Source organism: Yimella radicis (assembly GCF_054778255.1).
Map to the genome: position 1 here is coordinate 285,799 of NZ_BAAGZR010000010.1, position 54,944 is coordinate 340,742.

At 66.7% G+C, this 54,944-nt stretch carries 63 protein-coding genes and 1 pseudogene (2 of these 64 only partly in view); 14 read left to right on the plus strand and 50 right to left on the minus strand.

Features of this window, described 5'->3' with window-relative positions; translation table 11 throughout:
- The 3 genes and pseudogenes from ppk2 to ACYU8W_RS10825 all read right to left on the minus strand — a co-directional run.
- Nucleotides 1-341, minus strand: the start of a protein-coding gene (ppk2, locus tag ACYU8W_RS10815) for a polyphosphate kinase 2 (protein ID WP_239702291.1). 544 nt of this gene lie to the left of the window's left edge; the window shows 341 of its 885 coding nt (coding positions 1-341); it begins with the start codon at nt 339-341; its stop codon lies beyond the left edge, outside the window.
- A gap of 105 nt (nt 342-446) precedes the next feature.
- Nucleotides 447-1,295 (minus strand): N-acetylmuramic acid 6-phosphate etherase, encoded by an 849-nt coding sequence (gene murQ, locus ACYU8W_RS10820; RefSeq protein ID WP_499469092.1) that lies wholly within the window; start codon nt 1,293-1,295, stop codon nt 447-449.
- A 95-nt stretch (nt 1,296-1,390) separates the two neighbouring features.
- Nucleotides 1,391-1,846: pseudogene (locus ACYU8W_RS10825) on the minus strand (hypothetical protein); the annotation flags it as partial.
- Nucleotides 1,847-2,143: 297 nt separating this feature from the next.
- Between ACYU8W_RS10825 and glsA the strand changes: the two are divergent.
- Nucleotides 2,144-3,118, plus strand: a complete 975-nt coding sequence (glsA, locus tag ACYU8W_RS10830; protein WP_499468996.1) for a glutaminase A — start codon at nt 2,144-2,146, stop codon at nt 3,116-3,118.
- A gap of 660 nt (nt 3,119-3,778) precedes the next feature.
- Here the strand turns inward: glsA and ACYU8W_RS10835 are convergent.
- From ACYU8W_RS10835 to ACYU8W_RS10875, 9 genes are all read right to left on the minus strand, one after another.
- Nucleotides 3,779-4,783, minus strand: a complete 1,005-nt coding sequence (locus tag ACYU8W_RS10835; protein ID WP_499468998.1) for an alpha/beta hydrolase — start codon at nt 4,781-4,783, stop codon at nt 3,779-3,781.
- 133 nt (nt 4,784-4,916) lie between these two features.
- On the minus strand, nt 4,917-5,435 hold the full coding sequence (locus ACYU8W_RS10840; protein WP_499469000.1) for a P-loop nucleotide/nucleoside kinase family protein: 519 nt from the start codon (nt 5,433-5,435) through the stop codon (nt 4,917-4,919).
- A complete protein-coding gene (locus ACYU8W_RS10845; protein WP_099195592.1) occupies nt 5,432-5,752 on the minus strand; it encodes a HigA family addiction module antitoxin in 321 nt (106 codons plus the stop codon). The genes ACYU8W_RS10840 and ACYU8W_RS10845 overlap by 4 nt, the downstream gene beginning before the upstream one ends.
- On the minus strand, nt 5,727-6,008 hold the full coding sequence (locus ACYU8W_RS10850; RefSeq protein WP_094450848.1) for a type II toxin-antitoxin system RelE/ParE family toxin: 282 nt from the start codon (nt 6,006-6,008) through the stop codon (nt 5,727-5,729). The genes ACYU8W_RS10845 and ACYU8W_RS10850 overlap by 26 nt, the downstream gene beginning before the upstream one ends.
- Before the next feature lie 33 nt (nt 6,009-6,041).
- On the minus strand, nt 6,042-7,121 hold the full coding sequence (ychF, locus tag ACYU8W_RS10855) for a redox-regulated ATPase YchF (RefSeq protein ID WP_499469003.1): 1,080 nt from the start codon (nt 7,119-7,121) through the stop codon (nt 6,042-6,044).
- A gap of 98 nt (nt 7,122-7,219) precedes the next feature.
- On the minus strand, nt 7,220-7,789 hold the full coding sequence (locus tag ACYU8W_RS10860) for a hypothetical protein (RefSeq protein WP_499469005.1): 570 nt from the start codon (nt 7,787-7,789) through the stop codon (nt 7,220-7,222).
- A 16-nt stretch (nt 7,790-7,805) separates the two neighbouring features.
- Complete coding sequence (locus tag ACYU8W_RS10865) at nt 7,806-8,531, minus strand: class F sortase (RefSeq protein WP_499469006.1); 726 nt, start codon at nt 8,529-8,531, stop codon at nt 7,806-7,808.
- Nucleotides 8,532-8,565: 34 nt separating this feature from the next.
- Nucleotides 8,566-9,339 carry a CHRD domain-containing protein gene (locus ACYU8W_RS10870; RefSeq protein ID WP_499469008.1) on the minus strand — a complete coding sequence of 258 codons (774 nt, stop codon included), beginning with the start codon at nt 9,337-9,339 and terminating at the stop codon, nt 8,566-8,568.
- 170 nt (nt 9,340-9,509) lie between these two features.
- Nucleotides 9,510-10,862 (minus strand): MFS transporter, encoded by a 1,353-nt coding sequence (locus tag ACYU8W_RS10875; protein ID WP_499469010.1) that lies wholly within the window; start codon nt 10,860-10,862, stop codon nt 9,510-9,512.
- Nucleotides 10,863-10,969: 107 nt separating this feature from the next.
- Here ACYU8W_RS10875 and ACYU8W_RS10880 point away from each other — a divergent pair, with 107 nt between their 5' ends.
- Nucleotides 10,970-12,169 (plus strand): DNA recombination protein RmuC, encoded by a 1,200-nt coding sequence (locus ACYU8W_RS10880; protein ID WP_499469012.1) that lies wholly within the window; start codon nt 10,970-10,972, stop codon nt 12,167-12,169.
- 1 nt (nt 12,170) lies between these two features.
- On the opposite strand, the gene ACYU8W_RS10885 is transcribed toward ACYU8W_RS10880, so the two are convergent.
- A complete protein-coding gene (locus ACYU8W_RS10885; RefSeq protein WP_499469014.1) occupies nt 12,171-12,680 on the minus strand; it encodes a DUF4188 domain-containing protein in 510 nt (169 codons plus the stop codon).
- 64 nt (nt 12,681-12,744) lie between these two features.
- On the opposite strand from ACYU8W_RS10885, the gene ACYU8W_RS10890 reads away from it, so the two are divergent.
- Together ACYU8W_RS10890 and ACYU8W_RS10895 are read left to right on the plus strand one after the other, a co-directional pair.
- Nucleotides 12,745-13,332, plus strand: coding sequence for a TetR/AcrR family transcriptional regulator (locus tag ACYU8W_RS10890; protein ID WP_499469016.1), 588 nt, complete (start codon nt 12,745-12,747; stop codon nt 13,330-13,332).
- 7 nt (nt 13,333-13,339) lie between these two features.
- Nucleotides 13,340-14,593: a threonine/serine exporter family protein gene (locus ACYU8W_RS10895; protein ID WP_499469018.1), complete on the plus strand. Its 1,254-nt coding sequence runs from the start codon at nt 13,340-13,342 to the stop codon at nt 14,591-14,593.
- A gap of 107 nt (nt 14,594-14,700) precedes the next feature.
- Here ACYU8W_RS10895 and ACYU8W_RS10900 read toward each other — a convergent pair whose 3' ends face one another.
- Nucleotides 14,701-15,735, minus strand: coding sequence for a 4-hydroxy-3-methylbut-2-enyl diphosphate reductase (locus ACYU8W_RS10900; protein ID WP_499469020.1), 1,035 nt, complete (start codon nt 15,733-15,735; stop codon nt 14,701-14,703).
- A 252-nt stretch (nt 15,736-15,987) separates the two neighbouring features.
- On the opposite strand from ACYU8W_RS10900, the gene xseA reads away from it, so the two are divergent.
- A complete protein-coding gene (gene xseA, locus ACYU8W_RS10905) occupies nt 15,988-17,226 on the plus strand; it encodes an exodeoxyribonuclease VII large subunit (protein ID WP_499469022.1) in 1,239 nt (412 codons plus the stop codon).
- 10 nt (nt 17,227-17,236) lie between these two features.
- Nucleotides 17,237-17,494 (plus strand): exodeoxyribonuclease VII small subunit, encoded by a 258-nt coding sequence (locus ACYU8W_RS10910; protein WP_129626160.1) that lies wholly within the window; start codon nt 17,237-17,239, stop codon nt 17,492-17,494.
- Between the two features lie 62 nt (nt 17,495-17,556).
- Here the strand turns inward: ACYU8W_RS10910 and ACYU8W_RS10915 are convergent, their stop codons facing one another.
- On the minus strand, nt 17,557-18,156 hold the full coding sequence (locus ACYU8W_RS10915; protein ID WP_499469024.1) for a DUF4245 domain-containing protein: 600 nt from the start codon (nt 18,154-18,156) through the stop codon (nt 17,557-17,559).
- A 120-nt stretch (nt 18,157-18,276) separates the two neighbouring features.
- On the opposite strand from ACYU8W_RS10915, the gene glpX reads away from it, so the two are divergent.
- The gene (gene glpX / locus ACYU8W_RS10920; RefSeq protein WP_129626156.1) at nt 18,277-19,266 is read left to right on the plus strand and encodes a class II fructose-bisphosphatase; all 990 of its coding nucleotides are present in this window, start codon (nt 18,277-18,279) and stop codon (nt 19,264-19,266) included.
- Nucleotides 19,267-19,280: 14 nt separating this feature from the next.
- Nucleotides 19,281-20,204: a carbohydrate kinase family protein gene (locus ACYU8W_RS10925; RefSeq protein ID WP_499469026.1), complete on the plus strand. Its 924-nt coding sequence runs from the start codon at nt 19,281-19,283 to the stop codon at nt 20,202-20,204.
- Between the two features lie 70 nt (nt 20,205-20,274).
- On the opposite strand, the gene ACYU8W_RS10930 is transcribed toward ACYU8W_RS10925, so the two are convergent.
- The 8 genes from ACYU8W_RS10930 to ACYU8W_RS10965 form a co-directional block, all read right to left on the minus strand.
- The gene (locus ACYU8W_RS10930) at nt 20,275-21,030 is read right to left on the minus strand and encodes an energy-coupling factor ABC transporter ATP-binding protein (RefSeq protein WP_499469028.1); all 756 of its coding nucleotides are present in this window, start codon (nt 21,028-21,030) and stop codon (nt 20,275-20,277) included.
- The gene (cbiQ, locus tag ACYU8W_RS10935) at nt 21,027-21,788 is read right to left on the minus strand and encodes a cobalt ECF transporter T component CbiQ (protein ID WP_499469029.1); all 762 of its coding nucleotides are present in this window, start codon (nt 21,786-21,788) and stop codon (nt 21,027-21,029) included. Before cbiQ ends, ACYU8W_RS10930 begins: the two co-directional genes overlap by 4 nt.
- Nucleotides 21,789-21,793: 5 nt before the next feature.
- A complete protein-coding gene (locus ACYU8W_RS10940) occupies nt 21,794-22,153 on the minus strand; it encodes a PDGLE domain-containing protein (protein WP_170221737.1) in 360 nt (119 codons plus the stop codon).
- Nucleotides 22,150-22,842, minus strand: coding sequence for an energy-coupling factor ABC transporter permease (locus ACYU8W_RS10945; RefSeq protein WP_499469031.1), 693 nt, complete (start codon nt 22,840-22,842; stop codon nt 22,150-22,152). The genes ACYU8W_RS10940 and ACYU8W_RS10945 overlap by 4 nt, the downstream gene beginning before the upstream one ends.
- Before the next feature lie 205 nt (nt 22,843-23,047).
- Complete coding sequence (locus ACYU8W_RS10950; protein WP_499469033.1) at nt 23,048-24,352, minus strand: ABC transporter ATP-binding protein; 1,305 nt, start codon at nt 24,350-24,352, stop codon at nt 23,048-23,050.
- 42 nt (nt 24,353-24,394) lie between these two features.
- Nucleotides 24,395-25,258, minus strand: a complete 864-nt coding sequence (locus tag ACYU8W_RS10955) for a carbohydrate ABC transporter permease (RefSeq protein WP_141927711.1) — start codon at nt 25,256-25,258, stop codon at nt 24,395-24,397.
- A gap of 3 nt (nt 25,259-25,261) precedes the next feature.
- A complete protein-coding gene (locus ACYU8W_RS10960; RefSeq protein WP_499469035.1) occupies nt 25,262-26,212 on the minus strand; it encodes a carbohydrate ABC transporter permease in 951 nt (316 codons plus the stop codon).
- Nucleotides 26,209-27,528: an extracellular solute-binding protein gene (locus ACYU8W_RS10965; protein ID WP_499469037.1), complete on the minus strand. Its 1,320-nt coding sequence runs from the start codon at nt 27,526-27,528 to the stop codon at nt 26,209-26,211. The genes ACYU8W_RS10960 and ACYU8W_RS10965 overlap by 4 nt, the downstream gene beginning before the upstream one ends.
- Before the next feature lie 258 nt (nt 27,529-27,786).
- On the opposite strand from ACYU8W_RS10965, the gene ACYU8W_RS10970 reads away from it, so the two are divergent.
- From ACYU8W_RS10970 to ACYU8W_RS10985, 4 genes are read left to right on the plus strand one after another with little or no spacing between them, the layout of a single operon-like run.
- Nucleotides 27,787-29,472, plus strand: a complete 1,686-nt coding sequence (locus ACYU8W_RS10970) for a fumarate hydratase (protein ID WP_141927709.1) — start codon at nt 27,787-27,789, stop codon at nt 29,470-29,472.
- A gap of 1 nt (nt 29,473) precedes the next feature.
- Nucleotides 29,474-29,965, plus strand: a complete 492-nt coding sequence (locus tag ACYU8W_RS10975) for a beta-class carbonic anhydrase (protein ID WP_141927708.1) — start codon at nt 29,474-29,476, stop codon at nt 29,963-29,965.
- 36 nt (nt 29,966-30,001) lie between these two features.
- On the plus strand, nt 30,002-30,859 hold the full coding sequence (locus ACYU8W_RS10980; protein WP_499469040.1) for an SCO6745 family protein: 858 nt from the start codon (nt 30,002-30,004) through the stop codon (nt 30,857-30,859).
- Nucleotides 30,860-30,862: 3 nt separating this feature from the next.
- On the plus strand, nt 30,863-31,705 hold the full coding sequence (locus ACYU8W_RS10985) for an MOSC domain-containing protein (RefSeq protein ID WP_499469042.1): 843 nt from the start codon (nt 30,863-30,865) through the stop codon (nt 31,703-31,705).
- A gap of 111 nt (nt 31,706-31,816) precedes the next feature.
- On the opposite strand, the gene glmM is transcribed toward ACYU8W_RS10985, so the two are convergent.
- Nucleotides 31,817-33,166: a phosphoglucosamine mutase gene (gene glmM, locus ACYU8W_RS10990; protein WP_499469044.1), complete on the minus strand. Its 1,350-nt coding sequence runs from the start codon at nt 33,164-33,166 to the stop codon at nt 31,817-31,819.
- A 186-nt stretch (nt 33,167-33,352) separates the two neighbouring features.
- Between glmM and ACYU8W_RS10995 the strand changes: the two genes are divergently transcribed.
- Nucleotides 33,353-33,880, plus strand: coding sequence for an ArsR/SmtB family transcription factor (locus ACYU8W_RS10995; RefSeq protein WP_499469046.1), 528 nt, complete (start codon nt 33,353-33,355; stop codon nt 33,878-33,880).
- A gap of 115 nt (nt 33,881-33,995) precedes the next feature.
- Here ACYU8W_RS10995 and rpsI read toward each other — a convergent pair whose 3' ends face one another.
- From rpsI to truA, 3 genes are all read right to left on the minus strand, one after another.
- Nucleotides 33,996-34,502: a 30S ribosomal protein S9 gene (rpsI, locus tag ACYU8W_RS11000; protein ID WP_129626130.1), complete on the minus strand. Its 507-nt coding sequence runs from the start codon at nt 34,500-34,502 to the stop codon at nt 33,996-33,998.
- Nucleotides 34,503-34,535: 33 nt separating this feature from the next.
- Complete coding sequence (gene rplM / locus ACYU8W_RS11005; RefSeq protein WP_129626128.1) at nt 34,536-34,985, minus strand: 50S ribosomal protein L13; 450 nt, start codon at nt 34,983-34,985, stop codon at nt 34,536-34,538.
- Between the two features lie 251 nt (nt 34,986-35,236).
- Nucleotides 35,237-36,067 carry a tRNA pseudouridine(38-40) synthase TruA gene (truA, locus tag ACYU8W_RS11010; RefSeq protein ID WP_499469049.1) on the minus strand — a complete coding sequence of 277 codons (831 nt, stop codon included), beginning with the start codon at nt 36,065-36,067 and terminating at the stop codon, nt 35,237-35,239.
- Between the two features lie 499 nt (nt 36,068-36,566).
- Here truA and ACYU8W_RS11015 point away from each other — a divergent pair, with 499 nt between their 5' ends.
- Nucleotides 36,567-37,934 carry a M1 family metallopeptidase gene (locus ACYU8W_RS11015; RefSeq protein ID WP_499469051.1) on the plus strand — a complete coding sequence of 456 codons (1,368 nt, stop codon included), beginning with the start codon at nt 36,567-36,569 and terminating at the stop codon, nt 37,932-37,934.
- A 239-nt stretch (nt 37,935-38,173) separates the two neighbouring features.
- Here the strand turns inward: ACYU8W_RS11015 and ACYU8W_RS11020 are convergent, their stop codons facing one another.
- The 23 genes from ACYU8W_RS11020 to rpsH form a co-directional block, all read right to left on the minus strand.
- Nucleotides 38,174-39,709 (minus strand): serine/threonine-protein kinase, encoded by a 1,536-nt coding sequence (locus ACYU8W_RS11020; protein WP_499469053.1) that lies wholly within the window; start codon nt 39,707-39,709, stop codon nt 38,174-38,176.
- A gap of 87 nt (nt 39,710-39,796) precedes the next feature.
- Entirely contained in the window at nt 39,797-40,330 is a 534-nt protein-coding gene (rplQ, locus tag ACYU8W_RS11025) for a 50S ribosomal protein L17 (protein ID WP_499469055.1), read from the minus strand.
- Between the two features lie 42 nt (nt 40,331-40,372).
- Complete coding sequence (locus ACYU8W_RS11030) at nt 40,373-41,392, minus strand: DNA-directed RNA polymerase subunit alpha (RefSeq protein WP_129626116.1); 1,020 nt, start codon at nt 41,390-41,392, stop codon at nt 40,373-40,375.
- Nucleotides 41,393-41,532: 140 nt separating this feature from the next.
- The gene (gene rpsD, locus ACYU8W_RS11035; protein WP_129626114.1) at nt 41,533-42,141 is read right to left on the minus strand and encodes a 30S ribosomal protein S4; all 609 of its coding nucleotides are present in this window, start codon (nt 42,139-42,141) and stop codon (nt 41,533-41,535) included.
- 29 nt (nt 42,142-42,170) lie between these two features.
- Nucleotides 42,171-42,575 (minus strand): 30S ribosomal protein S11, encoded by a 405-nt coding sequence (rpsK, locus tag ACYU8W_RS11040; RefSeq protein ID WP_129626112.1) that lies wholly within the window; start codon nt 42,573-42,575, stop codon nt 42,171-42,173.
- A 77-nt stretch (nt 42,576-42,652) separates the two neighbouring features.
- Nucleotides 42,653-43,024: a 30S ribosomal protein S13 gene (rpsM, locus tag ACYU8W_RS11045; RefSeq protein WP_129626110.1), complete on the minus strand. Its 372-nt coding sequence runs from the start codon at nt 43,022-43,024 to the stop codon at nt 42,653-42,655.
- 231 nt (nt 43,025-43,255) lie between these two features.
- Nucleotides 43,256-43,369: a 50S ribosomal protein L36 gene (gene rpmJ, locus ACYU8W_RS11050; protein ID WP_019286332.1), complete on the minus strand. Its 114-nt coding sequence runs from the start codon at nt 43,367-43,369 to the stop codon at nt 43,256-43,258.
- Nucleotides 43,370-43,440: 71 nt separating this feature from the next.
- Nucleotides 43,441-43,662 carry a translation initiation factor IF-1 gene (infA, locus tag ACYU8W_RS11055; protein WP_006946284.1) on the minus strand — a complete coding sequence of 74 codons (222 nt, stop codon included), beginning with the start codon at nt 43,660-43,662 and terminating at the stop codon, nt 43,441-43,443.
- 148 nt (nt 43,663-43,810) lie between these two features.
- Nucleotides 43,811-44,533, minus strand: a complete 723-nt coding sequence (locus tag ACYU8W_RS11060; RefSeq protein ID WP_499469060.1) for a hypothetical protein — start codon at nt 44,531-44,533, stop codon at nt 43,811-43,813.
- 96 nt (nt 44,534-44,629) lie between these two features.
- On the minus strand, nt 44,630-45,673 hold the full coding sequence (locus ACYU8W_RS11065) for a sulfate/molybdate ABC transporter ATP-binding protein (RefSeq protein ID WP_499469093.1): 1,044 nt from the start codon (nt 45,671-45,673) through the stop codon (nt 44,630-44,632).
- A 14-nt stretch (nt 45,674-45,687) separates the two neighbouring features.
- On the minus strand, nt 45,688-46,482 hold the full coding sequence (locus ACYU8W_RS11070) for an ABC transporter permease (protein WP_499469062.1): 795 nt from the start codon (nt 46,480-46,482) through the stop codon (nt 45,688-45,690).
- Between the two features lie 11 nt (nt 46,483-46,493).
- Nucleotides 46,494-47,222, minus strand: coding sequence for a molybdate ABC transporter substrate-binding protein (gene modA, locus ACYU8W_RS11075; protein ID WP_499469064.1), 729 nt, complete (start codon nt 47,220-47,222; stop codon nt 46,494-46,496).
- 32 nt (nt 47,223-47,254) lie between these two features.
- Nucleotides 47,255-47,662, minus strand: a complete 408-nt coding sequence (locus ACYU8W_RS11080; RefSeq protein WP_499469065.1) for a TOBE domain-containing protein — start codon at nt 47,660-47,662, stop codon at nt 47,255-47,257.
- 273 nt (nt 47,663-47,935) lie between these two features.
- Nucleotides 47,936-48,802 carry a type I methionyl aminopeptidase gene (map, locus tag ACYU8W_RS11085; RefSeq protein ID WP_499469095.1) on the minus strand — a complete coding sequence of 289 codons (867 nt, stop codon included), beginning with the start codon at nt 48,800-48,802 and terminating at the stop codon, nt 47,936-47,938.
- Between the two features lie 7 nt (nt 48,803-48,809).
- The gene (locus ACYU8W_RS11090) at nt 48,810-49,382 is read right to left on the minus strand and encodes an adenylate kinase (RefSeq protein ID WP_205744761.1); all 573 of its coding nucleotides are present in this window, start codon (nt 49,380-49,382) and stop codon (nt 48,810-48,812) included.
- A gap of 129 nt (nt 49,383-49,511) precedes the next feature.
- Complete coding sequence (locus ACYU8W_RS11095; RefSeq protein ID WP_499469067.1) at nt 49,512-50,891, minus strand: NAD(P)/FAD-dependent oxidoreductase; 1,380 nt, start codon at nt 50,889-50,891, stop codon at nt 49,512-49,514.
- Between the two features lie 107 nt (nt 50,892-50,998).
- Nucleotides 50,999-52,306: a preprotein translocase subunit SecY gene (secY, locus tag ACYU8W_RS11100; protein WP_499469069.1), complete on the minus strand. Its 1,308-nt coding sequence runs from the start codon at nt 52,304-52,306 to the stop codon at nt 50,999-51,001.
- Between the two features lie 201 nt (nt 52,307-52,507).
- Nucleotides 52,508-52,972, minus strand: coding sequence for a 50S ribosomal protein L15 (gene rplO, locus ACYU8W_RS11105; protein ID WP_129626096.1), 465 nt, complete (start codon nt 52,970-52,972; stop codon nt 52,508-52,510).
- Nucleotides 52,972-53,154 (minus strand): 50S ribosomal protein L30, encoded by a 183-nt coding sequence (rpmD, locus tag ACYU8W_RS11110; RefSeq protein ID WP_129626094.1) that lies wholly within the window; start codon nt 53,152-53,154, stop codon nt 52,972-52,974. The genes rplO and rpmD overlap by 1 nt, the downstream gene beginning before the upstream one ends.
- The gene (rpsE, locus tag ACYU8W_RS11115; protein ID WP_129626092.1) at nt 53,154-53,852 is read right to left on the minus strand and encodes a 30S ribosomal protein S5; all 699 of its coding nucleotides are present in this window, start codon (nt 53,850-53,852) and stop codon (nt 53,154-53,156) included. The genes rpmD and rpsE overlap by 1 nt, the downstream gene beginning before the upstream one ends.
- A gap of 37 nt (nt 53,853-53,889) precedes the next feature.
- Nucleotides 53,890-54,270 carry a 50S ribosomal protein L18 gene (gene rplR / locus ACYU8W_RS11120; RefSeq protein ID WP_141927695.1) on the minus strand — a complete coding sequence of 127 codons (381 nt, stop codon included), beginning with the start codon at nt 54,268-54,270 and terminating at the stop codon, nt 53,890-53,892.
- A gap of 3 nt (nt 54,271-54,273) precedes the next feature.
- Nucleotides 54,274-54,813 carry a 50S ribosomal protein L6 gene (rplF, locus tag ACYU8W_RS11125; protein WP_129626089.1) on the minus strand — a complete coding sequence of 180 codons (540 nt, stop codon included), beginning with the start codon at nt 54,811-54,813 and terminating at the stop codon, nt 54,274-54,276.
- Nucleotides 54,814-54,838: 25 nt separating this feature from the next.
- Nucleotides 54,839-54,944, minus strand: the 3' end of a protein-coding gene (gene rpsH / locus ACYU8W_RS11130; protein WP_129626087.1) for a 30S ribosomal protein S8. It continues 293 nt past the right edge of the window; the window shows 106 of its 399 coding nt (coding positions 294-399); its start codon lies off the right edge, out of view — the gene reads right to left on this strand; it ends in the stop codon at nt 54,839-54,841.

Sequence of the window (54,944 nt, forward strand, 5' to 3'; positions counted from 1 at the left end):
GGCTTGTTGAGCGCGACCACACGGGCGGCACGCGGGTTGAGGTGCTCGACGAAGCGCTTGATCGTGCCGCCCTTGCCGGCGGCGTCGCGGCCTTCGAAGACGATGACATGCTTGGCGCCGACGTCCTGCGTCCAGTACTGGAACTTCAGCAGTTCGACCTGGAGCTTGTACTTCTCCTCCTCGTACACGTCCCGGTCGAGAAGCTCTTCGTACGGGTAGCCCTGGCGCCAGGTCTCGACAGCCTTGCCGTCGGGTGCGATCAGCACCGGGTCTTCCTCGCTCGCGCCGGCGACCGAGTAGCCCTCGATCTTCAGCTTGTCGATGTACTCACGAAGGTTCATGTGCTGCACCATGAGTCCATTCCATCACCCCGGCGACCTTTCGGCGCCTGTTACGGACGAATACCTGAAACCGATTCCGGCGCAGCGCAATTCCCGTGTGACCGGCTATTCGCCGCCGCTCAGGACACGCGCGAGATGTCCGCCCACCGCAGCGAGCCGACGCACTGCCTCCTCGGCCGGGATGTCCAGCAGTACGGCGGCAATGGCCGACTTCGCGTTGCCGTCACAGGCTGCGAGCGCCGCAGCGGCGGTGGCGTCGTCGGTGCCGGTCGTCTCCGTCACGATGCGCAAGGCGCGACGTTGCAGCTTCGCGTTGGTCGCCACTACGTCGACCATGAGCGTGCCGTGCACTTTGCCGAGACGGATCATCGCGATGGTCGAGAGCATGTTGAGCACCAGCTTCTGCGCGGTACCCGCTTTCAATCGCGTCGATCCGGTGACGAACTCGGGACCGGTCAGCACCTCGATGGGAAGGTCGACCGCGTCTGCGACGGCAGTGCCCGCGTTGTTGACGATGCTGACGGTCGCAGCACCGACCTGCTTCGCCGCGGCGGCTGCGCCGAGCACGTAGGGCGTGCGCCCCGATGCGCTGATCACCACCAGCACGTCGCGCTCGCTCACCAGAGCCATGTGCATGTCACGCGCACCCTGGTCGGCGTCGTCCTCAGCGCCCTCGACCGCACGGGTGAGCGCTCGTTCTCCCCCGGCCATGATCGCCAGGACGGTCTCGGGGCCCGCGCCGAACGTGGGCAGGCATTCGGCGGCGTCGAGCACCGCGAGCCGCGCTGGTGTGCCGGCTCCGGCGTACAGCAGCCGTCCACCGGTTTCGAGTCGCTCGACGATGACCTCCAGTGCTGCCGTGATTTGCGGTGCGGCGGCTTCGACGGCCGCGCTGACACCGCGGTCCTGCTCGAGTTGGGCGCCGACGAGGGCAACGTGCTCAGATCCGGCCAGCGTTCGCGTGCGCGACGCATCAGGCCGGGGCTGCCACCTCGTCCGTCGTGCTCACGCAACACCTGTTCGAGACCGGCCCGTCCGATGGCGTAACCGCTTCCGGCGTCACCGAGCAGGTACCCCCAACCGTCGACGCGGCAATAGTGCCCGTCGGCGGCGACCGCGAGCGCGGTGGCGCCGGTACCTGCGGCGAGTACGACTCCTGCGTTCTCGGCCAGCGCGCCGCCATGGGACAGCACGGCGTCACTCGTCACCAACACGGTCGCGCCGGGGTGTTGGCCCTCCAGCCTGTGCAGCAGTTCGACACGCCGGTGTGGCGCACTCGCCATGCCGGCAAGACCGACAGCGACGGCGCCGACATCACCGAGCGAGCACCGTGTCTGCAATCGGTCGAGGGCTTCCTTCGTACTGGCCACAGCCTGGTCGACGCCGTCCGGATCGGCGACGCCCACGGCACCCGGACCCTCCGCCATACCGACGTGAATACCGTTGCGCCAGAGCGCAACCCGGCATCCGGTCTTTCCGAGGTCGAAGGTGAGGACGCCGTTCATCACGTCAAGCCGGTCGCGGACGCCTGGGATACCTGGTCACCTGGAGCATTCGTTCACAACAGCGAGACCGAATCAAGCCGTCCGGGTGAATCGTGCAGCGGTGAAGACCGCCGGCACCCTCAGAACTGGCGCGCCGCCACGTCAACGCGCTCGACGCGCGTCAACGCGTCCGCAGGCCTGCGGCCGATACCGGTGCGGAGGGTGCGCTCATCACTTCCTGGGTCCGGCTGGGCAACACCCTGAACACCCGCCACGCTCGATGTCCTGATCGGCTGTCTCCGACCGTAGGCTCGAACGATGGCTGAGAACTTCGACGAGTACCTCGCACGCACGCTGGACGAACTGCGGGATGAAGCCGGCGGCGAGGTCGAGCAGGTACCGGCGGCGCTCGCCGAGGCCGACCCCGGACTCTTCGGCGCGGCACTGTGCACCACGGACGGCGAGATCCACTCGGCGGGCGATGACGAGCACGAGTTCACCATCCAGTCGGTGTCGAAGGCTTTCGTCTACGCAATTGCGTTGGAGGAGAGCGGAATCGGCGAAGTGTTGCGCGCTGTTGACGTCGAACCGTCCGGCGAGGCGTACAACGTCGTCTCGGTCGAACCCGAGAGCAAGCGTCCGCGCAATCCGATGATCAACGCCGGCGCACTGACCATCCACGGCCTCGTCGCAGGAGCCAAGGCGAAGCCGGAAGAACGGGTCGACCGCATCGTGGAGCGGCTGTCCGCGATGGCCGGACGCAAACTCACGGTCGACGAAGACGCCGCGAAAGACGAACTCGCACAGGCGAATCGGAACCTCGCGATCGCTCACATGCTGCGGGCCGAGGACGTGCTGCCGGACGACCCGTTCGAAGTGGTGACCGGCTACACCCGCCAGTGCTCGATCCTGGTGACCGTTCGCGATCTTGCGACGATGGCGGCGACCCTGGCCAACGGCGGTTACCGGCCCGGCACCGAGGAACAGATCGTGCCCGTCCACGTCGCCCGTCAGGCGATGAGCGTGATGATGACCTGCGGCATGTACGACTCGGCCGGCGACTGGATGTCCGAGATCGGCATTCCTGCCAAGAGCGGTGTCGCCGGTTCGATCGTCGGTGCCCTCCCCGGCCGCGCCGGTCTGGCCACCTATTCACCGCGGCTGGACGCCCACGGCACCAGCGTCCGCGGCCGTGCGGCCTTCGAGCGCCTCAGCGACGAACTCGACCTGCACCTGCTCGACGACCCGCACCGTCAGGACACGCTCTGGCACCGGTTGTCGAAGAAGAAGTAGCCGGCTGAACTCCTCGATCGAGAGCCGGACGAACGCCGGCTCGCCGCGATCCGTGATCACCACCGGACCCCGCACAGCATCCCGCTTGGCCGCACTGACGTCGCGATTGAGCTCGCGTGCGCTCATCGTCGTCATGGCCGAGCCTCCTGTAGGTACGTACCTACCTCAGGGGTGCGTCGACCCTCCCAGCAAGGGACCAGTAAGTCATGCAGGCGCAGGGTAACCTTTGAGGCCACCATCGCTCGCAGTGCTTCCAAGGCGTGCGCCAAGGCCTACGCAGAGAACGCGAGCATCCCCCAGCGACATCTACCAGCACGTCCAATTGACGAGCTGGAAGAAGTGCCGTTCGTTAACCTCGGGCTTTGCGGGCCACATGTCGTACGACTCAAGTCCGAGCGAGCGAACGATCCTGGCCGTGATGCCGGCCCCCCTCCTCCTCCACCTCGCGTACGACGGCATCCTCAGGCGACTCGCCCTCGGCGATCGACACAGCGGGCACCTGCACACCGGTGATCCCGATCGGAAATCGTCACGCGCGAAGGCGAGCAACTTTAGACATTGAAGCGGAACTCCACGGCGTCGCCACGGCTAGGAACGCATGCACGCCTCACCGGGCCAGACCGGTCTCAGGGCTACGGTCCCTCACCGCGCATGGCCGACTCAGCTGCCTCTCCGCTGGTCATCCAGCACCTGTTCCATCTCATCCGAAACCTCGTCCAGGAGGACCTGGAAGCCGGGCTCCTCGAGGGGGAAGTGGCCGCAGCCAGGAAGCATCACGACCCGGGTCTTGCCGTGAAGCCGACCAAGGTAGTCGAGGCTGAGCTCCGGCATAGTCCAACGATCCTCGGCCGGATGCAACAGCACGACCGGTGGTCCTTGGTATTGCTCGGGTGGAATAGCCGGACCTGCATCGAGGAACGAGCGGTACCAGCCCACCGGCATCGCGCCACCACCGCCGCACGGGTCGGTGAGCACTGCATGACTGAGGCCAGGGTCGTTCGAAATCGCAGACATAGGGGTCAGCACGCGGACCGGGATCCGTGGATTCGCCGCTGGCCCCCGGGCGAACTGCAGCAGTGGCAATCCCAGCCGCGCTATCCACGGGGCTCGCACGATGGCGGCAGCGATGCCCGGCCGAGTCGGGTCGAGCAGGCAGGTCGCGATGACCCGCTTGGCAAGTCCGGTCACTGCAGCGGTGTCGACCGCGAGGGCACCACCCATGCTCGCCCCGACGAGGACAAGTGGCCGCTCGTCATGCTCGCGACCCACGAGATCGACGAGCAGCTGCTGCCAGTCGCCATAACTGACGCTGCGGCGTCCACGCCGCACCCGGATCGTTCGCCCGTAACCGGGCAGATCGACCACCGTAACCCGAGCGCCCAGGCGACTCAGGTGTGCAGCGTAGGGCCACATCGCCGCCGCGTTCCCTCCCGCTCCATGGACCAGCAGCATTCGGACCGAAGCCGTCGGGGCACCCACGTGCTCGATGTGCAGGTCCCACGAACCACCCCCGTCCGGCGCATCCCACCTCCACGACGAGGCCACCCGCCGCACTGGTGCAGGGACGAGGCGCACGAAAGGCTCGTACCGGCGGTCCGTGGAGTCAAGTCGGCCAGTCCGTGCCGGTGGCACCTTCGCTCGACCCTTCGAAAGCGCCCCATACATCCCGCAATGTTACGGGAGTGCCCGGTGTCAGGGACTGATGCGCAGGTAGGTGGGTCAGAAGCCTGTATTAGACATTGAACCTGAATTCAACTGCGTTCCGACACGGAGAACCATCAGCGATGACGTTCCCTCATTACGCGCCGAGATGCGCAGCGAGCGCGTCTGCGACCTCGTCCGCAGTCCGCGCAGCCGTATCGAACTCCACGACCTCATCGGACCACGCGGCGTAATCAGCGCGACGGCGCTGCACGTCCGACCAGGTCGGCTCGCCGACGTGGGTGAGTCCGCGATCCCTGCCGCGGAGCCTTCGCTCATGCTCCCGCGCATCGGAGATCGTGAGGTACACGAACTCGATGCGTGCACCTGTTCGCGAGGCCGCCGTCCGCCATGTCTGCCGAGCCTCGTCACTGTCGTTGACCGCATCAACGACGACATCGTGACCGAGCCGCAGATTCTGCTCCGCCATTGCACGCGCCGCCTCGTACGCCGCGACACCTACTTCCCACCCTGCCGGCAGACCGCATGCAAGGAGCGACTCCTCGACGGCGTCGATGGACAGGTGGACCGACCCCGTGCTCGCCGCGATGATCTCGGCCACGCTTGTCTTTCCGACGCCGGGAAGGCCGGAGATCACGATGAGATGCCCGGTCATGCGACATGCAACGGCGTGATCGCGGCAACCTTGTCGCGCAGTGCACGGCGCTCGAGCCGGAGCTCGTAGTTCGACTGCAGATTCATCCAGAGCTCCTCGGACGTTCCGAAGTAGCGCGCCAGACGGATCGCCGTATCAGCGGTGATCCCCCGCTTGCCGTGCACGATCTCGTTGATCCGGCGCGGCGGCACACCGATGGACACGGCAAGCTTGTTCTGCGTGATCCCGAAGCCCTCGATGAAGTCCTCCATCAGGATCTCCCCCGGGTGGATCGGCTCGATCAGGTCGTCCTCAGTGGTAGTCGACGAGTTCGACATTGTCCGCACCTCCATCTCTCCAGACGAAGCAGAGACGCCATTGCGCGTTCACGCGGATGCTGTGCTGCCCGCGTCGGTCACCGACCAGACGCTCCAGGCGGTTACCTGGCGGGACCCTGAGGTCCTCGACATCCTTCGCCGCATGAATCAGCTCGAGCTTCCGCAAGGTCGCCCTCTGCACCGTCCGGTCAACGCGCTTGACGTACTGCTCATGCCAGATGCGCTCGGTGTCCTTGCTGCCGAACGATCTGATCACTCGACCAGTATATAACGGGGTGCGTCATTAACGCTAGACGTTAAACCGGAACTCCACCACGTCGCCGTCCTGCATGACGTAGTCCTTGCCCTCCATGCGGGCCTTGCCCTTCGCCCGGGCCTCGGCGACGGAGCCGGTCTCGACGAGGTCGTCGAAGGAGATGACCTCGGCCTTGATGAAGCCCTTCTGGAAGTCGGTGTGAATGACACCGGCGGCCTGCGGCGCGGTCCAGCCCTTGCGGATGGTCCAGGCGCGGGCCTCCTTCGGACCTGCCGTCAGATAGGTCTGTAGGCCGAGAGTGTTGAAACCTTTGTGCGCCAACTGATCCAGACCCGGTTCCTCGATGCCGACCGATTCCAGCAACTCACGCGCTTCGGCGTCGTCCAGTTCGGCGACCTCGGACTCCAGCTTGGCGTTCAGGAAGATCGCGTCGGCGGGAGCGACGAGTTCCTGCATCTTCGCCTGGAAGTCATCGTCGGTGAGCTGGTCCTCGTCCACGTTGAAGACGTAGATGAACGGCTTGGTGGTCAGCAGACCGAGTTCGCGGACGGCTTCGAGGTCGATCTCGCCCGGGTGCTTGGACAGCGGGTCACCGGTCTCCAGGATCTTCTGGGCGGCGAAGGCGGCGTCCAGGACGGCCTTGTCGGTCTTCTTGCCCTTGACCTCCTTCTCCAGACGCGGCACGGCCTTCTCCAAGGTCTGCAGGTCGGCCAGGATGAGCTCGGTGTTGATCGTCTCCAGGTCGGACGATGGTTCGACCTTGCCGTCGACGTGGTGGACGTCGTCGTCGACGAAGGCGCGCACCACCTGACAGATGGCGTCGGCCTCGCGGATGTTGGCCAGGAACTTGTTGCCCAGCCCCTCACCCACCGAGGCGCCCTTGACGATGCCGGCGATGTCGACGAACGAGACCGTCGCGGGAAGGATCTGCGCGGAACCGAAGATTCCGGCAAGCACCTTCAGCCGCGGGTCGGGCAACGGGACGACACCGACATTGGGCTCGATGGTCGCGAACGGGTAGTTCGCGGCGAGCACATTGTTCTTGGTCAGAGCGTTGAACATGGTGGACTTGCCGACGTTGGGCAGTCCGACGATTCCGATGGTGAGGGCCACGGGACAAGGAGTCTACCGACCGCTCCGCCATGCCCTGCACGTGCACGCACCCAGCACCGCATCCCCGCCCGGTGATGGTCGGGGAGGTTCGGTGATGTTCAGTGATGTTCCTTCCAGCACGCAATGACGTCGGCCGCGATGGAGTAGGCGAACTCCACCCGGCTGCGCTTGAACGGCCCGATCGGATCGTCCATCCCGGTGCTGTCGACGCGAAGGGTGAACGCGTCCCTGGCGAACAGGACGATGCCCGGGTCGGCCTGAGCCGCAGGCAGACCGAAGGCCGCGAGCCCGGTGATCGGGCGGGAGCCGGCGATGCTCGAACGCTGCTGCGCAAGGCTCTGGGTCGCGGCGGTCGGCGACTGGTGGGCCAGCACGGTGAGTACCAGCGGGCCGTCCGCCAGCCGGAAGGTGCACACGAACTGCTCGCCGTCCCAAGTGCTCGTCCCCCGGGGTTTGGACCCGAGTTGCAGATGTCGCTGCAGGCTGTCCTGGATCTCCGGCCCGCACACCATCGAGGCGGCGTCCGGCGCAGCGCCGGACGACGTGCCCCCCGAGCTCTTCGCGACCGCGCTCGGCGGCGTGGCCGCCTGGGTCGACGACGATTGTGCTGAAGAAGCGCATCCGGTGAGCGCGAGCAAAGTCAGTGCGAGTATCGGTGCGCGGCGCATGATTCCCTCCGTCCGGTCACGCACGGTGCGAACTCATCAACCGCGCGTAAACCACGATGTTGTCCTCGTAATGGCCGACCGACCGGTCGAACTTGCCGCCGCAGGTGATCAACCGCAGCCCGGCGTGATCGAGATTTCCGTAGACCTTCAGGGTTGGGAACTCCGCCTTGTGGTACTGCTCCACCCCTTCGACCCGGAACACCGCGACGATGCCATCGGCGCGGGTGACCGACACGGTCTCACCCGGCTTCAACTCACCCAAGCGATAGAAAACGGAAGGTCCGGCTTTCTGCGAGTCGACGTGGCCGACAATGACAGAAGGGCCGATCTCACCGGGTGTCGGCGAGCGGTCGAGCCAGCCGGCGGGCGTCTGCAGGTCAGCGGGTGGAATGGCCACGACACCGTCGGCGTCCAGTCCATAAGAAGTAAGGGGCTCGCGGCTCATCGAGATCGCCGGCGCATCGAGCCGAACCGGCCGCGACCGGCTGATGACCGGACCCTTCGTCGCCTTGGGAGCGGCCGCCCCCGAACCGGACGCGGGCCCCTGCCCGGGGGTGGAAGGCGCCGGCGCGGTGGACGGCTCCCCTTCAGCCGCCGGCAACGATGCGGCGGCCGAAGGGGAACTGGGCGGTGCGGGGGCCCGCAGGGCGTGCACCACCAGCAGCGATCCGACGAGCGCCATGAGTACCGCGACCACCAGGACGAGACTTCTTCCCATCGGCCCGGACAGCTGGGTTCTCATGACTATCTCCGCTCGTCGGATCGCTGTTCGGGGCTCAGTGCTGCTTGCTGAAGCGTCGACGCGTCACCAGCAACGCACCCGCGCCCATGAGCAGCGCTCCGCCACCGGCGTAGTACGCGCCGGTGTCACCCGAACCGCTGGCGGTGCTGCCACCACCGGTCGGCACACCGCCGTCAGGCATGTCGTTCATCTGCGAGCGGTTGAGCTTTCCGCACAGTGCCGGCGATGTGGCGGCCAGCGGCAGGGACGGCACGAGGTCGCTCTTCGCAGCTCGTGCGGCCGCCGGGATCTTCGCCGGGTCGAGCCCGTGGACGACGACCACGGCGGTCCCCTTCTTCAGCGCCTCCACCGACTTGGCGTCGAGGGAGATTGTGCGCTTGTAGGTGTACTCGGAGCCGGTGGGCGCCGCTTTGACGTCGACGCCGGCGGCCGGGCTGGTGTCGCCCTTGACCGAAAGCGTGGTGACGATGCCGCCGTAGTGCGGAGCGCCTTCGGTGGTGCTGACCACGCCGTCACCGTTGCTGTCTGCGGACGTGTCGGGGCACATGCCCATCGCGCCGCCGTGGATGTGCTGAACGTGCGGGTACGGCGCATCCATGAACGTACTTGCCAGGCCCGACACCTTCTGGGTGACCGTGGCCTGGTTGCCCTGCAGCGTGAGCCAGAGCGAGCCGGACGCACCGGACCCGTTCATCGGGGCAAGGTTGGCCTCATAGGTCCAACCCGTGTCGGCCTGAGCTACCGGCAGCACTGTCGCACCCGCCGCGAGTGCGGCGATCGGAGCGAGGAGAAGCATCTTGGAATTCATCGTTCGGCCTTCCTGGAATGCGGCCGACGCGGTGTCGACCGTTCAGACTCGGGAGCCTCGTGCGCGGTGACTGCCGCGGTGCTCGTTCCCGGCCTTGCTCCAGTGATTCGGAGCGGGGTGGGAAACGGATTGGAACAATTTTCCTTCGTCTCGGACGAACCCCGTCTCGATCAGTTGCTCTGCAGCTCTCTGCCCTTCCATTCCGGCAGTCCGAGGGCCGCGAACATCGCCACGGCGAATGACACCGCGATCAGGACGAAGGTCGTGCCGGTGCCGTAGTTATCGTGCACCCACGGCACGAGCAACGGGCCGATGATGGACGCGATCCGGCCGAACGCCGTCGCGCTGCCGCTGCCCGTGGCACGCATCGTCGTCGGGTAGACCTCGGGGGTGACCGCGTAGAGCGCACCCCACGCACCGAGGTTGAAGAACGACAGTAGGCAGCCGGTCAGCAGGATCGCCGACTCCGAACTCGATTGCCCGAACGCGATGGCCGAGGCCGCCGACCCGAGCAAGAAGGTGGCGAGGGTGAACCGGCGTCCGATCTTCTCGATCAGCACTGCAGCAACCGCATAGCCGGGCAACTGGGCGAGCGTGATCCACAGCGTGAACTCGAACGACTTCGCCATCGGGAAACCCTGCGCGACCAGGAAGGTCGGGATCCACAGGAAGGCCCCGTAGTAGGAAAAGTTCACCCCGAACCAGGTGAGCCAAAGCGCGACCGTGCGTCCGGCAAAACGCTTCTCCCACAACGCTTTGATCGACGGTTTCGCAGCGGGCGGCGGTGTCGGTGACGGCACGGGTTCTATCCCGGACGCCTCCTCGAAGCGCCGCACCGACGCTTCCGCCTCGTCGATCCGTCCGGCTTTCTCCAGGAAGCGCACTGATTCCGGCAGTCCCCGGCGGACGTAGATCGCATACAGCGCTGGGACGACACCGAGCACGAGCGCCCAGCGCCAGCCGTTCTCCTGCGGCACGACGTAGTAGCCGATGAGCGCGGCGAGGATCCAGCCGACCGCCCAGAAGGCTTCCAACAACACGACCATGCGCCCCCGGATCCGAGCCGGCGCGTACTCGCTGACCAACGTGGACGCGACCGGCAATTCAGCGCCGAGGCCCAGGCCGATCACGAAGCGGAACACGATGAGCATCCAGAAACCGGTCGACAACGCCGAGAACCCGGTCGCCAGGCCGTAGACGATCAAGGTGAGCGCGAAGACGTTACGCCGGCCGATGCGGTCGGCGAGGTATCCGCCCATCGACGCGCCCACGGCCATGCCGATGAAGCCGACGGACGCGATCCAGGAGATCTCCGCGGTCGACAGGCCCCACTCCTGCTTGATGGCGACCATTAGGAAGGAAATCAGTCCGACGTCCATGGCGTCGAGGGCCCAGCCGATGCCGGAGCCGCCGAGCAACCGTCCGTGCAGTTTGTTGAACGGCAACCGGTCGAGCCGTTGGCTGCGGGTGAGCTCGCCGGCGGCGACGCTCTTGGTGCCCTCAGTGCTGACGGCGCTGGACATGGGTCCTCCTGGGTGCGGGTGCGGTGCGAAATCTATCGCCCCGGTGACTCGCGTGCGGCAGTTCGCCACCTACGGTGCTTGTCGGTGGTCGATGCGAGGCTGAAGTCATGAGTCAGATCGGGTTCTTCGTCCTCGGCATGGTCGTCGGTGTTGCGGTGGCCGCAGCGGTGCTGTGGTCCTGGTTGCGCACGCGGTACGAGGCGCGCGTGGTGGGCGCGACCACCGAGGCCGGGCTGCTGCGCGAGAGGGTGATCGACCTCGAAGCAGCGCTGGGTGAAGACCAGCAGACCGCCCAGGCACTCGCCCCGCTCTCCTCGACGCTCGCCCGGGTGGAGCGCCAGGTGGAGGCGCTCGAACGCGACCGCGCGTCGCAGTACGGCGCCCTCGGTGCACAACTGCGCGCGGTCAACGAAACCACCGGCGCGCTGCATCAGCAGACCGCGGTGCTCGCCGGTGCGCTCAAGTCCTCGAACACCTCCGGGGCCTGGGGTGAGATGCAACTGCGCCGGGTGCTTGAGCATGCCGGTCTGATCAAGCACTGCGACTTCGACGAACAGGTGCGCGCAATCAGTAGGCACGGCAAAGACATTCGTCCGGACGCCGTCGTCCGCCTGCCCGGTGGCAAAGTGCTCGTGGTCGATTCGAAGGCACCGATCCAGCACTTCCTCGCGGCGCAGTCCGGCGAGGTCGACGACACCGAGCGCGAGCGTCTGCTGCGCACCCACAGCACGGCACTTCGTGGACACGTCGACGCGCTGTCGGCCAAGGACTACTGGAGCGGCTTCGCGACGACGCCCGAGGCGGTGCTGTGCTTCGTGCCGTCCGAGGCGATCCTCGCGGCGGCGGTCCGTACCGACCCCGACCTGATCGATCGCGCGATGGGCCGCCGGGTGCTGCTGGTCTCCCCCGCCACCTTGCTGAGTGCCCTGCAGACCACGGCGCTGGTATGGCGTCAGGACGCGCTGGAGTCCAATGCCCAAGAACTGCTCACGATCGGACGCGAGCTGTACGAACGCCTCGGCACCCTGGGCAGGCACACCCATCGCATGGGCGACTCGTTGCGCCGGTCGGTCGAGGCGTACAACGCGATGGTCGGCACTCTCGAAGCACGTGTGTTGGTGTCCGCGCGGCGGATGGAGTCGCTGGGTCTTGCTTCCGAGCCGGTGCCCGACGTGCCGCCGATCGAGCAGGCACCGCGTCCGCTGACCGCCGCTGAACTCATCGACGCGCTCGACGACGAGGTCGGCCGACCGGCCCTCGACTTCGGTGCCCCACCGAGCACGCAGCGCGGCTCCGAATCGGCCTGATTCAGCCGGCGGGCTGCCTGCCGGTTCCGGCTTCCTGCATGCGCCGGCGAGCCGTCGTGGTGCCCGCCCCGACCGGTCGAACCCCGACGGCCTTACCGAGCCCGAACGCCGGCATGTTCGCGTAGACCGTCTCGTGACTGCCGGGCGAGATCTCGTAGGTCTCGTGCCAGATGCCGACCGTGCCGTCGTCGCCGACGCGCCGCATGAACGCGCGCCACGGCTCGAGGTGGGGAGCCTCACGGTCGGAGGCGAAGTCCTGCAGGTGCTGCACGGAGCGCCAGTAGGTCAGCGCGAGCGTGGTACGGCCGAACCACAGGTCGTACGCCATCATCCCCACCTCGGGCCGCTGCGCGAGGTACTTCAGCATCTTCGGCATCGCGGCGAAGACCGGCGCCCACCGATCCGGCCGATGAATCGCGTTGAACCGCATACCGATCAAGAACACGACCGCTGCGTCGACCGGCTGGTTCGTGTATCGGCCGCAGTGGATTCCGCTGCCCGTCCGTGCCATCGTGCACCACCTCTTCGAGTTTCAGAACAACGTTATAAAACAAGGTTATGAGATGATTCGAGGTATGGCAAGACCCCAGGTGTACGACGATGCGCTGCGAACCGGACTGATCGGTGTCGCGACCGAGCAACTGGCCGACGGTGGCGCAGACAGCCTGTCGCTGCGGCGCGTCGCCGGCGCCGCCGGGACCTCGACGAACGCCATCTACACCTTGTTCGGCGGAAAGAACGAACTGATCGAGGCCGCCGTCGTGGACGCCCTCTCCAGCTTCGCCGCAGCCCAGGAGTCCGCACCGCTGAGCGATGATCCACTGGTCGATCTCCGATCGCTGAGCGACGCCTATCGACGATGGGCCATCCGACGCCCTGCCCTCTACGCGGTCATCTTCGGCGGACGTCTGGGCCAACCGGTCGAGACCGGTCGCACGATTCAGGCGGGTGAGCGCGCCCTCGCCCCCTTGGTCGCTCGCGTCGCACGAGCAGTCGACGCCGGCATGCTGCGCCCCGAGGATCCCGAGCTCATCGCTCGCGCCATCTGGGCCGCCGTGCACGGCGCCGTCTCGCTGGAGAGCCAGGGACTGGCTGACGAATCGCTCTACCGCGCGGTCGAGGCCGCCCTGCTGCGCGGTTGGGCGCCGGACCCTCCGCAATAATCGGCGGGTGAACCGAGCCAGTGACGACCAGGTGCGCCAACTGCTGGTGTACCTGTCTGCAGCACTCATCGCCGGCGGCGCCGGATCGCATGAGGTCGAGCGGGATATTCGGGTCATCGCCACTCGACTCGGACACCCGGGCGTCCAGCTGCACGCGCAGCCGGTCGGCGTGGCGCTGTCGCTCGGCCACGGCACACCCGCGACCTATGAGTCCGTCGAGGGTCCGCTGCGTCTCGATCAGTCCGCAGCGGTCGCTGCGATCCAGCAAGGCCTTCTGGCCGGTTCGATGGATCCGGATGAAGCCCTTCTGCGCTTGCGGGGCCTTCGCGCCCAGCCGCACCGACACCCCGTCAGCGGGATGTATTTCGGCGGTCTGTGCGTCGGCGTCGGGCTGGCCCTCATCCTGCAACCGTCCTGGGCAGCGGTCGCGTTCGGAGCACTCATGTCGCCGTTCGTCGCGATGCTCATGCGCGGCACGGGACGTGGGCTGCTACCCGCTGCCCTCCTTCCATGCGTGGCCGCGTTCGGAGTCTCGCTCGTCGCGTTCTGGGCGTACCGACACGGTTACGTGGCAAGTCCATTGCGCACCCTCCTGCCGCCGGTGGCGGTCTTGCTTCCCGGCGCAACGATCGTGACCGGCCTCTCTGAGCTGGTCAATGGTGCGGTCGTCAGCGGAACAGCCCGATTGACTTCGGGCGCAACGCAATTGGTGATGTTTGCAATCGGCATCGTCGGCGCCGCTGCACTGTTGGACGTCGACGCCGGAGCCCTGCAGAACGCCCGCACCGACGACCTCGGCTGGTGGAGCCCGACTCTCGGACTGCTGCTGGTGACCGCCGGGATCTGCTTGCAGGAGTCCGTGCCTCGGACCATCGCGCCCTGGGTGCTGTTGGTGCTCGCCGCGACGATGACCGCTCAGCTGATCACCCAAGCGCTGACGAACACTGCCTGGACCGGTGCCTTCGTGGGCGCGATCGTTGCGAGCGTCACTGCGTGGTCTGTCGCAGTGCTTCGCCGGGGGTTGCCACGCATGGTGCTCTTTCTACCGAGCTTCTGGCTGCTCGTGCCAGGGTCGATCGGCCTGGTCTCGGTCGCTCAACTCGGGCTGGAACCGCAGCTGTCCGGTCCCACCGCAGCTCTCGCGGCCGGCGTGATCCTCGCTGTCGCCCTCGGCCTGGTGATCGGCACGACGCTGGCCCGTTGGGTGCGCCTGGCCTACGTCGCGGCGCAGTCCCGGCGGGTGAGTGCCGCCGCCGGCTGAAGCTTTGGCCAGATGCCTGGGGTGACGAGATCCGCTCGCGTCAGGATGCGAGCAAATCTCGATACCCCGCGCGACTGGCGCCGATGTCAGCTCCGGCGCGGGACGCCTCAGTGCAGCGAGCCGGCGTCGTGGCGCACCTTGTCGGCGTCCGCGCCGTTCTTGGCCTTGAGGTCGCGACGTAGTTCGTTCGGGAGCGAGAACAGCAGGCTCTCCTCGGCGGCCACGATCGGCTTGACGTCCTCGTAACCGCGCTCGGCCAGGTAGGTCAGCACATCGCGCACCAGCACCTCCGGCACCGATGCACCGGAGGTGACGCCGACCGTCGAGACGCCCTCGAGCCACGCTTCGTCGATCTCGTCGGCGTAGTCGACCAGGTACCCGGCCCGGGCGCCGTGCTCGACGGCCACCTCGACCAGGCGCACCGAGTTGGAGGAGTTGCGGCTGCCGACCACAATCATCAGATCGGTGTCGGGCGCCATCTGCTTCACCGCAAGCTGACGGTTCTGCGTGGCGTAACAGATGTCGTCCGAGGGCGGATCCTGCAGCTTGGGGAACTTCTCCCGCAGCCGGCGCACGGTCTCCATCGTCTCGTCGACCGACAGCGTGGTCTGCGACAGCCAGACGACCTTCTCCGGATCGCGCACGGTGACCTCGTCGACGTGGTCAGGGCTCTCCACGAGCGTGATGTGCTCGGGTGCCTCGCCGGACGTGCCGACGACCTCCTCGTGGCCCTCGTGCCCGATGAGCAGGATGTCGAAGTCGTCGGACGCGAACCGCTTGGCCTCGCGGTGCACCTTGGTGACCAGCGGGCAGGTGGCGTCGATCGTCTTCAACGACAGCGCAGCGGCCTCGTCATGCACGACCGGCGCGACTCCGTGGGCGGAGAAGATGACCGTGGCGCCCTCGGGTACTTCCTGGGTCTCGTCGACGAAGATCGCCCCACGCTTCTCCAGCGTGGTCACCACGTGCTTGTTGTGCACGATCTCCTTGCGGACGTACACCGGCGGTCCGTACAGGTCGAGCGCCTTCTCGACGGTGATGACCGCGCGGTCGACACCGGCGCAGTACCCCCGCGGCGCAGCCAGCAGGACGCGCTTGGTGTCGGTGCTCTCGGCGCGGACGGTCTCGGTCGTCGAAGTCATGCTTGCCATGGTAGGTGAGCGAGCGCCGCGTCCCGAATTGCAGCCACCCTGCGATCTGTCTCACATCGCGAGATCTTCCCGACTCCAGGCAACCGTTCACCGCGGTCACGGCGTCGATGGTTATGACGCGGACACGGGGGTGCCGCGCTCACGGGGGTGAAGGGTCCCGCGTATGTCATTCAGGGGAGGACATACGCGGGACCTTTCCATGTGCCCACGTCGGCAAGACGAACGCGGCTTATTCTCGGCAGCGTGACTCCCCTGCCCGAGAAGGCCGCCGACACCACGGCCGACGAGCCATGGCCGCTGCGCCTGCTGAGCATGAAGATCGGCGACTACATCGACAAGATGTCACCGGTCTGGGTCGAGGGGCAGCTGGTGCAGGTCAACCGCCGTCCGGGAGCGCCCACCGTCTTCCTCACCCTGCGCGACACCGACACGGAGTTGTCGATGTCGGTCACCACCCACGTCAACACGCTGAACGCGATGGGGCCGTCCGTGCAGCCGGGCGCTCGCGTGGTGATGCATGCCAAGCCGACCTTCTGGTCGCGCAACGGTTCGCTGCAGTTGGACGCGCGTCAGATCCGCGCCGTGGGCATCGGCGAACTGCTCGCCCGGGTCGAGCGCCTCAAGCAGTTGCTGCGCAGCGAAGGGGTGTTCGATGCGTCCCGCAAGCGGCCGCTGCCGTTCGTCCCCAAGACCGTCGGACTCATCTGCGGACGCAACAGCGCGGCCGAGCGCGACGTCGTCGAGAACGCTCGGCGCCGTTGGCCGGCAACGAGATTCGAGATCCGGCAGGTTGCCGTCCAGGGGTCGTCGACGGTCGAGGAGGTCACCGCCGCGCTGAGCGAGCTCGACGCGCATCCCGACATCGATGTCATCGTGATCGCCCGAGGCGGCGGATCGTTCGAGGATCTGCTGCCGTTCTCCAACGAGACGATGATCCGAGCGATCTCGTCGGCGCGCACCCCCGTGGTCAGCGCCATCGGGCACGACGTGGACAGTCCGTTGCTCGACTTCGTCGCCGACGTCCGCGCGTCCACCCCGACCGACGCGGCGAAGCTGATCGTCCCCGACCTGCAGGAGCAGCTTGCCGGTGTTCGCCGGTTGCGCGAGACGGGTGCACACAGCCTGCACCGGCGCATCTCCCACGAACGCCAGCGGATCGACATGCTGACCAGCCGTCCGGTGCTCGCCGACCCGCAGACGATGGTGCAGGCGCGCCGCGAGGAGATCGTCCGACTGCAGGAACGCGCACGAATTCGGTTGTCGCACAGGCTCGAACGCTCGCACGACAGCGTTACGCACCTGCAGGGGCAACTGCGCGCACTGTCGCCGCAGCAGATCCTTGAGCGCGGGTATGCGGTCGTGCGTCAGGTCGACGGCAGCGTGATCACCGACGTCGCGGACGTCTCAGCGGACGACCTGCTGCGGGTCACCGTGGCGCGCGGCGACTTCGCCGTCCGTCCCGTCGCGGAGCCCGCGTCGTAGGCTGGCACGCATGCCCAAGCAGCAACCGAAGACCGAAGCAGCCGCCGCCGGCGACGAGTTCGCCGACGTGAAGGAACTCGGTTACGAAGAGGCGCGGGACGAGCTGGCCCGCATCGTCTCGACGTTGGAGGCCGGCTCGGTGTCGCTCGAGGAGTCGATGCGGCTGTGGGAGCGCGGCGAGGCCTTGGCCAAGCACTGCCACACCTGGCTGGACGACGCGCAGGAGCGGGTGCAGCGGCTCACCGGCGACGAACCCGCCGACGACTGACCTCGCTACATCCGTAGTAGACGAAACCGGTTGCTACCAGGACCGATTGCCGAGTGCGAACCTCAGGACGTCTTGGCCGGCTTCAACAGCGAGGCGAACTTCTGCAGCTCGGACCACTCGCCACGACCGGTCACGATCGTCGAGAGGCCGTTCAACGGATCCTTGCGCACCAGCGACGACTGCTTGTTGCTCGAGCGGTACAGCTTGGTCCACTCGGCACCATCGACCTGCACCGTGCCTTGCGGTTTGGCGTAGTTGGTCTGGTGTTTCACCCACATCTCGGTGGGTTCGGCCGTCTGCTGGACGGCGATGTACTTGCTGTCGGGCAGGTCGTAGCCGGCCTGCCAGGTCGGTGGCTGGTTCTGGAAACGGATGACCCGGACGTTGGCAGGGATCCACCCCTTCGGCGCCGGCTGCGGGTAGGACACCTGCCACTTCAGCGAGATGTTGGTCTCGCGCGCGATGGCGGCGACGTCGACGCCCTCGCGATCGATCTTGTTCACCCGGGGGATCAGCGCGTTCCAACCGATGACGCCGAGCATGACGACGAGCATCGAGATGATCATGCTCTTTGCGTTACCGCGCATACCCCGTCGCTTCGGTGCCGGCTGCGTGCCGGGGTCCTGCGGGTGCTGCTGCGTGGCGGTTTCGTCGACGGTCACGCCGTCCATCGTCCCTCATCGCGGGCGTGACCGCGCCATCGACTACCCGGATCGGACGGTGGCGCACGCCACATGGCCGATAGGCTCAGCCCAAGCCCCACGCCCGTTCGAAGGAGACCCATGTCCGAACAGCCGTCGATCTCGATCAAACCCGACCGCAACCTCGCGCTCGAACTGGTGCGTGTCACCGAGGCCGCCGCAATGGCCGGCGCACGATTCGTGGGCCGTGGCGACAAGAACACCGCCGACGGCGCTGCCGTCGCAGCCATGCGCGAACTGATCTCCACCGTCGCGATGAACGGCGTGGTCGTGATCGGTGAGGGCGAGAAGGACAACGCGCCGATGCTGTTCAACGGCGAGCGTGTCGGTGACGGCACCGGCCCGGAGGTCGACGTCGCGGTCGACCCGATCGACGGCACCACCCTCACCGCGAAGGGCATGAACAACGCGGTGTCGGTCATGGCGGTCTCCGAGCGCGGTTCGATGTACGACCCCAGCGCGGTCTTCTACATGGACAAGCTCGCGGCGGGCCCGGAGGCGGCCGACGTCGTCGACATCCGCTTGCCGGTCGCCGAGAACATCCGACGGGTCGCCAAGGCCAAGGGAATGAACCGTTCCGACGTCACCGTCGTGATGCTCGACCGCCCGCGCCACGAGGAGCTCGGTCGCCAGGTGCGCGACGCCGGCGCCCGCATCCGCTACATCAGCGACGGCGACGTCGCCGGCTCGATCATGGCCGCCCGCGAGGGCACCGGTATCGACCTGCTGCTCGGTATCGGTGGCACCCCCGAGGGCATCATCAGCGCGTGCGCGATGCGCTGCATGGGTGGCGTCATCCAGGGTCGCCTGTGGCCCGTCGACGACGACGAGAAGCAGCGCGCGATCGATGCCGGTCACGACATCGACGCGGTGCTGTCGACCAACGAACTGGTCAAGAGCGACAACTGCTTCTTCGTCGCCACCGGCATCACCGACGGCGAACTGCTCAAGGGCGTCCACTACGAAGGTGGCGGCGCCACCACGCAGTCGCTGGTGATGCGTTCCACCAGTGGCACCATCCGGATGGTCGAGGCCCGGCACATCGCGGCCAAGGTCGACGACTACCGCTGAGCGGAATCTTGATCATGCGGACGTTGGTGGTCGGTGAGGCGCTTGTGGACGTCGTGCGCCCGGTGAACGGCGAGGTCGCCGAGCATGTCGGTGGGTCGCCGCTTAACGTCGCCATAGGGCTGGCCCGGCTCGGGCACCCGGCACAACTGGCCACGTTCATCGGGGACGACGACCGCGGCGCCGCGATCCGCGCGCACCTCGCCGCGGACGACGTCCAGTTGGTGGCCGGCAGCGACGGTGCCGAACGTACGGCCACCGCGGAGGCCGTCCTCGACGAGACGGGTGCGGCGACGTACACGTTCGACATCGACTGGCAGGTGCCGTACGAGCTTCCCGCGGCCGAGCACCTGCACACCGGATCCATCGCGGCCGTACTGCAACCGGGCGCGTCCGCCATCCGCGAGGCGTGTTTCACCCAACGCGCCCACGGCACCATTTCCTACGACCCGAACTGCCGTCCGCAGCTGATGGGTGAGCCGGGCGACGCGCGGTCCGACATCGAGCAGTTGGTCGGGCTCTGCGACGTGGTCAAGGCCAGTGACGAGGATGTGCGCTGGTTGTACGGCGAGGTACCGGTCGAGCAGATCGCGCGCCTGTGGGCGCAGCTCGGTCCGGCCTTGGTCGTCGTGACGCGGGGGTCCGACGGTGCGGTCGCCTGCCTGCCGTCCGCCGGCTCCGACGATGCGGTGAAAACCGTTGCCGGCCAATCGGTTTCGGTGACCGACACCGTCGGTGCGGGCGACTCGTTCATGTCCGGGCTATTGAGCGGCCTGTCGGACGCCGGCTTCCTGGGCAGCCTCGCAGCACGGTCCCGGTTTCAGAAAGCCGGCTGGGACGACGTCCTGCCCGCACTCGAACGTGCAGTCGCGGCGGCATCGATCACGGTGTCCCGTGCCGGAGCCAACCCGCCGACCCGAGCAGACCTCGCAATCGACTGAAATCCGCGTGAGTTTGTGCCCTTCGCCGGGCCCGGCGAAGGGCACAAACTCACGCGGATTTGGTTGGGGTTCAGTCGGTGACGCGCTTGAGGCCACGCACGTCGAACCCGAAGGGCATCTCGAGACGGTGGCGCTTCATCAGATCGTCGTCCGACAGCAGGTCGACGGTATGGCCGTCGGCGGCGATCACGCCGTCCGACAGGATCACCGATCGCTCGCACAGTTGCACCGCGTACGGCAGGTCGTGGGTGACCATCAGCATCGTCACATCGAGCGACTGGACGATCTCGGCGATCTCGCGGCGTGAAGCCGGGTCGAGATTCGAACTCGGTTCGTCCATGACCAGGATCTCCGGCTCCATCGCAAGCACGGTCGCGATGGCGACGCGACGCCGTTGACCGAACGACAGGTGATGCGGCGGACGCCCCGCGAACTGGGCCATACCGACCAATTCCAGAGCGTGCTCGACCCGCTGCTGGAGTTCGGCTCCGCGCAGCCCCAGGTTGCGCGGTCCGAACGCGACGTCCTCCCCCACCGTCGGCATGAACAACTGGTCGTCAGGGTCCTGGAAGACGATGCCCACGCGGCGCCGGATCTCGAGCAGGTTCTTGTCGTCGACGGGCAGCCCGGAGACAGCCACCGACCCCGCCCCGGCGCGCAGAATCCCGTTCAGCTGCAACACGAGTGTGGTCTTGCCGGCACCGTTGGGACCGAGCAACGCCACCCGCTCGCCACGGTGCACGTGCAGATCGACACCGAACAGCGCCTGGTGGCCGTCCGGGTAGGCGAAAGCCAGTCCGCGGACGTCGAGAACAGGTGTGCTCACAGCAGGTGGCTCACGATGGCGACCGTCGCTGCAAGAACCGGGACGGTGAGACCGAGGATCCATGCCCGGACAGTCACGTGTTCTGCTTCGGCGCGCGGCATCCGCCCACCGTACCCGCGCGACAACATGGCCAAGTGCACTCGTTCGCCGCGCTCGTAGGAACGGATGAACAAGGCGCCGGCGGTGGACGCAAGCACCGGCCACTGACGCACCGATGTGGCTGTGAATCCTCGGGATTCACGTGCCATCCGCATCCGGCGCAATTGATCGGTCACGACGTCCAGATAGCGCACGGTGAATCCGAGGATCTGCACCAGTTGCTGCGGCAACCGCAACCGGTCCAGGCCGCGGACGACGTCCGGCGCCTCGGTCGTGGCCGCGAACAACAGCGACGCGAGCACGCCGAGCGTCCCTCGGGCCAGTAACGCGAGACCGGCATGCAAGCCGGGTTCGGACACGGTGACCCCGAGCAGCTGCGTCCGCGGACCGGTGGACACGAATGGCATCAGCACCGCAAACACGACGAACGGCACCTCGATCCACATCCGACGCACCAGGGAGGTCACCGGCACCCGCGCGACGGTGATCGCACCGCCCAGCAGCAGAGCGTGGACTCCGAACGCCCACCAGTTGCTCGTGCTGGTCGCGACGACCGACACGACGAACAGCGCCAGTGCCACCAGCTTCACCTGCGGTGCGAGCGCGTGCACCGGCGAGTGACCGTGCCAGTGCAGGGCGTGCCCGTGCGGACCACCCAAAGCGGTCAGTCGTTCTTACGCGAGCTGCGGCGCAGCAGCCAGATGAGACCGGCCATGATCGCGGCAACGACGATCAGACCGGCCAGACCCGCGAGTCCCCCCGACACTCGCGAGTCGGCCACACCGCTGACCGTGTAGTCGGCGAGCGGTGAGTCTGCAGTCTGATGGTCCTTCGCGGAGTCGGCGAAGCCGAGCGACTCGGCGACGTACTCCAGACCATCAGGATTGGCGGACGCGTAGAAGGACACGACGCCCGCGAGAAGGATGCTGACGATTGTCCCGACGATCAGGACCGTGCGGGTGGAGACCCGCTTCATGGACGATTCGCTGTGCGGCTCGGCCGTCTGGTCGAGATCGGTGCTCATGCGGCCACCTCCGTGCGGCGGATGACGAGTTCGTTGTCGGCCCGGTAGCGGCGCGCGCCGTACACCAGGTCCGGACGTGCGGCGAGCACGGACGAGACGGCGAGCGTCGTGATCAGCGCCTCACCCAGGCCGATCAGCAGGTGCCAGCCGAGCATCGTGACCGCGAGCTTGCCGAGCGGGATCGGGGCTTCGCCGCCGATGGCGTACAGGCCGGTGAACGCCAGCGCAGCGGCCGGGACGCTCAGCAACGCGGCGACGAACGCGGCGGGTGTCACCATCGTCCGCTTCTTGGGCAGAACGGCCTGCAGTCCACGGAAGACCAACCAGCCGGCCCAGACACCGACAATGCCCATCAGCACGACGTTCGTGCCGAGCGCGGTGATGCCGCCGTCGGCGAACAGCAGAGCCTGGACGAGCAGCACGACGGTCAGCGCAAGAGTTGCCGTGTACGGACCGACCAGGATCGCGGCGAGCGCGCCGCCGAGCAGGTGACCCGAGGTGCCCGCGCCGACCGGGAAGTTCAGCATCTGCGCGGCGAACACGAACACCGCGACCAGACCGGCGAGCGGTGCGGCGGCCTCGCTGAGTTCGCGGCGTGCTCCGCGCAGCGCGAGAGCCACGCCGCCGGCGGCGATGACGCCCGTGCCGAGCGACGTCGGTACGTCGAGGAATCCGTCGGGTACGTGCATGCGAAGGACCCTACTCCTTGATGCGACCCAGTCGCATATATTGCCCCGGATCCCCGCAAACTTGCTAGTCCAACGCGGACCTACCTCACACACCTAGTGGGTTCGCACGCGTTCAGTAAGTTCGCCGAGCTGGAGTGAACGGCAGAAGGTGGACGGGCAAGGCCCGCCCCGGCGAACCGGGACGGGCCCTTTGGTGTACCTGCGGTCAGGACGCCCGCGAGGAGCCACCGTCCCGATCACGGTCGCCGGCGTGCGCCGGGGTGTTCGAGGACTTCGCCTCGCGCGCCTTGGCACGATCGAGGGCAGCCTTGCGCTGCTGCTCGGAGTCGCGAGCGATGTCGGCCGCCTTGTCGTCGTCGCGGGTCAGGTTGTCGCCGGACTCCGGATCGAAGACGTGCATCAACGACGGGTCGAAGATCAACTCGGCGTCGTCTCCCTCGAGCACCCGCGAACGGGAGTCGAGGTTGACGATCATCTGGGTGCGCATGCCCTCACCGTCGAGGTCGCGGTCGAGCTCCTCGAGCTTGTCGCGCACTGCGGAGTCGGCATCGAACGGGATGTAGGCGTACTGCTCGTTGCCCAACCATTCGGTCTGGTCGACGTTCGCGGTGAACGTGACACCGTCGATCTTGTCGCCCAGCGAGGCGTCCTTGATGTACTCGGGACGCAGACCGACGATCACCAGATCCTTGCCCTTCACCTTGGCCGCAAGATCGCCGTCCATACGGACGTCGACGAACGGCAGGTGCAGGGTGTCGCCGTCGACCCGCGCGGGCAGGAAGTTCATCGGCGGCGAACCGATGAAGCCGGCGACGAACAGGTTGATCGGCTGTTCGTACAACTCACGCGGCGATGCGCACTGCTGCAGCACACCCTTCTTCAGCACCGCGACCCGGTCGCCGAGGGTCATCGCCTCGGTCTGGTCGTGGGTGACGTAGATGGTGGTGATGCCGAGGCGGCGCTGCATGCGCGCGATCTCGGTACGCATCTGACCGCGCAGCTTGGCGTCCAGGTTCGACAGCGGCTCGTCGAACAGGAACGCGTCCGCGTCACGGACGATCGCGCGACCCATGGCCACACGCTGCCGCTGACCACCGGACAGGTTGGCCGGCTTGCGCTCGAGGTGCTCGTTGAGCTCCAGCATGTCGGCGGCGGCCTGCACCTTGGACTTGATCTCCTCCTCGCTGTGCTGACCCTTGGCCAGCCGCAGCGGGAAGGCGATGTTCTCCCCCACCGTCAGGTGCGGGTAAAGGGCGTAGTTCTGGAACACCATCGACAGGTTGCGGTCACGCGGCGCGAGATCGTTGACCCGCTTGCCGTTGATCAGCAGGTCACCGGAGGTGATGTCCTCCAGGCCCACGACCATCCGCAGCAGCGTGGACTTACCGCAACCGGACGGGCCGACGAGGATCATGAACTCGCCGTCCGCGATGTCCAGCGATACGTCGTTCACTGCCGGAAAGCCGTCACCGTACTTCTTGACGATGTTCTTCAGCTCGATGCTTGACATGAAATCTGCCTTTCGAAAACAGGGCGTACGAGATGTGCCCGGTCAGCCCTTGACGGCACCGGAGGTGAGGCCCGAGACGATCCGGCGCTGGAACAGCAGCACGAGGATGACGACGGGGATGGTGACGACGACCGCGGCCGCGCAGATGGCGCCCGTCGGCTGTTCGAACTGGCTGGCGCCGGTGAAGAAGGCCAGCGCAGCCGGGACGGTCCGCGCGTTCTCCGAGGTCAGGTTGCTCGAGAACACGAAGTCGTTCCAGGCGGTGAAGAACGCGATGATCGCGGTCGTGAACACACCGGGTGCGGCCAACGGGGCGATGACCTTGGTGAAGGCCTGCCAGCTGGTTGCGCCGTCGACCTGCGCCGCCTGCTCCATCTCCCACGGGATCTGCTGGAAGAAGGCAGACAGCGTCCAGATGGACAGCGGCAGGGTCAACGCCAGGTACGGGATGACCAGACCGGGCATTGTGTCGAACAGGCCGATCTGACGCCACAGGTTGAACAGCGGGGTGACCATCGCGATGACCGGGAAGAACGACACCGCGAGCGCCGTGGTGAGGATCAGCTTCTTGCCCGGGAAGTCCAGTCGGGCGATGGCGTACGCACAGAACGTCGCCAGGATCACCGCGATGAAGGTCGCGAGCAGACAGATGATGATCGAGTTCCACAGGGCCGGCTTGAAGAGTTCACCAGCACCGTCGGAGCTGAAGATCAGCTTGTAGTTGTCCCAAGTGGGTTCCTTGGGCCAGAAGTTGCCGAACGAGCTCTTGTCCGGGTTGGTGAGGTCGCCCGGCTTCTTCAGCGAGGTCGCGAAGATCCAGATGATCGGAATGATCGTCCAGATCATCACTGGAATGGAGAAGGCGAACATTCCCCACTTTGCCTTGTTGCTGACGTTGGTTTCCATGGATCAGCTCCTCCCTCCACCGGCCAGGTCGACCTTGAAGCCCTTGACGAAGATGCCCGCGATGATGAGCACGATGATGAACAAGATCACGGCGAGCGCGGAGCCCATGCCGATCTCGACGCGTTCGACGGTTTCCCGGCCGACCAGCATCGACAGCGTCGTGGTCTTGTTCGCACCACCGGTCATCACCACCGGGTTGTCGTAGATACGCACCGCGTCGAGCGTGCGGAAGAGGGTGGCGACCATGATCGCCGCCTTCATGTTCGGCAGGATCACCTTGGTCAGACGCTGCCACCAGGACGCACCGTCGACCTTCGCGGCCTCCTCCATCGCGCCGTCCACCTGGGCCAGACCGGCCAGCAGGAGCAGCGAAACGAACGGGGTGGTCTTCCAGATCTCCGACAGGCAGATGATGAACAGCGCGCTCCAGCGTCCGCCGAACCAGTCGTAGTTGAGGTCCCAGGCGCCGAAGCTCAGCGTGTGCAGCCAGTGGTTGATGAATCCGGTGTCCGGTTGCGCCGCGTACAACCACGCGAACGCGGAGACAACGGTGATGATCGCGTACGGAATCAGCACGATCGTGCGCAGCGTGCGCCGCGGAAGAACGACCTTGTTCATCAGCAACGCGATCGCGAAACCGAGGATCAACTCGAACACCAGCGTGACAACCACGATGAAGAACGTCGTCATGAACGCCTCCCAGAACAGGCCGTCACCCAGAGCGGTGATGTAGTTCTGCAACCCGACGAACGTGCGTGCGCTCGGGTCGGTGAGGCGGTAGCTGAACAGCGACAGGTAGATCGCGTACGCGATCGGGTAGAGCGTCACCAGCAGCATGATGATGAACGCGGGGCCGGCCAGCTTCCATCCGAGCGACCGCTCACCCTTCGCGCGGTCGGAGAGTCCGCCCTTGCGCTTGCGGGTGTCGGGAGCGGCTTCTGTAGCGGTACTCACAACAGTGCCTTTCCGTTGAGGACCTCGACGATGTACTTCTGGGTGCTCGCCGGGGTCTGCGGGGTGAGCGCCCCGGGCGGGCTGAACCGCTGCTGCAGCGCCAACGAGATGTCACCCCAGTACTGAGTGAGCGGACGCGGTGCGGCGTTGTCGAGGTTCTCCCGGATCAACTTCGCGATGCCGCCGGGGAAGGCCTTCTCCACGCCTGCGTCGTCGAAGACCTTCTTGCGGCTGGCGGGGTTGCCCGACTTGGTCATGTAGATGGTCTGGTTCTCCTGGTTCGTGATGCAGGAGATCGCCTGATAGGCCAGGTCGGCATGCTTGGATTCCTTGCCGACAGCGAGCTGGATGCCGCCGTACGGGGGCTTGGACTCCTCGCCCGCTGAGACGCGCGGGTAGAGCGCGGCACCGACGTCCTTCTTGTCGGTGTTGGCGAGTGCGCCGTAGGTGTAGGGCCAGTTGACCAGGAACCCACCGTTGCGTCCGTCGAACAGACCGAGCGACTCGGTCTCGGTCGACGAACCGATCGCCGGACCGGCCACGCCGGACGTCGCGACCTTGCGGATGATGTCGGCGGCCTTCCTGCCGGCTGCACTGTCGATGCCGAGCTTGAGGTTGTCGTAGGTCTCGCCGGGGTTCTCGACGATCGCGCCGCCGGCACTGGTGATCAGCGCGTTGATCCACACCGCGTAGCCCTCGTAGAGCTTGGCCTGGACGCCGATCTGGGTGTTGGTCTTCTTGGCAGCTTCGATCAGCTGGTCCCAGGTGACCGGCTTGTTCTGCGGGTCGAGTCCGGCCTTCTGAGCGACCGACTTCTTGTACCAGAGCAGCTGGGTGTTGGCCCAGAACGGCACCGACACGAGTTTGTCCTTGTACATCGACGCGTCGACGGACGACTGGACCCGGTCTTGCTTGAACTGCGCCTGCAGGTTGTCGGGCACCGGTGCGTAGTAGTCGGCCGCCGCGAACTCGGTGGCGAACGCCGGGTCGACGCTCATGATGTCCATCGTCTTGTCGCCTGCGGCGAGACGGCGCAGCAATTGCAGTCGCTGGTCACTCGCGTCGTTGGGCAGCAACTGCACCTTGATCTTGTACTTGCCCTTGGATCCGTCCGCGCAACGCTTGGCCAGGTAGGCCTGACCACCCTTCGCGGCCGACGGGTCGGCGTTACCGACGTCGGGGTTGATGTACCAGGTGAGGGTCGGGGTGCCCCCGGCGGAGTCGTCGCTGCCGCACGCAGCGAGCCCCATGCTGGCCACGAGGGCAGTCGCCGCGATGAACGCGGCACTGCGCCGAGGTGGCGTTCGGCCTGTCATGTGATCGCTCCTGTTGTGTCCTTTCGAGTGATCGGCATGTCCCACCACCCGCATGTGACAAATGTCACGACAAACAGACCTTACTGATGGTTGGGTCATTCGGGCCGTATCGCCGGTACCGGTTTTGGTCTCGATCCGGACACGACGACTATCCGACCGGAACCCCGTCGTCGTTCCAGGCGTACGCGCCCGATCCTGCCGCCGGGCATCCTCGGCACGGGAATACGCTGGTCCCGCATCGACGACAAGGAGCAAGTGATGGCCGAATTCGCCTACGAGGACCTGCTGCCCATCGGGCCGGACACCACGACGTACCGCAAACTCTCCGACGAGGCAGTCCGCACCGTCGAGGGTCCCGGCGGCCGAACCTTCCTCGAGGTCGATCCTTCGGCTCTGCAACTGCTTGCGTCCACCGCGATGCACGACATCGCGCACTACCTGCGCCCGGCGCACCTGAGCCAGCTGCGGGGGATCCTGGACGATCCGGACGCGTCCAACAACGACAAATTCGTGGCACTCGACCTGCTGAAGAACGCGAACATCGCTGCCGCCGGCGTGCTACCGATGTGCCAGGACACCGGTACCGCAATCGTCATGGGCAAGAAGGGATCTCAGGTTCTCGTCGAGGGTGACGCCCCGGACGAGGCGGCGCTCAGCCGCGGTGTGTACGACGCGTACACCAAGCTCAACCTGCGCTACTCACAGATGGCTCCGATCACCACGTGGGAGGAGAAGAACACCGGCTCCAACCTGCCCGCACAGATCGAGTTGTACGCCGACACCCAGGCCGGGCACGAAACGACGTACAAGTTCCTGTTCATGGCCAAGGGCGGAGGCTCGGCGAACAAGTCGTTCCTCTACCAGGAGACCAAGGCGATCCTGAACCCTGACGCGATGCTGAAGTTCCTCGACGAGAAGCTCCGCTCGCTGGGTACGGCCGCGTGCCCGCCGTACCACCTGGCGATCGTCATCGGCGGCACGAGTGCCGAGTTCGCCCTGAAGACAGCCAAGTACGCGTCCGCGAAGTACCTGGACGAACTGCCGACCAGTGGCTCGATGACCGCGCACGGCTTCCGCGACACCGAGCTCGAGGAGCGCGTGCTGGAGCTGACCCGCAATTTCGGTATCGGTGCGCAGTTCGGCGGGAAGTACTTCTGCCACGACGTGCGGGTGGTGCGCCTGCCCCGCCACGGCGCCTCGTTGCCCGTCGCGATCGCGGTGTCGTGCTCGGCCGACCGCCAGTGCCTGGGCAAGATCACGCCGGAGGGAGTGTTTATCGAACAGCTCGAAACCGACCCCGCGCGCTTCCTGCCCGAGACCACGCACGAGGAACTGGAGGACAAGGGCTCTGACGATGTCGTCGCGATCGACTTGAACCGACCGATGCCCGAGATCCTGGCCGAGCTGTCCAAGCACCCGGTCAAGACCCGACTGTCGCTCACGGGCCCGCTGGTCGTCGCCCGCGACATCGCCCACGCGAAGATCAAGGAACGCCTGGACGCCGGCGAGGAGATGCCGCAGTACCTCAAGGATCACCCCGTCTACTACGCCGGACCGGCCAAGACCCCCGAGGGCTACGCGTCCGGCTCCTTCGGCCCGACCACAGCCGGCCGCATGGACTCCTATGTCGACCAGTTTCAGGCCGCAGGTGGATCGATGGTGATGCTGGCCAAGGGCAACAGGAGCACGAAGGTCACCGACGCCTGCCACGCGCACGGCGGCTTCTACCTCGGATCGATCGGTGGCCCCGCTGCTCGCCTCGCGCAGGACTGCATCAAGAGCGTCGAGGTCGTCGAGTACGAGGAACTCGGTATGGAGGCGATCTGGAAGATCGAGGTCGAGGACTTCCCCGCGTTCATCGTGGTCGACGACAAGGGCAACGACTTCTTCGCTTCCACCGCGAGGCCGACCGCATTCACCATCACCACACGACTGGGGCTATGACATGGCATTCGACGACCTGCTCGAAGCGAACCGTGCGTTCGCAGATGCGTTCTCGCTCAAGGGATTCGACGGCATCGCGAAGGCCGGTGTCGCCGTTGTCACCTGCATGGATTCACGTATCGACCCGCTCGGCATGCTCGGCCTGAAGCCCGGTGACGCGAAGATCTTCCGCAACCCCGGCGGACGCGTCAACGAGCCGGCCCTCGAGGCCCTGGTGCTCGCGGTGCACCTGTTGAACGTCAACCGGATCGTCGTCATCCCGCACACCAAGTGCGCGATGGCGGCGCAGACCGAGGACGAACTGCACGCCAAGATCAACGAACTCACCGGCACCGACTCCACCTGGCAGCGATTCCATGTGGTCGACGACCAGCGCAAGGCGCTGCGCACCGACCTGATGAAGGTGCGCAGCCACCCGTTGATCGGCGAGCGCGCCGAGGTGGGCGGGTTCATCTACGACGTCGACACCGGCCTGCTCAACCCGCTCGACTGAAGCCGGCTCAACCCGCACGGGGCGTAGGGTCGGCGCATGAGCTCCTTGATGGCCCGCGCCGCGTACGAGACCCTCGAGCCGTATCACGTGCTCGCCTACTTCAACCCGCACAACGAGGCCGCTCAGCAGTCGCTCGGCCTCGACCCGCTCGGCCTCTATTTCGGCGGACGCGCCGCACCGCTCGGACGGTGCACCGCAGCGGTCGTCGCGGCCACGTTCTACAACTTCAATCCGGCATACGTGAACCACGGTTGGAACGCGGCGCTGACCGCCGGCCTGCCCGAGGTGGACGCAGCGCGGACCCGTGCGGTGGATGCATCCCTGCGCGATGCGCTCGGTGACCGTGTCGAGGCTCCCGAACTCAGCGAGATGGTCGGCGCGCTGCGCGTCGCGATCGGCGAAGCGTCCTACGCCGGACGCCCCCTGGCCGCTGCGTGGGCCTTCGCGCCGTGGCCGGACGAGCCGCACCTGCAGTTCTGGCACGCGATCGCGATCGCCCGCGAGTACCGCGGCGACGGTCACGTGGCGGCACTCGTCCTCGCCGGTCTCTCCCCCGCTGAGGCGTTGGTCTTCCATGAGGCCCCGCACCCCGACCCCGACCTGCGCCGACGCACCCTCGGGCGCAAGATCTCGCAGAAGACCCGCGGGTGGTCGGACGCCGATTGGGACGGCGCCGCAGAATCGTTGCGCGCCAAGGGAGTTCTTGGCGCCGACGGTGCGATGACCGACGCCGGCGCGAAGCTCTACGACGAGATGGAACGCGAGACCGACCACAGCGCAGCCTCGTTCTGGGCGCACGTACCCGATGCCGCCGGTCTGTTGGACAAGGCGAAACCGTTCGTGAAGGCAGTCATCGACACCGGCTACCTACCGGGCACCAAGCGGAAGAGCTGATCGATGCGGGTCGTCTCCCTGGCCGTCCACCCCGTCAAGAGCACCGCGATCCGACCGGTCGAGAAGGCGTCCGTCACCCGTGCCGGACTGGCCGGCGACCGCGAGTGGATGGTCGTCAACGACTTCGGCGAGTTGATCTCCGCCCGTGAATTCCCGCCGCTGTTCAGCGTCGTGGCCGACAACGCTGCGACCGGGCTCGCCCAGGTGGCGCTGAAGCTGTCGGCGCCCGGCATCGAGCCGCTCACCGTCGACCTTCCGCACGACGGCGAGGAATGTTCGGTGCGAATGTTCACCCGTCCGCCGATGACCGCGCGGGCCGCCGGTGCGCAGGCGGACGCCTGGCTCGACCGCGCCCTCGGCACCCGGGGATTCCATTTGGTGTGGTGCTCGAATCCGACTGCACGACAATTGAACCCGGAGTTCTCACGACCGGACGACCATGCCGCTTTTCAGGACGGCTACCCGGTCACCCTGCTGTCGACGGCGTCCGTCGCTCGATTGCAGGACTGGGTGACCGAACACGCGGTGGAACGCGGCGAGGATGCTGCGACCATCGGATCCGACCGCTTCCGCTCGAACATCCTGATCGACGGCGTGCCCGAGGCGTTCGCCGAGGACGGATGGAGCGGCGTCCGTATCGCAGACGTCGACTTCCGGGTCGCCAAACGGGTCGACCGATGCGTGATGACCACGATCGATCCACAGACCTATCGCACGGCGAAGGAACCAATCAGAACCCTTGCGCAGCACCGGCGTTCGGGCGGCAAGACCTGGATGGCCGTTGCCCTCATCCCCGACTCCGAAGGGGAGATCTCCCTCGGCGACGAGGTCATCCCCCACACCTGAAAGTCCGCACAACCGGCGACTCCACCCGCGCGTGCTGCGGACGCAGGAAATTGACTGTCCGCAGTTCTTCGAGGTCAACTCGCCGGAACTGCGGACTTTCGGGTGGTGGCCCTAGAGCGCCAGCTCTGCTCGGACCACCTGCGCCAGACGCGCGGTCACCGACTCGGCAAGCTCAGCGGTCGGGGCCTCGGCCATCACCCGGACGACCGCCTCGGTACCCGAGGGACGTAGGAGCACGCGTCCGTCGGCGCCGAGCTCCGCGCTCGCCTGCGAGATCGCTTCCTGCACAGCGGCATTGCTTCCCACAGCCGCCTTGTCGACGTCCTTGACGTTGATCATGTGCTGCGGCAGGCGGGACATCACGGTGGCAAGTTCGGCCATCGTGCGGCCGGACGATGCGACCTGCGCCGCCAGCATGAGTCCGGTGAGCACCCCGTCGCCGGTGGTGCCGACGTCGGTCAGGATGACGTGGCCGGACTGCTCGCCGCCGAGGTTGTAGCTACTGCGACGCATCTCCTCGAGCACATAACGGTCACCGACCGCGGTCTGCTTGACCGTGATGCCATGCTGTTCCATCGCCTTGTGCAGCCCCAGATTGCTCATCACGGTGGCCACCAGCGTGTCACCCGCGAGCGCACCGCGCTGCTTCATGCCGACCGCGAGGATCGCCATGATCTGGTCGCCGTCGACCTGGGTGCCGGACGCGTCGACCGCGAGGCAGCGGTCGGCGTCGCCGTCGAAGGCCACGCCGAAGTCGGCACCCGCCTCCACGACGGTCGCCTGGAGCTTGTCCAGGTGGGTGGAGCCGTAGCCGTCGTTGATGTTGAGACCGTCGGGCTCGGCGCCGATGACGGTGACCTTCGCACCTGCGCGGCGGAACGCATCCGGGCCGACCTCGCTGGCCGCACCGTGGGCGGCGTCGATGACGACATGCAGCCCGGCGAGCGAGTGCGGCAGCGACGAGAGCAGCCGATCGGTGTAGCGCGCAGCACCTTCGGTGAACGGGCGGACGCGTCCGACGGCGGCGCCGGTCGGGCGGTCGGGGGTGGCGTCCATCGCGTCTTCGATGCGGTCCTCGACCTCATCAGGCAACTTGTGGCCACCGAGAGCGAAGAACTTGATGCCGTTGTCCGGCATCGCGTTGTGGCTTGCCGAGAGCATGACGCCGAAGTTGGCGCCGAGGTCTGCGGTGAGGAACGCGACGGCAGGCGTCGGCAGAACGCCGACGTCGTACACGTCGACTCCACTGGAGGCCAGGCCGGCGATGACCGCCGCGGAGAGGAACTCACCCGAGGCGCGCGGGTCGCGTCCCACGACCGCGGTCATGCGTTCGCCGCCGCCGGTGACTGTGCGTCCGAAGACCCTGGCTGCTGCCTCGGACAGCCGCAGCGCCTTGTCGGCGTTGATCACCGGGCCGTTGGCCAGTCCTCGTACTCCATCGGTGCCGAACAGACGCGTCACTTACTCACCTAGCTTCCATCGATGCCGGAGCCACGACGGACCCCTTGTCTGACTTGCTCACATTCCCTTGGGCTCGCAGCCCTGAGGCGGAGCATCCGGACGAGTGTACGCCCGACGGCGTCCGGTGCCACCGATCCGGCCGCGGCCGACGCGTTGACCAGGCACGACGGCCTAGGATCGAGGGCGATGTCACAGCCACGCAGGGCCCTCGCCCACCCGCTGCGGTCGCGCATCGTCGCGCACCTGCGCATCGACGGTGCCGCCACCGGAGCCGAGTTGGCCCGCGTCCTGGAGACCAACACCGGCGTCATCAGCTACCACCTGCGCGTGCTCGAGGCGGCCGGCCTGGTCGAGGACACCGGCCTGGGCAACGCCAAGACCCGGGTCTGGGCAATCGCCGACGACGAGGACGAGTCCTTCGACGACGTCGCGGAGGACGACGCCACCGGGCGCTGGCTCGACCACGACTACATCGACCATTTCGCCCAGCGGGCGCACCGCTGGATCGACGATCAGGACGCGTGGGCTTCGATCTGGCAGGAGTCGTGCGGCCTGCGCGATGTGCCGGTCCTGGCGACCGAGGAACAGTTCGTCGCTTATCTGGCCGAGCTGGACGAGCTCAACGAGCGCTACCGACGCATCGGTGCGGGTAGTCCGGGAGCCAAGCGGGTGGCGGTCTTTCTCGCGCCGTATCCCGTCGACCCGCCGCAGTAGCTCGTCGGGCCTTCGGGGCCGGGCCTTCGAGTGGTCGCCTTTTCGGGCAAGACAGAACAGAAGGACGAACGCCCCGTCGCACTGAGCGACGGGGCGTTCGACGAAAAGCGTCGGATCAACGCTTGGAGTACTGCGGTGCCTTACGGGCCTTCTTGAGACCGGCCTTCTTGCGCTCCGGGACGCGAGCGTCACGGGACAGGAAGCCTGCCTTCTTCAGGGCCGGACGGTTGAGCTCCTCGTCGACACCGTTCAGCGAACGGGCGACACCCAGGCGGACGGCGCCGGCCTGGCCGGAGGGACCACCGCCGTGGACGCGCACGAGCACGTCGTAGGCGCCGTCGAGCTCGAGCAGCGTCAGCGGCTCGTTGACGATCTGCTGGTGCACCTTGTTGGGGAAGTAGGCCTCGAGGGTGCGGCCGTTGATCTTCCACTCGCCCGTTCCCGGGACGATGCGGACGCGGGCCACGGCCTGCTTGCGGCGGCCGGTGGCGCCGCCCGGTGCCGAAGCGGACGGGCGGCGGGTCGGCTCGCTCGTCGGGGCCTCGGTGGACTCGCTGGTGTACGAGCTCAGGGTGGGCTCGTCGGCCTCGAGGGCCTCGTTGTCGATCTGCTGGTCAGCCACGATTCTCCTTGGAAACTATGTAACCGGGGGCGCTTACTGCGCGACCTGGTTGATCTCGAACGGAACGGGCTGCTGCGCAGCGTGCGGGTGTTCGGAACCCGTGTAGACCTTCAGCTTGGCCAGCTGGTTACGGCCGAGCGAGGTGTGGGGCAGCATGCCGCGGACAGCCTTCTCGACGGCCTTCGCCGGGTCCTTGGCCATGAGCTCGGTGTAGGACACCGACTTCAGGCCACCCGGGAAGCCCGAGTGACGGTAAGCGCGCTTCTTCTCCAGCTTCGCACCGGTCAACGCGACCTTGTCGGCGTTGATGATGATGACGAAGTCACCGGTGTCGATGTGCGGAGCAAAGGTCGGCTTGTGCTTGCCGCGCAGCAGCGTCGCGGTCTGGGCCGCGAGGCGGCCGAGAACGACGTCGGTGGCGTCGATGACGTGCCACTTGCGGTCGGCCTGAGCGGCGACGGTCGTGGGCGTGTAGGTACGCACTCGTCTTTCCTTCTGGTCTGTCGGGTGGTCCGCTCGGTGGAGCGGATCGGCCTGCCGCACTGGGCGCAGGCAACTGTTCAATGATAGGGAGCGCACGAGCGTCCACCCAAATCGGGCGATTCCCTTGCGTACCAACGAAATCAGACCGCTTGGGGCGACGTCCGCACAATGCCGGACGATCAATTGCACAACTTCTGTGCAAAAAAGTCCCTTCGGCGGTGGCATCGCCCGCGACCTCGAACCGCGGCTGATCAATCGAGCGTGCGCACCGATCGAGCCTGTTGGGCGCGAGCGGCCAGCTCGGCGTCCGGCGGATAGGCAACTTCTTCGAGGCTGAGGCCGTGCGCCGGCATCACCGCCACACCGGGATCACGGACGGCGGCCGTCAGCACCTGTGCGGGCCAGTCGACAGGACGCCGCCCCTCCCCGACCGGGACGATCGCACCGACCAGGGCACGCACCATCGAGTGGCAGAAGGCGTCCGCGACGACCGTGCCTTCGAGCACACCGTCAGCAGCGCGCGCCCAGTCGTGGCGCAGCAGCGTCCGGACGGTGGTGGCACCTTCGCGCTTCTTGCAGAAGGCGGCGAAGTCGTTGAGCCCCAACAGTTTCGCGGCTGCTTCGTCCATCGCGTCGAGGTCGAGGGGCGACCTGATCCAGACGGTGTCGCGCCGGCGCAGCGGGTCACGGAACGCGTCGGCGTCGGCGATCCGGTAGAGGTAGCGACGCGAGCTGGCAGAGAAGCGAGCGTCGAAGCCCGGCCGAGCGAGCGACACTGAATGGACGACGACGTCGTCCGACAGCACTCCGTTGAGACGCGTGACTGCGGCGTCCACCGGGTCGCGGTCCGAGCGCCCGGGCAGCTTGGCCAGCAGTTCTTCGTCGACGTCCAGGTGGCAGACCGAACCGCGCGCGTGCACGCCTGCGTCGGTACGTCCGGCGACCGTGAGTCTGGGTGCATCGGCGCGCAGGATCGTCGCCCAGGCCTTGGCCAGTTCGTCCTCGACCGTGCGCCGTCCGGGTTGCGCAGCCCAGCCGGAGAAGTCCGTGCCGTCGTAGCCGAAATCCACCCGTAGTCGCACGTCGGCAGCCTAACGACTCGCGGAGCCGGTGGCCGCCCTGAACCGCAAAGGGATGTTTGCAAGTCGTCATGGACGATGCACTGACCCACCGCGAGGCCACCGCGGCCCACCGAACCAGTTCAACTACGTCGGCGGACTCCTCGGCGCCGTGATGACCGGGGCCGTGGGCAACGACAACCTGCGCCTCGGGTTCGCGGTGCCGATGATGCTCGTGCTGGCGATCCTGCCGCTGGCCAAGGCTTTTCGAACCTGAGTGTCGGCAGCGGCGTCTACCCTGAGGACCGTTCCGAATCCTGAGGGGAAAGCAATGGACGTACGCCGGCGCAGCCATCGAGCCACCCGACTGCTCGCACTCGCCCTCGCCGGGTCCCTCCTTGCCGGGTGCAACGGGATCGACACGTCGGTGACCCCGGCGCCCACGTCGAGCGGCACGTCCGAACCGAGCGGCCCGGACACATCGCCGTCCGGCGATCGGCCGTCGGAACCGAACCTGCCTCCCGTGCCCGACAAGCCGTCGGATCTGTCTGCGGCACAGTCGAACCCGGTCGAGGACAGTTACTACCCGCACCGCGGTGAGCCCTACCTCGACACTCTCCACTACGACCTCGCGCTCGACTGGAAGCCCAGCACGAAGACGCTCAGCGGCAAAGCGAAGATCACCTTCCGGGTCACCGAGCAGCGCACCGACGTCCAGTTCGACCTCGGTTCCCCGCTCACCGTCAACGCGACCACTCTCGACGGAAAACCGGTCACCTCGAGCCGCGGCGACAGCGTCCTCAAGATTGCGACCGGCACGCTCGACAAGGGCAGCCGCCACGAACTCGTGGTCGACTACTCCGGCACCCCGGCGCCCGTCCCCGCACCGTCCGAACGCAGCGACCAGGACGAAGGGCTCGGCTTCACCGTGTCGCCCGACGGCACCGCCTGGACGATGCAGGAGCCGTTCGGGGCGTTCACCTGGTACCCGGTCAATGACCAGCCGGCCGACAAGGCGTTCTACGACGCGACACTCACTGCTCACGAGGGCACGAAGGGCGTGTTCAACGGTCGCCCCGGCCCGGAGAAGGTCACCGGCGAGACCAGCGTGCGCAGGTTCCACCTCGATCAGCCGGCATCGTCCTACCTGACCACTGTGGCCTTCGGTGAGTACGCGCTGCTCACCGACAAGGGTCCTCGCGATCTGCCGCTGTTCTACTGGTACCGCCCCGATCGCTCCGACCGAACGCGTGTCGTCGACGGTCTGAAGAAGTCGCCCGAGATCCTGACCTGGCTGGAGAAGTACCTCGGGCCCTACCCGTTCGCGACCGGCGGCTCACTGATGGTGCCGTCGGATTCGGCGATGGAGACCCAGACGATGAACACGATGGGTGACAGCACCGCGAATCAGCGCGAATACTTCCTGCCCACCCTCGCCCACGAGTACGCACACCAGTGGGTCGGTGACGTCATCTCCCCGGTCGACTGGCGTGACATGTGGCTGAACGAGGGTCTGGCTCTCTTCCTCCAGGCGAAGTACGAGGACCACGCCGGCTTCGCGCCGTACGAGATGACGATGAGTGGTTACCGGTCGATGGAACCCGGTCTGCGCCGTCAGTCCGGCCCTCCCGGCAAGTACGACAAGGACGACTTCGCAGCCTCCAACGTCTACGTGTGCGGGGCCGTGATGTACGACCGCATGGCCACCGCCTACGGCGACAAGTTCTGGGCGGCGCTGAAGACCTGGCCGTCGGTCAAGAAGTACGGCAACGTCACCCGCGACGACCTCATCAAGCACTTCAGTGACAAGATCGGCGTCGATCTGAAGACCTGGATCACCACGTGGTTGGAGAGCGAGACGACGCCGACCCAAGAGCCGCCGGCCGCCTGACAGATGGGCGCGGACCCACGGTGGTCGAGTAGGTGCGGACCCACGGTGGTCGAGTAGGTGCGGACCCACGGTGGTCGAGTAGGTGCGGACCCACGGTGGTCGAGTAGGTGCGGACCCACGGTGGTCGAGTAGGTGCGGACCCACGGTGGTCGAGTAGGTGCGGATCACGGTGGTCGAGTAGGTGCGGAGCGTTAGCGGAGTGCCGCGATCGAGACCACGCCACCTCGACGGGGAAGCGCTCAGAACGGGGCGGCTGCGATCCAGTCGTACAGCTCGGAGTAGCTCAGTGAGCCATCCTTCGTGCCCACCTGGATGTGGATGTCCTGCTTGTCAGCAGCGGTGTACCGCACCAGGATCCAGCTGCCCGCCACCGGATCGTTGAGGTGGTAGGTACGCAGCTTCGTGCCGTGCGCGACGACCGGGAGCGGTGGGACGCCGTCGACCATCGCGTCCTGTGCGCGTTGCCCGTCCCCCGGCTTGTAGACCACCAGATCGACATCGATCACCGGCTTGCTCGGTCCCTGCTGCCGCACCGCGCAGATGAACCGGTACGAGCTCTGCACCTTACGGAACGACTTCTCCTCGTCGTTCGGCGAACACAGCATGTTCTGGTAGCCCTCGGCCGACGGTGACTGTGGGAACAGGTTCGGCCACATGGCCAGCACCGGAGCACCCTTGCGCCACAGATCGTCCTCGGTGGGCTTCGTGCTGGTCGAAACGGTCGTGCGAGTGGCGGTGGTCGTGCCGATCACCATCCGTTTCTGGTCCGCGTCCGCCCCCAGCACCTGCCACAGTCCGACTCCGCCGACCCCGAGGAGCGCAGCAACACCGACGGCCGGCAGGAGCATCCGATTCCGCTTCGTCGCAGCAGGCGCGGCAGGCGCGGCAGGCGCCGCCAGGCTCGTCCGGAAGTGCTGCATCAACTGCGCACAGTTGTCGTATCGATCAGCAGCGCGCTTGCTCATCGCCCGCTGCAGTGCGACGGCCGCGGCCTTCGGAATGTCGGGACGCTCGACGTCCACCGAAGGTATCGGGGCGTTCAGGTGACCCATGATCGCCGTCCGCACCGGGCCAGGGTACGGACCATGCCCGGTCAGCAGGGCGAACACGGTGCACGCCAGGGAGTACTGGTCGGAGCGCCCGTCGGTCGGGTCACCGGCGAGTTGTTCCGGGGACGCGTACGCCGCGGTCGCCCGGACGCCGTCCAGGCTGCCGGTGATGTCGACCGGCGCGGTGGAATCCTCGCCGGGCGAGGCACCGCCCACGTCCGCTGCCTGTTCCAACCGGGCGATGCCGAAGTCGGTGATCAGCGCACGTTCGGACTGCCCGTGCTCGGCGCGGGCAAGCATGATGTTGGCAGGCTTCACGTCGCGATGCACCACGCCGCGGCGGTGTGCAGCGTCCAGTGCTTCGGCGATCTGCGTCCCGATGTGCACCACACGACCCAGCGGCAGCGGACCGTCGCTGCGCAGCAGGCTGTCGGCGTCCACCCCGTCGATGAGTTGCATGGAGATCCACGGGTGGCCGTCCTCGATGCCGCGATCGAGCACTCCGACGATGTTCGGGTGGTCCAGCCGCGCGATGGTCTCGGCCTCGCGCTCGAAGCGGGCAGCGGCACCCTCGTCGGTGGCGTCCGCCGTCAGCAACTTCAGCGCCAACTGCCGTGGAAGGCGCGGATGATCGACCGCGTACACCGCGCCCATGCCACCGGCGCCCAGACGTCGTTGCACCCGAAAGCCGGCGAAGATCTCCCCCTGCCGGAGCGTCCTGCCCATGACGCAGGACTCTAGTTGCAGACCCGGCAGATGCGAACCGGCGCCGCTCCCTTTCGGGAACGACGCCGGTCACGCGTGCGTGAGGACTCAGTCCTCCTGCTGGACCTTTTCGCCATCGCCCGGCTCGACGCCGGCCGCAGCGTCCTCGGTGTCGCCCAGGGGCGCGGGAGCGGTCGCCTCGTCAGCAGCCTCCGCGTCCTTGGCGGACCGCTTGGTGGCAGCCTCGGCCTCGGCGACGACAGCGCGCTTCGGCTTGGCGTTGACGGGCTCGCGGACGAGCTCGATGACGGCCATCGGCGCGTTGTCGCCCTTGCGCGGCGCGATCTTGGTAATGCGGGTGTAACCACCCTGACGGTCGGTCATGTCCGGCGCGATCTCGACGAAGAGACGGTGGACGACACCCTTGTCACGAATGACGGTCATCACGCGACGACGGGCGTGCAGGTCACCGCGCTTGGCGAAGGTGATCAGACGCTCGGCCAGCGGACGAAGGCGCTTGGCCTTGGCCTCGGTGGTGGTGATCCGGTCGTGCTCGAACAGCGACTGCGCCAGGTTGGCGAGGATGAGCCGCTCGTGCGCGGGACCGCCACCGATGCGGGGGCCCTTGGTAGGGGTAGGCATGATTTCTCCTGTTGGTCTTTGCTACGCGAAAAGCGTTGCGGCTCAGTACTGCTCGTCCTCGGCGAAGCTGATCTCGTCAGCGTCGTCCTCGTAACGGTCGGCAATCGCGCTCGCGTCGAACCCGGGCGGGCTGTCCTTGAGCTGAAGGCCCATCTCGTGCAGCTTGTCCTTGACCTCGACGATCGACTTCGTACCGAAGTTGCGGATGTCGAGAAGGTCGGCCTCACTGCGTCCGACGAGCTCACCCACGGTGTGGATGCCCTCGCGCTTGAGACAGTTGTACGAGCGGACGGTGAGGTCGAGGTCCTCGATCGGCAGTGCCATGTCGGCGGCCAGCGCGGCGTCGGTGGCCGACGGACCCATGTCGATGCCCTCGGCCTCGACGTTGAGCTCGCGAGCCAGGCCGAACAGCTCGACCAGCGTCTTACCGGCCGACGCCATCGCGTCGCGGGGAGCCATCGAGTTCTTGGTCTCGACATCGACGATCAGCTTGTCGAAGTCGGTGCGCTGCTCGACACGGGTGGCTTCCACCTTGTAGGTGACGGCCAGCACCGGCGAGTAGATCGAGTCGACCGGGATGCGACCGATCTCCTGGTCTGCGGACTTGTTCTGGTTGGCCGAGACGTAGCCGCGACCGCGCTCGACGGTCAGCTCCATCTCGATCTTGCCCTTGTCGTTCAGGGTGGCGATCACCAGGTCGGGGTTGTGCACCTCGACACCGGCCGGCGGCGCGATGTCCGCCGCAGTGACGACGCCCGGGCCCTGCTTGCGCAGGTACATGACGACCGGCTCGTCGTGCTCGGAGGAGACGACCAGACCCTTGATGTTCAGGATGATCTCGGTGACATCCTCCTTGACCCCGGGGATCGTGGAGAACTCGTGCTGCACACCGTCGATGCGCAGACTGGTAACCGAGGCACCCGGGATGCTCGAGAGCAGGGTGCGACGAAGGGAGTTGCCGAGGGTGTAACCGAAGCCCGGCTCGAGCGGCTCGATGACGAACCGGGAGCGGTTCTCGGAGACAACTTCCTCCGAGAGGACGGGACGCTGTGCGATGAGCACGTTGTTTCCTTTCCACAGGCGACCGCTATTTGACGCCTGACGAAACCTGATCGGGCTCTGTCCCCCGGATCAGGGTTGTGCCGTGAAGAGCGACCGATTCCCGGGTTCGCTTGCAGGACAAGCGAACCCGGGAAGTCGAATCAGTTCTTCGAGTAGAGCTCCACGATGAGCTGCTCGGTGAGCGGCACGTCGATCTGCTCGCGGGTCGGCAGCTGGTGGATCAGCACCTGCAGGCTGCCCGGGACGACGTGCATCCACGCCGGGATCGGACGGTCGCCGACGGTCTCGCGGGCCAGCTGCAGCGGGAACTTCTCGCGCGACTTCTCACGGACGGTGATGATGTCGTACTGCTCCACGCGGTAGCTCGGGACGTCGACGCGCACGCCGTTGACCTCGAAGTGACCGTGGCTGACCAGCTGGCGGGCCGCACGACGGGTGCGGGCCAGACCGGCGCGGTAGATCACGTTGTCGAGGCGCGACTCGAGGATGATGAGCAGGTTCTCACCGGTCTTGCCGGAGCGGCGAGCCGCTTCCTTGTAGTACCGGACGAACTGCTTCTCCATGACGCCGTAGGCGAAGCGAGCCTTCTGCTTCTCCTGCAGCTGGGTCAGGTATTCCTTCTCCTGCACCCGACCGCGGCCGTGCTGGCCGGGCGGGAAGGGGCGCATCTCGAAGTTCTTGTCGCCGCCGACGAGGTCGGTCTTGAGGCGACGCGACTTCTTGGTGATGGGACCGGTGTAACGGGCCATGTCATTTTCTCCTTGAAGTTCTCGTCAGCTCAGCTGCGACGCTTGGGCTGGCGGACACCGTTGTGCGGCTGCGGGGTGACGTCGGAAATCGCGCCGACCTCGAGGCCGGCCGCGGCCAACGAGCGGATCGCGGTCTCGCGGCCCGAACCCGGGCCCTTCACGAAGACGTCGACCTTGCGCATGCCGTGATCCATGGCGCGGCGGGCAGCAGCCTCAGCAGCCATCTGGGCGGCGTACGGGGTGGACTTACGCGAGCCCTTGAAACCGACCTGGCCGGCCGAGGCCCACGAAATCACTGCACCGGTGGGGTCAGTGATGGAAACGATGGTGTTGTTGAACGTGCTGCGGATGTATGCGTGACCAGCGGCAACGTTCTTCTTCTCCTTGCGGCGCACCTTCTTGGCGCCCGCAGCCGTACGGCTCTTGGGAGGCATGAACTTTCTCCTACGGGTAAGACTTCAGCGAATGGGTTGGCACGCGAGTGCGTGCCCGACTGGCCGGAAGGCCTGGATTACTTGGCCTTCTTCTTGCCGGCGACCGTCTTCTTCGGACCCTTGCGAGTACGAGCGTTGGTCTTCGTGCGCTGGCCGTGGACCGGCAGGCCACGGCGGTGGCGCAGGCCCTGGTAGGAACCGATCTCCACCTTGCGGCGGATGTCCGCGGCAACCTCACGTCGCAGGTCGCCTTCGAGGCGGTACTGCTCCAGGTTGTCGCGAAGCTTGACGAGTTCCTCTTCGCTGAGGTCGCGAACCCGGGTGTCCGGGTTCACGCCCGTGGCGGCGAGCGCCTCGGCGGCGCGGGTCTTGCCCACACCGTAGATGTACGTGAGGCCGACCTCGACGCGCTTGTCGCGCGGCAGGTCGACACCGATGAGTCGTGCCATGTCGGCTTTCTCCTGTGCTTTTCGTCCGGAGGTCTGGTGCAGTCGCCGGTCCCGTGTTCACTCAGGAGTGAGTGGTGCGGGTCTTCGGCCTCCGAGCCGAAGGTGACGTCCTGTTCCTCAGCTGAGGAACGGGGGTCGGGCGCTGCGATGGTTCGCCTCGTCCAGGTGAACGGGGCGATCTTCAGTTTTTCGTCTGCGTCTTGCTCGAAGACACGACTCGTGCGGGTTTGGTCAGCCCTGGCGCTGCTTGTGGCGAGCGTTCTCGCAGATGACCATGACCCGGCCGTTACGGCGGATCACCTTGCACTTGTCGCAGATCTTCTTGACGCTCGGCTGGACCTTCATCTGCCTACTGTCTTCGGATCAGGCCGCGACTCACCCATCACTGGACAGGTCGCGGCGGTGTGCGATTGCGATCAGCGGTAGCGGAAGACGATGCGGCCGCGGGTCAGGTCATACGGGGAAAGCTCGACCACAACACGGTCCTCGGGGAGGATCCTGATGTAGTGCTGACGCATCTTTCCCGAGATGTGTGCGAGCACCTTGTGACCGTTCGTGAGCTCCACCCGGAACATTGCGTTCGGGAGAGCTTCGACGATCGTGCCCTCGATCTCGATGACACCGTCCTTCTTGGCCATATCCTCCACATACTCACTGGTCAACGGTTCCGCCCCGGATGGGCGGCCCTGTGGTTGCGGATCGGGGTGTCGTCAAGACATACCGAACCGACGCACCAGCTTACGCCGGGTGGCCCACTGCGCCCAAATCGAGCGGATTCGGGTGGGCTCAGCGGACGATGCGGTCGGGCGTGTCCTCGCCGAGGGCCAGCAGGTGCAGGTCGTCCGCGGTGATCAGCAGAGTCGCGACCGCGTACTCGACCAGCACCATCCGACGGTTCACGGCAAGATCGCTCTCCGATCCGCGCAGACCGCGGACGCCGGCGCGCGCGAGTTTGTCGCACACGTTGTCGAGCTTGCGGTTGAACTTGGTCTGCGTCCACCCCAGTCGCTTGGCGGCGTCGGCGGAGGTCGGGATCTGCCACGCACCAGACCCGCTGTACTTCAGCATCGGCTCGGCGAGTGCGACGATTGCCTGCAGCTGCGAGACGGTGAAGGTCGTCGGCGCGATCGTGGTCTTGCCCCGGCCGGGATCGACGACATGCGGCGTGGACTCGAAGATGTCGGTGTTCGTGGTGAGTTCGAGTTCGTAGGTGGTTGCGCCCGCGGAGAAGGTGACCACCGAGGGCGAGAACACGATCGGGACGCCGGCACCGGGCGCGACGGTCGAGCGCATCAGGCCGCTGCCGCCGGTGATGGTCGCGGGCAACCTACTGCCGACGTTGTGCATCCACCACAGCCCGTCGCGATGCGCGAACTCCAGGAAATGACGGTGCAGGTACCCGTTGTCGTCCAGTTCGAGGTCGCCGGTGCGCCCGACGGTGAACGTGCGTTCCGGGGAGACCTCGAAGATCTCGCCGGCGAAATCGATCGTCAGCCGGGCGCCTTGCATGACGCCAGTCTGTCACGCGAAGTCGCATCGATCACGGTGTCGATGATGGGTAGACCTCCCCATCCCGGGCGCAGCTGAGGCCCGGTCGCGGACGGCTCAGGACGGGTAGACGGTGACCGCCGTCGCCTTGACCGCGAAGAACACCTGCTTGCCCGGGTAGAGATCCAACTCCCCCACCGACGACGCCGTCACGTCGGCGAGCAGCGTGTCGCCCGAGCGGTCGACGGCGCGGACGCGGACCAAGGACTCGCGCGGTTCGAGCTCGGTGATCGTGACCGGGAAGGTGTTGCGCGGGCTGCCGTGTGGCCGATCGTCGTGCACCGCAACGGTGTTCGGGCTGAACACCGCGATCCCCCGCTCCCCGGAGGTCAGCGGTTCGGTCGGGGTGCCGGTCACCTCGACCCCGTGGTCGTCCTCCAGCACCGACTCCGTCGTGACCCGTCCGCGGATCAGGTTGAGCCCGGCGAGACCCGCGGTGAACGGGGTGCGCGGGCGAGCAACCACCGCCGTGGTCGGGCCCTCCTCGACGATCCGGCCCCCTTCGACGACGACCACCCGATCGGCGAGCAGCACCGCGTCGAGCACGTCGTGGGTCACGATCAACGCCGAACGCCCCTCGAGCACACGCCGCAACACCCGCCGCAACATGGGGGCGGCAGCGACGTCGAGCGCGGCCATCGGTTCGTCGAGCAGCATCAGGGCCGGACGCGCGGCGAGCGCCCGCGCGATCGCCACCCGTTGGGCCTGACCGCCGGACAGTTGAGCCGGCTTGCGATCGGCGAACTCGGCGGCGTCGACCTCGGTCAGGAACTCCTGCGCGATGTCCCGTGCGGCACGCGCCCCGAGGCCCGACGCACGTGGACCGAACGCCACGTTGTCGCGCACGCTGAGGTGCGGGAACAGCAGCGGGTCTTGGGCCAGCAGGGTCACGCCTCGGGCGTGAGGGGGCACCCAGCGGTGTTCGTCGAACAGCACTCGTCCGTCGAGTTCGGCGCGCCCGGAGTCGGGGCGCAGCAGCCCGGAGACCAGGCCGAGCACGGTCGATTTGCCCGCACCGTTCGGGCCGAGCACCGCGACGTGTTCGCCTGGGGCCAAAGAGATTTCGACATCGAGCCCACGGGCGGCGAGCGTCGCCCGCATCGAAAGCGCACCGGTCACCGCTCGCCTCGTCCCTGCGCCAGCGAGACCACCAGCACCGCCACCACGACCAGCACCAACGACAGCGCGACCGCGGCGTCGGCGTCCGACTCACGTTGCAGGTAGATCTCCAACGGCAGGGTGCGGGTGACTCCCTGCAGGCTGCCGGCGAAGGTCAGGGTTGCCCCGAACTCACCGAGCGCGCGGGCGAACGCGAGCACCGCTGCGGACAGCACCCCGGGCAGCACCAGCGGCAGCGTCACCCGGAGGAGCACGAAAGTCGGCGTGCCGCCGAGTGTGGCAGCCACCTGTTCGTAACGCTGACCGACGCTGCGCAACGTGCCTTCGAGGCTGAGTACGAGGAAGGGCAGCGCCACGAAGGTCTGGGCGAGGACGACTGCGGTCGTCGAGAACGCGATCTGTACGCCCAGGACGTCGAGCGTCCTGCCCAGCAGACCACGTCGCCCGAACGTGTAGAGCAGCGCGATACCGCCGACCACCGGCGGCAGTACGAGGGGCAGGAGCACCAGCGATCGGACGACACGTTGTCCGGGAAAACTGTTGCGCGCCAACACCATTGCCATGGGGACGCCGAGAATCAGACAAAGGACGGTGGAGGCGCTCGAGGTCCTCAGGCTGAGGGCGAGAGCGTCCCGCGACGCATCCGAGGTGACCAGTGCGGGGAAACGCGCCCAGTCGACCTTCGCAATCATCGCGACCAGCGGCAGCAGCACGAACACCGCCCCCAGGGCCGCGGGTGCGTAGACCCACCGCGGCAGGCCGGTGTAGTCCGATCGCCGCGTTGTGCGCACGGGTTCGCGCCTCACTCGACCGGGAACGCTTGCTGGAAGCCGGCGTGCCCCAGGACACTCTGCCCCTTCGGCGCGGCAACCGCACCGATGAATGCCTTCGCCAGATCGGACTGCTCGCTCGCGCGGAGGACGGCGATCGGGTACTTGTTGCGAGCCGCCCTCGACTGCTCGAAGTTGATGCCCTCGACCTTGCCCGCCGCGCCCAGGACATCGGAGTGGTAGACGAGGCCGGCGTCCGCCTCGCCGGTGACGACCTTGTTCAGCACGTCGGTGACCGACGACTCCTCGCTCACCGGCTTCAGGGTGAGGCTCGCGGCACGCAGCACCTTCTGGGTCGCTGAACCACACGGCACCTGCGGCGCGCAGACCACGACCTTGATGCCGCTCCCGGTGAGGTCGGCGAGTGAGTTGATCTTCCTCGGGTTCTTCGGCGGCACCGCGATCTGCAGGATGTTCGAGGCGAACACCGTGGAGCCGCCGGCCAGCAGTCCGTCGTCCGCGACCTTCTTCATGTTCGCTGGATCTGCCGATGCGAAGACGTCGGCCGGCGCGCCCTGTTTCAACTGGGTGGCGAGGTCGGACGAGCCGGCGAAGTTGAACTCCACCGTCACGCCGGGGTTCTTCTCCTCGAAGGTCGCGCCGATCTCGGTGAAGGCCTGTTTCAGCGAGGCCGCCGCGTAGACCCGCAGGACCTTCGCGTCCGGTTCGTCGCCGGAGCAGCCGGTGGTACTAGCGGCCACTGCCACGCACACAACGACCGCCGAGAGAATTTTCACGAGATGCCCCCGGCGGTCTCGACGATGACATTGGTCGACTTCACGACGGCGACCGCGACCGAACCGGGTTCGAGGCCGAGTTCGCGGGCGGCCTCGCTCGACATGAGCGACACGACGCGGAAGGGTCCGCACTGCAGTTCGACCTGCGCCATCACCTTGTCCATCACGACCTCGGTCACGATGCCGACGAACCTGTTGCGCGCCGAACGTCCGACGGACGACGGGTCGGCCATGGCGCCGGACGGGTGCTCCTTGGCGAACTGTGCGAGGACGCGTCCGTCGATCACCTTGCGATTGCTGGCGTCCGTCGTTGCCGGGAGGCTGCCGTTGTCGACCAGCCGGCGGACCGTGTCATCACTGACCCCGAGGAACGCAGCGGCGTCCTTGATCCGTATCTGCGGCATTGTCGAATGCTACAGGTCTCATTTGCGGAGATCTGTGCATTAGTCGCTTCGAGCATGCCAGCGGTTTCGGCGCGTGCACCTTCGTCCCTCAGGCGCCCGGCTCAACCAGCGAAAAAGATCGGCTCACCCGTCCCCGCTGGTTGAGCCATACACCCCACCCGCGGGTTGAGCCATACGCCCGACGAAGGAGGGCGTATGCGCCGAAACCACGGTGAGATGCGCTGGTAGGCGACCACAGAAGCTTCCGAGAAAATCAGCGGTCCCGGCGCGAGGTCAGTCGGCGAGTGGCCCGAAGGGCAGGCCGCGCGCTTCCAGTTCGGCCTTCCCGCCGTCCAGCGCTGTGAGCACCCACAGACCGTCGTCGGTCAGCGCGACCGTGTGCTCCCAGTGCGCCGCACGCGATCCGTCCTCGGTGACGACCGTCCAGTCGTCGCCCAACTCGTGGGTCTCGTAGGTGCCGAGCGTCACCATCGGTTCGATCGCGACGGTGGCGCCGACCCGCACCTGCGGGCCCTTGGCCTTCACGCGCTCGTTGTAGACCGTCGGCTCCATGTGCATCTCACGGCCGATGCCGTGGCCGGTGTAACCGTCGACGATCTCGAACGCGACCTCGAGCCCGTCGGCGTTCATCGCCTGCTGCGAGGCTTCGATGGAGTCCTGGATGTCGCCGCCGAGTTCGTAGACGCCGCGACCGGCGCGGAAACCGCCGATGCCGGCCCACATGGAATCACGAGTGGCATCGACCAGCGCGACGTCGTCGGGGCTCGCGTGACCCGATCCGCCGACGATCAGGCTGATCGCGGAATCACCGTGCCAGCCCTGCACGATCGCGCCGCAGTCGATCGAGACGAGGTCGCCGTCGCGGATGACCCGCTCACCCGGGATGCCGTGCACGACTTCCTCGTTCACCGAGATGCACAGCGAACCCGGGAAGCCCTGGTATCCCAGGAAGGACGGCGTCGCACCCTGCGCACGGATGAACGCTTCGGCGAGCGCGTCGAGGTCGCCGGTGCTGATGCCGTCGACCGCCGCGGCCCGCACCTCCCGCAGGCACTGCCCCACCACGAGGCCGGCCTTGCGCATGAGCCGCAGCTGCTCCGGCGTCTTGACCGGCAGCTTCTCCTTGCCGAGTCCGAACATCACGTGCCTACTGCGCCACCTTCGCCAACGCGCCTTCGATGCGCTCGGTGACCTCGTCCATCTCGCCCTCGCCGTCGACGGCGACCAGCAGGTCGCGCTCGCGGTAGAGCGTGGTCAGCGGCTGCGTCTCCCGGACGTAGATCGCCTGACGGTCGCGGATGACGTCCTCGGTGTCGTCGGTGCGGCCGGAGGTCTGGGCACGCTTGAGCAGACGGGCGATGAGTTCCTCGTCGTCGACCTCGAGTTCGAGGACGGCATCGATCTTCTTGCCCTCGGCGGCGAGCATCTCGTCCAGCGCCTGGACCTGGGCCGGGGTGCGCGGGTAACCGTCGAGCAGAAAGCCGTTCTGCGCGTCGTCCTGCTTCAGGCGGTCGGCCACGATGGCGTTGGTGAGGTCGTCGGATACGTAACCACCGGCGTCCAGGATCGACTTCACCTGCTTGCCGAGTTCGGTCTCGTTCTTGATGTTGGCGCGGAAGATGTCGCCGGTCGAGATGTGCGGGATCTCGTGGCGCTGCGTGATGCGCTCGGCCTGCGTGCCTTTGCCGGCGCCGGGCGGGCCGATGATGATCAGTCGCATCTAGCGAACCTCCGAGTTCAGGGTCGAGTTGCCTCGACCATGGGAAACACATGGAAACACTGGGCGCAGCCTACCGAGCGGCACAGCCCCGCTGCCTCGCAGGTCAGGTGCCGGACACTGCGGCACCGCTCAGGAGTGCGACCCTGTTTCACCGCGATCGGCCAGTGCAGCGGGCGCACCGTCGCCCTCGATGGCCACCGGCGAGGCGTCACCCTCTGCCATGAGCTGCTGCATCTGCTCCGGACGCAGCGCCTGCGCGGTCGGGGTGTCGCCGACGATCGCATTGTGGCTGCGGTGCCAGAACAGGTAGCGCGAGCCGAGGTTGACCATCGCGGCAGCGCGGTTGCGGACCCCGAGGAGCGTGAACACGTGCACTCCAGTCCACACCACCCACGCCGGAAAGCCTTGCATTCGAGGCAGATTCGTCGCTTCGGCCACTGCGGAACTGCGTCCGATGGTGGCCAGGATGCCCTTGTCCTTGTACTCGAACGGCGCGGTCTGCTCACCGTTCATCTCGTTGCGGATCAGTTTGGCGACGTACGCGCCGCCCTGGAGCGCGGGCTGCGCGAGCTGCGGCAACGCGCGCTCGCCGTCCTCGACCGAAATGTCTCCGACCGCGAACACGTTCTTCAGTCCCTTCACCCGCAGGTGGTCGTCGACCTCGATGCGTCCGCCCCGCCCCTGCGGCACGCCCCAGTTCGCCACCTCGTCCGGCGCCTTGATCCCGCTGGCCCAGATGACCAGACCGGCCGGGATGAACTCGCCGTCGTTCACGACGACGCCGTCGCTGCGCACCTGCTTCACGGTGGTGTTGAGGCGCAGGTCCACGTCACGCTTCTCCAGCGAACGGCGCGCGTAGTCGCGGCTCTTCTCCCCGAACGCGGCCAGTAGGTGCGGCGCCATCTCGATCAGCGTCACGTGCGTGCGGGTGCGTTCGAGCTCGGGGTAGGTCACCGGCATGTCGTTGTTGCGCAATTCGGCCAACGCGCCGGCGGTCTCCACACCGGTCGCTCCCCCACCGACCACCACGACCCGGACGTCCTCGCCCTTGCGGTGCGCGGCGGCGTACTCCAGCCCGGTGAACAGACGATCACGCACCTCGAGCGCCTGCGCGCGGGTGTAGAGCGGCAGTGCGTGCTCATCGGCGCCGGAGATGCCGAAGAAGTTCGCGGTCACGCCGGTGGCGATCACCAGGTGGTCGAAGTCGACGGACTTCCCGCCCTCGAGCTTGACCTGTCGGGCGTCGTGGTCGATTGCCTCGACGTCGCCGTTGATGAACCGGACCCGCGGGTTGTGCTCGCGCACCGCACGCAGGAACCACGTGACATCGCCCGGGTTCAGGGTGGCGGTGGCCACCTGGTACAGCAACGGCTGAAAAGTGTTGTACGTGTGCCGGTCGATGAGGATGACATCGACATCGACCTTGCGCAGTGCCCGGACGGTCGACAGACCTCCGAACCCACCACCGAGGACGACTACGCGCGGCTTACGACCAGTGTGCTCACCCATGCCCTCAGCTTAGGCGGATCCGATCGGCTACCCAGCGGTCCAGGGATGTGATCTACGCACCACGCCGCGCTGTCGCGATGCGCAACGGTCGACCCGCGTGAGACGACCTATCGCAGGAAACCTTCGTAGTGATGCTGCTGCAGCTTGGAGTCGATCTGCTTGACCGTCTCCAGACCGACACCCACGAGGATGATGATCGAGGCGCCACCGAACGGGAAGTTCTGGTTGGCGTTGACCAGCGCCAGCGCAACCAGCGGGATCAGCGCGAGGACGGCGATGTAGAGCGCACCGACCGCAGTGATGCGGTTCAGCACGTAGCCGATGTACTTCGCGGTCGCCGAGCCGGCACGGACGCCCGGGATGAAGGAGCCACCCTGCTTGAGGTTGTTGGCGACGTCGTCGGGCTGATAGGTGATCGAGACGTAGAAGAACGTGAAGAAGATGTTCAACAGCGTGTAGATCGCCATGTACAACCAGTGGTCACCGCGGGCCAGGTGTTCGTTGACCCACAGCCCCCAGCCCTTGGTCTGGTCGGCGAAGGTCGCGAGCATGACCGGCAACGACAGCAACGAGCTGGCGAAGATGATCGGGATCACGTTGGCCATGTTGACCTTGAGCGGGATGTAGGTGGACGTGCCACCGTACGAACGGCGTCCGATCATCCGCTTGGCGTACTGCACCGGGATACGGCGCTGACAGTTCTCCACGAACACGACGGCCACGGTGATCGCCATACCCAGCAGGCAGACGAGGATGAACTTACCCCAGCCCTGGTCCTTGATCGCCCAGACGGAGCCGGGGACGGCGGCAGCGACAGCCACCAGGATCAGCAGCGACATACCGTTTCCGACTCCGCGCTCGGTGACCTGCTCACCCAGCCACATGACCAGACCGGTACCGGCGGTCAGCACGAGCACCATGATGATCAGCGTCGGCAGGCTCTTGTCGGTGGTGATGGTGGAACAGGTATCGGCCGTTCCGCCGATGAGTCGGTAGGGGGCGTTCGCCGCGCCGGTGACCAGCGTCGAGGACTGCAGCAGGGCCAGGCCGATGGTCAGATAACGCGTGTACTGCGTCATCTTGGTCTGACCGGACTGGCCTTCCTTCTTCAGTTCCTCGAACCGCGGGATGACCACCGTCAACAGCTGCACGATGATGCTCGCGGTGATGTACGGCATGATGCCGAGCGCGAACACCGAGAACTGCAACAGCGCGCCACCGCTGAACAGGTTGGCCAGGCCCAGCAGGCTCTGCTGACCGCTGGCCGCGGACTGACAGGCCTGCAGCAACTGGTAGGAGATGCCCGGCGTCGGCACGTGTGAGCCGAGTCGGAACAACGCCATGATCGCCAGCGTGAACAGGATCTTCTTGCGCAGGTCGGGCGTTGTGAACGCCCGTCCGAAGGCAGAAAGCAAAGGATCCTCCTGAGCAAGCGCCGCCGCGGCGGCAGCCGGCCGATCCCGGCCGAAGTCGAATGTGCCGCGCCGGTGCGCGCAGCCTGGGAAAACTAGCGGAACTCTACTTGTAACGAATACCCGCAGACGACTGTGCCCCAGGACGATCGGGCCGTTGCGGGCCCGCCGCCTGGGGCGACAGTCATCGGGTCTGCCGACCGATCACGCTGCGGTGATCGAACCGCCGGCGGCCTCGATCTTGTCCTTGGCCGAAGCCGAGAACTTGGTCACGGTCAGGTCGACCTTGACGGAGATCTCGCCGGTGCCGAGCACCTTGACCGGCTGGCCCTTGCGGACCGCGCCCTTGGCCACGAGATCGTCGATCGTCACGGTGCCGCCCTCGGGGAACAGCGCCGAGATCTTGTCGAGGTTCACGACCTGATAGGTCACCTTGAACGGGTTCTTGAAGCCCCGCATCTTCGGCAGACGCATGTGCAGCGGCGTCTGGCCACCCTCGAAACGCTCCGGCACCTGGTACCGAGCGCCGGTGCCCTTGGTACCGCGTCCGGCGGTCTTACCCTTGGAGCCCTCACCACGACCGACACGGGTCTTGGCGGTCTTGGCACCGGGGGCAGGACGCAGGTGGTGCACCTTCAGTGCGTGCGTTTTCTGCTCGTTGTCAGCCATCAGTCAATCTCCTCAACGGTCACCAGGTGGCGCACCGCGCGGACCATGCCACGGATCTCCGGGCGGTCCTCCTGCTCGACGGTGTGGCCGATGCGCTTGAGGCCCAACGTCCGCAGGGTCTCGCGCGCCTTCGGCTTGTTACCGATATCCGAACGGATCTGGGTCACCTTCAGCGTTGCCATCACGCACCTGCCTTCTCAGCGGACTTCTCCGCAGCAGCAGCGGCCATGGCGCGCTGCAGCGCGACCGGGGCGACGTGGTCCAGCGGCATACCGCGGCGAGCCGCGACAGCCTCGGGACGCTCGAGGCCCTTGAGGGCCGCGACGGTGGCGCCGACGATGTTGATCGCGTTGTCCGAGCCGAGCGACTTGGACAGCACGTCGTGAACACCGGCGCACTCCAGGACGGCTCGCACCGGACCACCGGCGATGACACCGGTACCGGGAGCAGCCGGACGCAGCAGGACGACGCCTGCAGCAGCCTCCCCCTGGACCGGGTGCGGCACGGTGCCACCGATCATCGGGACGCGGAAGAAGTTCTTCTTCGCCTCCTCGACAGCCTTGGCGATGGCGGCCGGAACTTCCTTGGCCTTGCCGTAGCCGACACCCACGGTGCCCTGGCCATCGCCCACCACGACGAGCGCGGTGAAGCTGAACCGGCGACCACCCTGCACGACCTTGGCCACGCGGTTGATCGCGACGACGCGCTCCAGGTACTGGTTGCGGTCGTCGTTCTGGTTGCCACGACGGTTGTCGCGACCGCCGTCACGTCCGCCTCGGCCACCACGGCCGCCGCGGTCGTTGGCGTTGTTGTTGTTGTCGCTGTTCTCGGGGCCGCCCTGGGCGGAGCCAGCGGCACCTCGACGCTGGGGTCCAGCCATCAGTGGTTCCTCTTCTCAGCAGTGTTGGTCATGTGCATCACAGCGTCAGACCACCCTCGCGGGCGCCGTCGGCGATGGCGGCGACACGACCGGCGTACCGGTTACCGCCGCGGTCGAAGACGACAGCCTCGATACCGGCGTCCTTGGCGCGAGCAGCCAGCAGTTCGCCGACCTTCTTCGCCTTGGCGGTCTTGTCACCGTCGAACGAGCGCAGGTCGGCCTCCATGGTCGACGCCGACACGAGGGTCTTGCTCTCGGTGTCGTCGACGATCTGCACGAAGACGTGACGCGAACTGCGGTTCACGACCATGCGGGGACGAGCGGTCGTACCCGAGACGCGCTTGCGCAGACGGAAGTGACGACGGTTACGAGCAGCAGCCTTGCTGTTCGAACGCTTGACGATACGTGCGTTTGCCATGGCTTACTTACCGGCCTTTCCGACCTTGCGGCGGATGTGCTCACCCTCGTAGCGCACGCCCTTGGCCTTGTACGGGTCGGGCTTGCGCAGCTTGCGGATGTTCGCAGCAACCTCGCCGACCAGCTGCTTGTCGATGCCAGTGACCGAGAAACGGGTCGGGTTCTCGACGGCGAACGTGATGCCCTCGGGAGCCTTGACCGTGATCGGGTGGCTGTAGCCCAGAGCGAACTCCAGGTCGGAGCCCTTCGCGGTCACGCGGTAACCGGTGCCGTGGATCTCGAGCTTCTTGGTGTAACCCTCGGTGACGCCGACAACCATGTTGTTGATCAGGCTGCGGGTCAGTCCGTGGCGCGAACGCGATTCACGCTCGTCGTTCGGGCGCGACACCTCGACGGTGCCGTCCTCGCCCTTGGCGACGGTGATCGGCGACGGAACGGTCAGGGCGAGCGAGCCCTTGGGGCCCTTCACCGCGACGTCCTGACCGTCGATGGTCACGTCGACACCGCTCGGCACGGGAACCGGAAGACGTCCAATACGAGACATGTCTTATTCCTCCTTCGTTCCCGGATTACCAGACGTAAGCGAGGACTTCCCCGCCTACACCCTTGGAAGCGGCCTGCCTGTCGGTCAACAGGCCGGACGACGTCGAAATGATCGCGACACCCAGTCCACCG

Coding starts and splice junctions, on each gene's coding strand:
- rplQ (WP_499469055.1), bottom strand. CDS start 40,330: ATGCCTACCCCTACCAAGGGCCCCCGCATCGGTGGCGGTCCCGCGCAC.
- ACYU8W_RS10995 (WP_499469046.1), top strand. CDS start 33,353: ATGTCACAGCCACGCAGGGCCCTCGCCCACCCGCTGCGGTCGCGCATC.
- ACYU8W_RS10980 (WP_499469040.1), top strand. CDS start 30,002: ATGAGCTCCTTGATGGCCCGCGCCGCGTACGAGACCCTCGAGCCGTAT.
- ACYU8W_RS10890 (WP_499469016.1), top strand. CDS start 12,745: ATGGCAAGACCCCAGGTGTACGACGATGCGCTGCGAACCGGACTGATC.
- ACYU8W_RS10940 (WP_170221737.1), bottom strand. CDS start 22,153: ATGAGCACCGATCTCGACCAGACGGCCGAGCCGCACAGCGAATCGTCC.
- ACYU8W_RS10945 (WP_499469031.1), bottom strand. CDS start 22,842: ATGCACGTACCCGACGGATTCCTCGACGTACCGACGTCGCTCGGCACG.
- rplR (WP_141927695.1), bottom strand. CDS start 54,270: ATGGCAAACGCACGTATCGTCAAGCGTTCGAACAGCAAGGCTGCTGCT.
- ACYU8W_RS10860 (WP_499469005.1), bottom strand. CDS start 7,789: ATGCGCCGCGCACCGATACTCGCACTGACTTTGCTCGCGCTCACCGGA.
- ACYU8W_RS10925 (WP_499469026.1), top strand. CDS start 19,281: ATGCGGACGTTGGTGGTCGGTGAGGCGCTTGTGGACGTCGTGCGCCCG.
- map (WP_499469095.1), bottom strand. CDS start 48,802: ATGTTCGGACTCGGCAAGGAGAAGCTGCCGGTCAAGACGCCGGAGCAG.
- ACYU8W_RS11080 (WP_499469065.1), bottom strand. CDS start 47,662: ATGCCGCAGATACGGATCAAGGACGCCGCTGCGTTCCTCGGGGTCAGT.
- ACYU8W_RS10975 (WP_141927708.1), top strand. CDS start 29,474: ATGGCATTCGACGACCTGCTCGAAGCGAACCGTGCGTTCGCAGATGCG.
- ACYU8W_RS11065 (WP_499469093.1), bottom strand. CDS start 45,673: ATGCGGGCGACGCTCGCCGCCCGTGGGCTCGATGTCGAAATCTCTTTG.
- rplO (WP_129626096.1), bottom strand. CDS start 52,972: ATGGCTGACAACGAGCAGAAAACGCACGCACTGAAGGTGCACCACCTG.
- ACYU8W_RS10955 (WP_141927711.1), bottom strand. CDS start 25,258: ATGGAAACCAACGTCAGCAACAAGGCAAAGTGGGGAATGTTCGCCTTC.
- glpX (WP_129626156.1), top strand. CDS start 18,277: ATGTCCGAACAGCCGTCGATCTCGATCAAACCCGACCGCAACCTCGCG.
- ACYU8W_RS10900 (WP_499469020.1), bottom strand. CDS start 15,735: ATGACTTCGACGACCGAGACCGTCCGCGCCGAGAGCACCGACACCAAG.
- ACYU8W_RS10840 (WP_499469000.1), bottom strand. CDS start 5,435: ATGACCGGGCATCTCATCGTGATCTCCGGCCTTCCCGGCGTCGGAAAG.
- ACYU8W_RS10950 (WP_499469033.1), bottom strand. CDS start 24,352: ATGTCAAGCATCGAGCTGAAGAACATCGTCAAGAAGTACGGTGACGGC.
- ACYU8W_RS10970 (WP_141927709.1), top strand. CDS start 27,787: ATGGCCGAATTCGCCTACGAGGACCTGCTGCCCATCGGGCCGGACACC.
- ACYU8W_RS11060 (WP_499469060.1), bottom strand. CDS start 44,533: ATGCAAGGCGCCCGGCTGACGATCGATTTCGCCGGCGAGATCTTCGAG.
- ACYU8W_RS11020 (WP_499469053.1), bottom strand. CDS start 39,709: ATGGGCAGGACGCTCCGGCAGGGGGAGATCTTCGCCGGCTTTCGGGTG.
- rpmD (WP_129626094.1), bottom strand. CDS start 53,154: ATGGCAACGCTGAAGGTGACCCAGATCCGTTCGGATATCGGTAACAAG.
- ACYU8W_RS10965 (WP_499469037.1), bottom strand. CDS start 27,528: ATGACAGGCCGAACGCCACCTCGGCGCAGTGCCGCGTTCATCGCGGCG.
- rpsM (WP_129626110.1), bottom strand. CDS start 43,024: ATGGCACGACTCATCGGTGTCGACCTGCCGCGCGACAAGCGCGTCGAG.
- ACYU8W_RS10870 (WP_499469008.1), bottom strand. CDS start 9,339: ATGAATTCCAAGATGCTTCTCCTCGCTCCGATCGCCGCACTCGCGGCG.
- ACYU8W_RS10875 (WP_499469010.1), bottom strand. CDS start 10,862: ATGTCCAGCGCCGTCAGCACTGAGGGCACCAAGAGCGTCGCCGCCGGC.
- ACYU8W_RS11090 (WP_205744761.1), bottom strand. CDS start 49,382: ATGCGACTGATCATCATCGGCCCGCCCGGCGCCGGCAAAGGCACGCAG.
- ACYU8W_RS10865 (WP_499469006.1), bottom strand. CDS start 8,531: ATGAGAACCCAGCTGTCCGGGCCGATGGGAAGAAGTCTCGTCCTGGTG.
- glsA (WP_499468996.1), top strand. CDS start 2,144: ATGGCTGAGAACTTCGACGAGTACCTCGCACGCACGCTGGACGAACTG.
- rpmJ (WP_019286332.1), bottom strand. CDS start 43,369: ATGAAGGTCCAGCCGAGCGTCAAGAAGATCTGCGACAAGTGCAAGGTG.
- ACYU8W_RS10880 (WP_499469012.1), top strand. CDS start 10,970: ATGAGTCAGATCGGGTTCTTCGTCCTCGGCATGGTCGTCGGTGTTGCG.
- rpsE (WP_129626092.1), bottom strand. CDS start 53,852: ATGGCTGGACCCCAGCGTCGAGGTGCCGCTGGCTCCGCCCAGGGCGGC.
- ACYU8W_RS11095 (WP_499469067.1), bottom strand. CDS start 50,891: ATGGGTGAGCACACTGGTCGTAAGCCGCGCGTAGTCGTCCTCGGTGGT.
- ACYU8W_RS10985 (WP_499469042.1), top strand. CDS start 30,863: ATGCGGGTCGTCTCCCTGGCCGTCCACCCCGTCAAGAGCACCGCGATC.
- rplF (WP_129626089.1), bottom strand. CDS start 54,813: ATGTCTCGTATTGGACGTCTTCCGGTTCCCGTGCCGAGCGGTGTCGAC.
- ACYU8W_RS10910 (WP_129626160.1), top strand. CDS start 17,237: ATGCCCAAGCAGCAACCGAAGACCGAAGCAGCCGCCGCCGGCGACGAG.
- ACYU8W_RS10885 (WP_499469014.1), bottom strand. CDS start 12,680: ATGGCACGGACGGGCAGCGGAATCCACTGCGGCCGATACACGAACCAG.
- rpsD (WP_129626114.1), bottom strand. CDS start 42,141: ATGGCCCGTTACACCGGTCCCATCACCAAGAAGTCGCGTCGCCTCAAG.
- ACYU8W_RS10835 (WP_499468998.1), bottom strand. CDS start 4,783: ATGTATGGGGCGCTTTCGAAGGGTCGAGCGAAGGTGCCACCGGCACGG.
- ACYU8W_RS10845 (WP_099195592.1), bottom strand. CDS start 5,752: ATGTCGAACTCGTCGACTACCACTGAGGACGACCTGATCGAGCCGATC.
- rpsK (WP_129626112.1), bottom strand. CDS start 42,575: ATGCCTCCCAAGAGCCGTACGGCTGCGGGCGCCAAGAAGGTGCGCCGC.
- infA (WP_006946284.1), bottom strand. CDS start 43,662: ATGGCCAAGAAGGACGGTGTCATCGAGATCGAGGGCACGATCGTCGAA.